This is a genomic window from Mycolicibacterium iranicum (assembly GCF_014190915.1).
Lineage (GTDB): Bacteria > Actinomycetota > Actinomycetes > Mycobacteriales > Mycobacteriaceae > Mycobacterium > Mycobacterium iranicum_B.
On the sequence record NZ_JACHVU010000020.1, the window covers coordinates 1 to 55,844 of the forward strand.

General features: G+C 68.6%; 57 protein-coding genes and 1 tRNA gene (1 of these 58 running past the window's edge). 30 read left to right on the plus strand and 28 right to left on the minus strand.

Annotation, left to right across the window (positions count from 1 at the left end; translation table 11 throughout):
• Nucleotides 1-120: 120 nt before the first annotated feature.
• From FHR72_RS25240 to FHR72_RS25255, 4 genes are read right to left on the minus strand one after another with little or no spacing between them, the layout of a single operon-like run.
• Nucleotides 121-870: a thioesterase II family protein gene (locus FHR72_RS25240; RefSeq protein WP_183473969.1), complete on the minus strand. Its 750-nt coding sequence runs from the start codon at nucleotides 868-870 to the stop codon at nucleotides 121-123.
• The gene (locus tag FHR72_RS25245) at nucleotides 867-1,382 is read right to left on the minus strand and encodes a hypothetical protein (protein WP_183473971.1); all 516 of its coding nucleotides are present in this window, start codon (nucleotides 1,380-1,382) and stop codon (nucleotides 867-869) included. The genes FHR72_RS25240 and FHR72_RS25245 overlap by 4 nt, the downstream gene beginning before the upstream one ends.
• A 23-nt stretch (nucleotides 1,383-1,405) precedes the next feature.
• Nucleotides 1,406-2,455 carry a non-homologous end-joining DNA ligase gene (gene ligD / locus FHR72_RS25250; protein ID WP_183473973.1) on the minus strand — a complete coding sequence of 350 codons (1,050 nt, stop codon included), beginning with the start codon at nucleotides 2,453-2,455 and terminating at the stop codon, nucleotides 1,406-1,408.
• Between the two features lies 1 nt (nucleotide 2,456).
• A complete protein-coding gene (locus tag FHR72_RS25255; RefSeq protein ID WP_183473975.1) occupies nucleotides 2,457-3,551 on the minus strand; it encodes an ATP-dependent DNA ligase in 1,095 nt (364 codons plus the stop codon).
• A gap of 91 nt (nucleotides 3,552-3,642) precedes the next feature.
• On the opposite strand from FHR72_RS25255, the gene FHR72_RS25260 reads away from it, so the two are divergent.
• The 3 genes from FHR72_RS25260 (at nucleotide 3,643) to FHR72_RS25270 (ending at nucleotide 6,425) form a co-directional block, all read left to right on the plus strand.
• Nucleotides 3,643-4,713 carry an ATP-dependent DNA ligase gene (locus FHR72_RS25260; protein WP_183473978.1) on the plus strand — a complete coding sequence of 357 codons (1,071 nt, stop codon included), beginning with the start codon at nucleotides 3,643-3,645 and terminating at the stop codon, nucleotides 4,711-4,713.
• 61 nt (nucleotides 4,714-4,774) lie between these two features.
• Complete coding sequence (locus FHR72_RS25265) at nucleotides 4,775-5,647, plus strand: LLM class F420-dependent oxidoreductase (protein WP_183473981.1); 873 nt, start codon at nucleotides 4,775-4,777, stop codon at nucleotides 5,645-5,647.
• A 130-nt stretch (nucleotides 5,648-5,777) separates the two neighbouring features.
• Nucleotides 5,778-6,425 carry an MBL fold metallo-hydrolase gene (locus tag FHR72_RS25270; protein WP_183473983.1) on the plus strand — a complete coding sequence of 216 codons (648 nt, stop codon included), beginning with the start codon at nucleotides 5,778-5,780 and terminating at the stop codon, nucleotides 6,423-6,425.
• Here the strand turns inward: FHR72_RS25270 and FHR72_RS25275 are convergent.
• The 4 genes from FHR72_RS25275 to FHR72_RS25290 are packed head-to-tail and all read right to left on the minus strand — an operon-like array spanning nucleotide 6,406 to nucleotide 12,247.
• Nucleotides 6,406-8,103 carry a diol dehydratase reactivase ATPase-like domain-containing protein gene (locus FHR72_RS25275; RefSeq protein WP_183473986.1) on the minus strand — a complete coding sequence of 566 codons (1,698 nt, stop codon included), beginning with the start codon at nucleotides 8,101-8,103 and terminating at the stop codon, nucleotides 6,406-6,408. The two genes, FHR72_RS25270 and FHR72_RS25275, sit on opposite strands and share 20 nt — an antisense overlap.
• Entirely contained in the window at nucleotides 8,103-8,456 is a 354-nt protein-coding gene (locus tag FHR72_RS25280; RefSeq protein ID WP_396888521.1) for a diol dehydratase small subunit, read from the minus strand. The genes FHR72_RS25275 and FHR72_RS25280 overlap by 1 nt, the downstream gene beginning before the upstream one ends.
• A complete protein-coding gene (locus tag FHR72_RS25285) occupies nucleotides 8,453-10,705 on the minus strand; it encodes a propanediol/glycerol family dehydratase large subunit (RefSeq protein WP_183473990.1) in 2,253 nt (750 codons plus the stop codon). Before FHR72_RS25285 ends, FHR72_RS25280 begins: the two co-directional genes overlap by 4 nt.
• A 9-nt stretch (nucleotides 10,706-10,714) precedes the next feature.
• Nucleotides 10,715-12,247 (minus strand): APC family permease, encoded by a 1,533-nt coding sequence (locus FHR72_RS25290; RefSeq protein WP_183473993.1) that lies wholly within the window; start codon nucleotides 12,245-12,247, stop codon nucleotides 10,715-10,717.
• A 207-nt stretch (nucleotides 12,248-12,454) separates the two neighbouring features.
• On the opposite strand from FHR72_RS25290, the gene FHR72_RS25295 reads away from it, so the two are divergent.
• Genes FHR72_RS25295 through FHR72_RS25360 form a run of 14 tightly spaced genes read left to right on the plus strand, consistent with a single transcriptional unit; the run spans nucleotide 12,455 to nucleotide 24,858 of the window.
• Entirely contained in the window at nucleotides 12,455-13,735 is a 1,281-nt protein-coding gene (locus FHR72_RS25295; protein ID WP_183473996.1) for a class-III pyridoxal-phosphate-dependent aminotransferase, read from the plus strand.
• Nucleotides 13,732-15,285, plus strand: coding sequence for an aldehyde dehydrogenase family protein (locus FHR72_RS25300; protein WP_183473999.1), 1,554 nt, complete (start codon nucleotides 13,732-13,734; stop codon nucleotides 15,283-15,285). Before FHR72_RS25295 ends, FHR72_RS25300 begins: the two co-directional genes overlap by 4 nt.
• Nucleotides 15,286-15,288: 3 nt before the next feature.
• Nucleotides 15,289-15,894, plus strand: a complete 606-nt coding sequence (locus FHR72_RS25305; protein WP_183474002.1) for a BMC domain-containing protein — start codon at nucleotides 15,289-15,291, stop codon at nucleotides 15,892-15,894.
• Nucleotides 15,891-16,388 carry a hypothetical protein gene (locus tag FHR72_RS25310; protein WP_183474005.1) on the plus strand — a complete coding sequence of 166 codons (498 nt, stop codon included), beginning with the start codon at nucleotides 15,891-15,893 and terminating at the stop codon, nucleotides 16,386-16,388. The genes FHR72_RS25305 and FHR72_RS25310 overlap by 4 nt, the downstream gene beginning before the upstream one ends.
• Nucleotides 16,385-16,630, plus strand: coding sequence for a EutN/CcmL family microcompartment protein (locus FHR72_RS25315; RefSeq protein WP_183474008.1), 246 nt, complete (start codon nucleotides 16,385-16,387; stop codon nucleotides 16,628-16,630). Before FHR72_RS25310 ends, FHR72_RS25315 begins: the two co-directional genes overlap by 4 nt.
• A 59-nt stretch (nucleotides 16,631-16,689) precedes the next feature.
• On the plus strand, nucleotides 16,690-16,971 hold the full coding sequence (locus tag FHR72_RS25320) for a BMC domain-containing protein (RefSeq protein WP_043413363.1): 282 nt from the start codon (nucleotides 16,690-16,692) through the stop codon (nucleotides 16,969-16,971).
• A gap of 9 nt (nucleotides 16,972-16,980) precedes the next feature.
• On the plus strand, nucleotides 16,981-17,646 hold the full coding sequence (locus FHR72_RS25325; protein ID WP_183474011.1) for a microcompartment protein: 666 nt from the start codon (nucleotides 16,981-16,983) through the stop codon (nucleotides 17,644-17,646).
• On the plus strand, nucleotides 17,646-18,626 hold the full coding sequence (locus FHR72_RS25330; RefSeq protein ID WP_183474127.1) for a phosphotransferase enzyme family protein: 981 nt from the start codon (nucleotides 17,646-17,648) through the stop codon (nucleotides 18,624-18,626). The genes FHR72_RS25325 and FHR72_RS25330 overlap by 1 nt, the downstream gene beginning before the upstream one ends.
• A 33-nt stretch (nucleotides 18,627-18,659) precedes the next feature.
• Nucleotides 18,660-19,439 carry a 3-oxoacyl-ACP reductase FabG gene (gene fabG / locus FHR72_RS25335; RefSeq protein ID WP_183474015.1) on the plus strand — a complete coding sequence of 260 codons (780 nt, stop codon included), beginning with the start codon at nucleotides 18,660-18,662 and terminating at the stop codon, nucleotides 19,437-19,439.
• Between the two features lie 50 nt (nucleotides 19,440-19,489).
• Entirely contained in the window at nucleotides 19,490-20,254 is a 765-nt protein-coding gene (locus tag FHR72_RS25340; protein ID WP_183474018.1) for a GntR family transcriptional regulator, read from the plus strand.
• A 60-nt stretch (nucleotides 20,255-20,314) separates the two neighbouring features.
• The gene (gene gluQRS / locus FHR72_RS25345) at nucleotides 20,315-21,187 is read left to right on the plus strand and encodes a tRNA glutamyl-Q(34) synthetase GluQRS (protein ID WP_311736254.1); all 873 of its coding nucleotides are present in this window, start codon (nucleotides 20,315-20,317) and stop codon (nucleotides 21,185-21,187) included.
• Between the two features lie 44 nt (nucleotides 21,188-21,231).
• On the plus strand, nucleotides 21,232-22,701 hold the full coding sequence (locus tag FHR72_RS25350; protein WP_183474024.1) for an ABC transporter permease subunit: 1,470 nt from the start codon (nucleotides 21,232-21,234) through the stop codon (nucleotides 22,699-22,701).
• Nucleotides 22,698-23,462, plus strand: a complete 765-nt coding sequence (locus FHR72_RS25355) for an amino acid ABC transporter ATP-binding protein (RefSeq protein WP_183474026.1) — start codon at nucleotides 22,698-22,700, stop codon at nucleotides 23,460-23,462. Before FHR72_RS25350 ends, FHR72_RS25355 begins: the two co-directional genes overlap by 4 nt.
• Before the next feature lie 25 nt (nucleotides 23,463-23,487).
• A complete protein-coding gene (locus FHR72_RS25360) occupies nucleotides 23,488-24,858 on the plus strand; it encodes a flavin monoamine oxidase family protein (RefSeq protein ID WP_183474028.1) in 1,371 nt (456 codons plus the stop codon).
• 3 nt (nucleotides 24,859-24,861) lie between these two features.
• Here FHR72_RS25360 and FHR72_RS25365 read toward each other — a convergent pair whose 3' ends face one another.
• From FHR72_RS25365 to FHR72_RS25380, 4 genes are read right to left on the minus strand one after another with little or no spacing between them, the layout of a single operon-like run.
• A complete protein-coding gene (locus FHR72_RS25365) occupies nucleotides 24,862-25,842 on the minus strand; it encodes an NAD-dependent epimerase/dehydratase family protein (RefSeq protein WP_183474131.1) in 981 nt (326 codons plus the stop codon).
• 26 nt (nucleotides 25,843-25,868) lie between these two features.
• Nucleotides 25,869-26,813 (minus strand): SDR family NAD(P)-dependent oxidoreductase, encoded by a 945-nt coding sequence (locus FHR72_RS25370; RefSeq protein WP_183474030.1) that lies wholly within the window; start codon nucleotides 26,811-26,813, stop codon nucleotides 25,869-25,871.
• Nucleotides 26,810-29,020, minus strand: coding sequence for an MMPL family transporter (locus FHR72_RS25375; RefSeq protein WP_183474134.1), 2,211 nt, complete (start codon nucleotides 29,018-29,020; stop codon nucleotides 26,810-26,812). The genes FHR72_RS25370 and FHR72_RS25375 overlap by 4 nt, the downstream gene beginning before the upstream one ends.
• 11 nt (nucleotides 29,021-29,031) lie before the next feature.
• A complete protein-coding gene (locus FHR72_RS25380) occupies nucleotides 29,032-30,222 on the minus strand; it encodes a thiolase family protein (protein ID WP_183474032.1) in 1,191 nt (396 codons plus the stop codon).
• A 359-nt stretch (nucleotides 30,223-30,581) separates the two neighbouring features.
• Here FHR72_RS25380 and FHR72_RS25385 point away from each other — a divergent pair, with 359 nt between their 5' ends.
• The 3 genes from FHR72_RS25385 to FHR72_RS25395 are packed head-to-tail and all read left to right on the plus strand — an operon-like array spanning nucleotide 30,582 to nucleotide 33,872.
• Nucleotides 30,582-31,511 carry an SDR family NAD(P)-dependent oxidoreductase gene (locus tag FHR72_RS25385; protein WP_183474034.1) on the plus strand — a complete coding sequence of 310 codons (930 nt, stop codon included), beginning with the start codon at nucleotides 30,582-30,584 and terminating at the stop codon, nucleotides 31,509-31,511.
• Nucleotides 31,501-32,847, plus strand: coding sequence for a cytochrome P450 (locus FHR72_RS25390; protein ID WP_183474037.1), 1,347 nt, complete (start codon nucleotides 31,501-31,503; stop codon nucleotides 32,845-32,847). Before FHR72_RS25385 ends, FHR72_RS25390 begins: the two co-directional genes overlap by 11 nt.
• Before the next feature lie 23 nt (nucleotides 32,848-32,870).
• Nucleotides 32,871-33,872 carry an enoyl-CoA hydratase/isomerase family protein gene (locus tag FHR72_RS25395; protein WP_183474041.1) on the plus strand — a complete coding sequence of 334 codons (1,002 nt, stop codon included), beginning with the start codon at nucleotides 32,871-32,873 and terminating at the stop codon, nucleotides 33,870-33,872.
• Here the strand turns inward: FHR72_RS25395 and FHR72_RS25400 are convergent.
• Both FHR72_RS25400 and tgt read right to left on the minus strand, forming a co-directional pair.
• Nucleotides 33,862-35,103, minus strand: coding sequence for a cytochrome P450 (locus FHR72_RS25400; RefSeq protein ID WP_183474044.1), 1,242 nt, complete (start codon nucleotides 35,101-35,103; stop codon nucleotides 33,862-33,864). The two genes, FHR72_RS25395 and FHR72_RS25400, sit on opposite strands and share 11 nt — an antisense overlap.
• A gap of 65 nt (nucleotides 35,104-35,168) precedes the next feature.
• Nucleotides 35,169-36,392, minus strand: coding sequence for a tRNA guanosine(34) transglycosylase Tgt (gene tgt / locus FHR72_RS25405; RefSeq protein ID WP_396888523.1), 1,224 nt, complete (start codon nucleotides 36,390-36,392; stop codon nucleotides 35,169-35,171).
• Between the two features lie 237 nt (nucleotides 36,393-36,629).
• Here tgt and FHR72_RS25410 point away from each other — a divergent pair, with 237 nt between their 5' ends.
• Together FHR72_RS25410 and FHR72_RS25415 are read left to right on the plus strand one after the other, a co-directional pair.
• The gene (locus tag FHR72_RS25410) at nucleotides 36,630-37,088 is read left to right on the plus strand and encodes a lipoprotein LpqH (protein ID WP_183474050.1); all 459 of its coding nucleotides are present in this window, start codon (nucleotides 36,630-36,632) and stop codon (nucleotides 37,086-37,088) included.
• A 248-nt stretch (nucleotides 37,089-37,336) separates the two neighbouring features.
• Complete coding sequence (locus tag FHR72_RS25415) at nucleotides 37,337-37,714, plus strand: hypothetical protein (RefSeq protein WP_183474053.1); 378 nt, start codon at nucleotides 37,337-37,339, stop codon at nucleotides 37,712-37,714.
• On the opposite strand, the gene FHR72_RS25420 is transcribed toward FHR72_RS25415, so the two are convergent.
• The gene (locus FHR72_RS25420; RefSeq protein WP_221194426.1) at nucleotides 37,705-38,727 is read right to left on the minus strand and encodes an NAD(P)H-dependent amine dehydrogenase family protein; all 1,023 of its coding nucleotides are present in this window, start codon (nucleotides 38,725-38,727) and stop codon (nucleotides 37,705-37,707) included. The genes FHR72_RS25415 and FHR72_RS25420 overlap by 10 nt on opposite strands.
• Before the next feature lie 77 nt (nucleotides 38,728-38,804).
• Here FHR72_RS25420 and FHR72_RS25425 point away from each other — a divergent pair, with 77 nt between their 5' ends.
• From FHR72_RS25425 to FHR72_RS25435, 3 genes are read left to right on the plus strand one after another with little or no spacing between them, the layout of a single operon-like run.
• A complete protein-coding gene (locus FHR72_RS25425; RefSeq protein WP_183474059.1) occupies nucleotides 38,805-39,722 on the plus strand; it encodes an NAD(P)H-dependent flavin oxidoreductase in 918 nt (305 codons plus the stop codon).
• 30 nt (nucleotides 39,723-39,752) lie between these two features.
• On the plus strand, nucleotides 39,753-40,094 hold the full coding sequence (locus FHR72_RS25430) for a hypothetical protein (RefSeq protein ID WP_183474062.1): 342 nt from the start codon (nucleotides 39,753-39,755) through the stop codon (nucleotides 40,092-40,094).
• Between the two features lie 9 nt (nucleotides 40,095-40,103).
• Nucleotides 40,104-40,757 (plus strand): SGNH/GDSL hydrolase family protein, encoded by a 654-nt coding sequence (locus FHR72_RS25435; RefSeq protein WP_183474065.1) that lies wholly within the window; start codon nucleotides 40,104-40,106, stop codon nucleotides 40,755-40,757.
• On the opposite strand, the gene FHR72_RS25440 is transcribed toward FHR72_RS25435, so the two are convergent.
• Nucleotides 40,744-41,502: a DeoR/GlpR family DNA-binding transcription regulator gene (locus FHR72_RS25440; protein WP_183474068.1), complete on the minus strand. Its 759-nt coding sequence runs from the start codon at nucleotides 41,500-41,502 to the stop codon at nucleotides 40,744-40,746. The two genes, FHR72_RS25435 and FHR72_RS25440, sit on opposite strands and share 14 nt — an antisense overlap.
• Before the next feature lie 9 nt (nucleotides 41,503-41,511).
• Nucleotides 41,512-43,515 (minus strand): PTS mannitol transporter subunit IICBA, encoded by a 2,004-nt coding sequence (locus tag FHR72_RS25445; RefSeq protein WP_183474071.1) that lies wholly within the window; start codon nucleotides 43,513-43,515, stop codon nucleotides 41,512-41,514.
• 203 nt (nucleotides 43,516-43,718) lie between these two features.
• Here FHR72_RS25445 and FHR72_RS25450 point away from each other — a divergent pair, with 203 nt between their 5' ends.
• From FHR72_RS25450 to FHR72_RS25460, 3 genes are all read left to right on the plus strand, one after another.
• Nucleotides 43,719-44,804: a zinc-dependent dehydrogenase gene (locus FHR72_RS25450; RefSeq protein WP_183474074.1), complete on the plus strand. Its 1,086-nt coding sequence runs from the start codon at nucleotides 43,719-43,721 to the stop codon at nucleotides 44,802-44,804.
• A gap of 103 nt (nucleotides 44,805-44,907) precedes the next feature.
• Nucleotides 44,908-46,173 (plus strand): hypothetical protein, encoded by a 1,266-nt coding sequence (locus FHR72_RS25455; protein ID WP_183474077.1) that lies wholly within the window; start codon nucleotides 44,908-44,910, stop codon nucleotides 46,171-46,173.
• An 85-nt stretch (nucleotides 46,174-46,258) separates the two neighbouring features.
• Nucleotides 46,259-46,432 (plus strand): CsbD family protein, encoded by a 174-nt coding sequence (locus FHR72_RS25460; protein ID WP_183474082.1) that lies wholly within the window; start codon nucleotides 46,259-46,261, stop codon nucleotides 46,430-46,432.
• Between the two features lie 58 nt (nucleotides 46,433-46,490).
• Here the strand turns inward: FHR72_RS25460 and FHR72_RS25465 are convergent.
• From FHR72_RS25465 to FHR72_RS25475, 3 genes are all read right to left on the minus strand, one after another.
• Nucleotides 46,491-46,581: transfer RNA gene (locus FHR72_RS25465), tRNA-Ser, on the minus strand.
• Between the two features lie 152 nt (nucleotides 46,582-46,733).
• Nucleotides 46,734-47,183: a nucleoside deaminase gene (locus FHR72_RS25470; RefSeq protein WP_183474085.1), complete on the minus strand. Its 450-nt coding sequence runs from the start codon at nucleotides 47,181-47,183 to the stop codon at nucleotides 46,734-46,736.
• 98 nt (nucleotides 47,184-47,281) lie between these two features.
• The gene (locus tag FHR72_RS25475; protein WP_183474088.1) at nucleotides 47,282-47,806 is read right to left on the minus strand and encodes a tRNA adenosine deaminase-associated protein; all 525 of its coding nucleotides are present in this window, start codon (nucleotides 47,804-47,806) and stop codon (nucleotides 47,282-47,284) included.
• 120 nt (nucleotides 47,807-47,926) lie between these two features.
• Here FHR72_RS25475 and FHR72_RS25480 point away from each other — a divergent pair, with 120 nt between their 5' ends.
• Entirely contained in the window at nucleotides 47,927-48,868 is a 942-nt protein-coding gene (locus FHR72_RS25480; RefSeq protein WP_311736256.1) for a prephenate dehydrogenase, read from the plus strand.
• Here FHR72_RS25480 and FHR72_RS25485 read toward each other — a convergent pair.
• Genes FHR72_RS25485 through FHR72_RS25505 form a run of 5 tightly spaced genes read right to left on the minus strand, consistent with a single transcriptional unit; the run spans nucleotide 48,834 to nucleotide 52,944 of the window.
• On the minus strand, nucleotides 48,834-49,430 hold the full coding sequence (locus FHR72_RS25485) for a putative glycolipid-binding domain-containing protein (RefSeq protein WP_183474094.1): 597 nt from the start codon (nucleotides 49,428-49,430) through the stop codon (nucleotides 48,834-48,836). The genes FHR72_RS25480 and FHR72_RS25485 overlap by 35 nt on opposite strands.
• Entirely contained in the window at nucleotides 49,427-50,197 is a 771-nt protein-coding gene (locus tag FHR72_RS25490; RefSeq protein ID WP_183474137.1) for an ABC transporter permease, read from the minus strand. The genes FHR72_RS25485 and FHR72_RS25490 overlap by 4 nt, the downstream gene beginning before the upstream one ends.
• Entirely contained in the window at nucleotides 50,194-50,871 is a 678-nt protein-coding gene (locus FHR72_RS25495) for an ABC transporter permease (RefSeq protein WP_183474097.1), read from the minus strand. Before FHR72_RS25495 ends, FHR72_RS25490 begins: the two co-directional genes overlap by 4 nt.
• A 4-nt stretch (nucleotides 50,872-50,875) precedes the next feature.
• Nucleotides 50,876-51,985 (minus strand): ABC transporter ATP-binding protein, encoded by a 1,110-nt coding sequence (locus tag FHR72_RS25500; RefSeq protein WP_183474100.1) that lies wholly within the window; start codon nucleotides 51,983-51,985, stop codon nucleotides 50,876-50,878.
• A gap of 8 nt (nucleotides 51,986-51,993) precedes the next feature.
• Nucleotides 51,994-52,944, minus strand: a complete 951-nt coding sequence (locus FHR72_RS25505; RefSeq protein WP_183474103.1) for an ABC transporter substrate-binding protein — start codon at nucleotides 52,942-52,944, stop codon at nucleotides 51,994-51,996.
• A gap of 105 nt (nucleotides 52,945-53,049) precedes the next feature.
• Here FHR72_RS25505 and FHR72_RS25510 point away from each other — a divergent pair, with 105 nt between their 5' ends.
• Nucleotides 53,050-53,403, plus strand: a complete 354-nt coding sequence (locus FHR72_RS25510; RefSeq protein ID WP_183474106.1) for a LapA family protein — start codon at nucleotides 53,050-53,052, stop codon at nucleotides 53,401-53,403.
• A gap of 4 nt (nucleotides 53,404-53,407) precedes the next feature.
• Here the strand turns inward: FHR72_RS25510 and FHR72_RS25515 are convergent, their stop codons facing one another.
• From FHR72_RS25515 to FHR72_RS25525, 3 genes are all read right to left on the minus strand, one after another.
• Nucleotides 53,408-54,244: a transglutaminase-like domain-containing protein gene (locus FHR72_RS25515; RefSeq protein ID WP_183474109.1), complete on the minus strand. Its 837-nt coding sequence runs from the start codon at nucleotides 54,242-54,244 to the stop codon at nucleotides 53,408-53,410.
• A 108-nt stretch (nucleotides 54,245-54,352) separates the two neighbouring features.
• A complete protein-coding gene (locus FHR72_RS25520) occupies nucleotides 54,353-55,375 on the minus strand; it encodes a phosphotransferase family protein (protein WP_183474112.1) in 1,023 nt (340 codons plus the stop codon).
• Nucleotides 55,376-55,385: 10 nt separating this feature from the next.
• A protein-coding gene (locus FHR72_RS25525; RefSeq protein ID WP_183474115.1) for a histidine phosphatase family protein crosses the window boundary here: on the minus strand, nucleotides 55,386-55,844 show its 3' portion. The gene runs 150 nt beyond the window's last position; the window shows 459 of its 609 coding nt (coding positions 151-609); its start codon lies off the right edge, out of view — the gene reads right to left on this strand; its stop codon occupies nucleotides 55,386-55,388.

A 55,844-nucleotide genomic window follows, 5' to 3' on the forward strand; every position in this document is an offset into this window, starting at 1 on the left:
CAACTCGGCCAGTTCGCCGAACAACGCCTCCAACCGCTCACCCGGGTGAGCAGCCAAAGACGTTGCCGCCGAACACATGACCCCATCATGACAGCAGGGTCCGACAACAACGCGGGAGTGCTAGCCGACTGCCCGCAGTGTGGACGTCACGACCTCGATGACCTTCTGAGGTTGCTTCTCCAGGAAGAAATGGCCACCGGTGAACAGGTGGACCTCACCGCCTCCCGTGGTGTGCTCGTGCCATGCCCGCGCCGCGGGCTCGCTGGTCTTCGGGTCGTCGGTCGCGGTCATCACGACGATGGGTGCGCCGATTCCGATGTCGGTGTCGCGGTGGTAGGCCTGCAGCGCGGTGTAGTCGTTACGGAACGCGGGAAGGAACGTCGACAGCAGCTCGCGGTCGTTGAGCACCCGCGGGTCGGTGCCGCCGAGTTCACGCATCACGTCGACGAGCTGGGCGTCGTTCTTCCTGTCCGGCTCGTCGCCGTAGCGGCTCGGGGCGCGCGAACCGGAGGCGAACACCGTCACGGCCTGCCGCCCGCCGACGGTCTCGTAGCGCCGGGCGACCTCGAAGGCCAGGACCGCGCCCATGCTGTGCCCGAAGAACGCCGTCGGCGCGGGCGGCAGGGTGCCCAGCGCCGTGTACACCTGATCGGCCATCTCCTCGATGGAGTCGACGAACGGCTCGCTGTGCCGGTCCTGGCGGCCGGGGTACTGCACGCCGTAGACCTCGAACTCGGGTGCCAGAGCCACCGACATCGGGAAGTAGTAGCTGGCAGAGCCGCCTGCGTGTGGCAGGCAGACGAGCCGGATGCGGGCATCCGGTGCGGGGTGGAAGTTGCGCAACCAACGGCTGCGGGCGGGTTGGCTCACGGCGCGGGCGCCGGTTCGCCTGCGGGTCCGGGTCCCGGTGGTGGCGGCGCCGGGGGGCCGGGCGGCTGCTCGACGACCCGCAGCACGTTCGCCGACAGCTGCGCGCCGGGCGGACCCTCGACGATCACGTCCTTGAGGATCTGTGCCTGCTGACCGGTCACCGTGAACTGCCCGGGCTGCGGCGCATGCCCGCCCGTCACCTCGTACTCCACCGTGAACGGCGATTCCGGGAACGGATGCAGGCCAACATATTTCGGGTCGATGGTGTAGGTGTACACGCACGCCCCCGCCGGATCGCAGTTCTGTCCGCTGACGATCACGCTGATCATGAACTCCTTGGCGGTGGGCAGCGACGGCGGCGGCGGGGTCGGGGGTGTGTACCGCGGCGCCGACGCCTGTTGCTGCTGGTCACGGCTGCCGAAGATCATGAACGACGCGATGCCGATGCCGCTCGCGAGCATCCCGACGATCGCCAGGGCAGCAAGCAGCTTTCGGAGCGTCGCTTTCGCCATGCACAGCAGGGTAACCGGCCGGGTCAGTCCCCGACGCGATTGCCGTCCTCGTCCCAGTGCGCGGCGACCTTCTTGCTCGGCTGCACCCGCGGCGGCTCACCGGGCATCTTGGGGTAGCTCGGCGGGTACGGCAGATCGCCCTCGCCGCGCTGCTCGTCGGCCTCGACCATCTCCAGCAGCATGTCGATCGACTGGGCGTTCTCGTCGATGCCGGCCCACGGGTCGGGCCTGCCCGCGACGAAGTCGGGCACGGTCAGGATCGTGTAGTCGTCCGGTTCGGCGTCGCGCAGCTCGTCCCAGGTCAGCGGTGTCGACACCGTCGCGATGGGGGTCTTGCGCGGTGAGTATGCCGAGGCGAACGTGCGGTCGCGCGCATTCTGGTTGTAGTCGATGAACAGCCGCGTCCCGCGCTCCTCCTTCCACCACGAGGTCGTGACCGCGTCCGGTGCGCGCCGTTCGATCTCGCGGGCCAGTGCGATCCCTGCGCGCCGCACCTCGATGAAGTCCCAGTCGGTCCTGATGCGCAGGAACACGTGCACGCCGCGTCCACCCGACGTCTTCGGATAGCCGACCAGACCCAACTCGTCGAGCAGCGGCTTGAGGACGTCGACGGCCACGGTGCGGGCCTCCTTGAACCCGGTACCCGGCTGGGGATCGAGATCGATGCGCAGCTCGTCGGGGTGTTCGGTGTCCGGGCAGCGCACCTGCCACGGGTGCAGCGTGACGGTGCCCATCTGCGCCGCCCAGGCGATCGACGACGGATGGGTGATCCGCAGAGCGTCCGCCGTGCGACCGGAAGGGAAGGTGACAGTACAGGTTTCGAGATAGTCCGGGTGCTTCTGCGGCACGCGCTTCTGGTAGATCTCCTCACCCTCGATGCCGTCGGGGAAGCGCTGCAGGTGCACCGGCCGGTCGCGCAGGAGGGGCACCATGCGGTCGGCCACTGACAGGTAGTAGTCGACGAGCTTGCCCTTCGTGCCGTCCTTGCCGAGCTGCGGGAAGTACGGCTTGTCCGGGTTGGTCAAACGCACCTTGACACCGTCGACGTCGATTTCCGTTGCAGGGGTTGCCATGTCAGCTCCCGTTCCCCGCCACTTCGCTGGAGCTGCCCTCCAGGACGTCGTACAGGTCGTAGTTCAGCGGCGCGTCGAGCTGATCGAAGGTGCAACTCTGCGGATCCCGATCCGGGCGCCAGCGCAGGAATTTCACCGCGTGCCGGAAGCGGCGGCCGTTCTCGGTGTTGCCTTCCATCTGGTCGTAGGCGACCTCACAGACCCGTTCCGGACGCACCGGGATCCAGCGCTTGTCGGCGGCCGAGTTCCACCGGCTGGGCTCGCCGTCGCGCAGGTCGTCACCGATGCGCAGCGGCTCGAGATCGGCCAGCAATTTCAGGCGGGCCTTCGCGGTGAACGACGCTGCGCCGCCGACCATCTGGAGCTCGCCATCCTCGCGATGCAGCCCGAGCAGGATCGAGCCGATCCCCTCACCGCTCTTGTGGATGCGATAGCCGATGGCCACGCAGTCGGCGTCGCGGTGGTGCTTGACCTTGATCATCTCGCGCTTGCCCGGGAGGTACGGGCCGTCGAGACGCTTGGCGATCACCCCGTCGAGGCCGGCGCCCTCGAACTGCTCGAGCCACGTCGCCCCGAGCGCCGGGTCCTCGGTGGTCCTGGTGACGTGGCACCACTGCTTCTCGTGGACCGCTTCACTCAGCGCCTCCCGGCGCCGCCGGAACGGCTCCTTCATCAACGAGGTGTCCCCGAGGGCGAGTGCGTCGAATCCGATGAAATGCGCCGGCGTCTGCTCCGAGAGCATCCGTACGCGGGACTGGGCCGGGTGGATGCGCTGGCTCAGCGATTCCCAATCCAGGCGCGTGCGGCCCGCGATCTCCCGGGGGACGACGATCTCGCCGTCGAGTACGCAGCGGGGCGCGAGTTCGTCGCGGACGGAGTCGAGCACCTCCGGGAAGTACCTCGCGAGGTCCTTGCCGCTGCGGGACAGCAGCACCACGTCGTCGCCGGAGCGGAACACCAGGGCACGAAAACCGTCCCACTTGGGTTCATATGACCACACGCCGGCCTCGGCGGGCACCGTGGTCTGGGCTTTGGCCAGCATCGGCTCCAGCGGCGGTCTCACGGGTAGCTCTGCGACTGCGGGCACAGCATCCATACTCGCGTAGACCGATGTACCCCGACAATGTCATCGCCCTACGTGTGTCATCGCCTACGTGACTGTGAGCGGGCCGCGCGACAATGGTCGGGTGCAGTTGCCTGTGATGCCCCCGGTGTCGCCGATGCTGTCCAAGTCCGTCCCCGCCATCCCGCCCGGCGCGTCCTACGAACCCAAGTGGGACGGGTTCCGCTCGATCCTGTTCCGCGACGGCGACGAGGTCGAGCTCGGCAGCCGCAACGAGCGTCCGATGACCCGGTACTTCCCCGAGCTGGTCGAGGCGGCACGGAGCGAACTGCCCGACCGCTGTGTCATCGACGGTGAGATCGTCATCGCCACCGCCGGCGGTCTCGACTTCGAGGCGCTGCAGCTGCGGCTGCACCCCGCGGCGTCGCGGGTGCGCATGCTGGCGGGGCAGACGCCGGCGGCGTTCATCGCATTCGACCTGCTGGCCCTCGCAGACACCGACTACACGGCACGGCCGTTCGTCGACCGGCGCGCAGCACTCGACGACGCCCTGTCCGGCACGGGGCCGACGTTCCACGTCACGCCGGCCACCACCGACGTCGCCACCGCGGCTCGCTGGTTCGACGAGTTCGAAGGGGCCGGCCTGGACGGCATCATCGCCAAGCCGCTCGACGGGGTCTACCTGCCCGACAAGCGGGTGATGTTCAAGGTGAAGCACCAGCGCACCGCGGACTGCGTGGTCGCCGGATACCGGGTCCACAAGTCCGGCCCCGACGCCGTCGGCTCGTTGCTGCTGGGCCTCTACGACTCCGACGGTGCGTTGGCGTCGGTCGGGGTGATCGGCGCGTTCCCGATGGCCAGACGGCGCGAGCTGTTCACCGAGCTGCAGCCGCTGGTGACGACGTTCGACGACCATCCCTGGAACTGGGCCGCGCACGTCGACCCCGACGTGGTCCGGCGCTACGGAGGAGGGTCGCGGTGGAACGCCGGCAAGGACCTGTCGTTCGTCCCGCTGCGGCCCGAGCGGGTGGTCGAGGTGCGCTACGACCACATGGAGGGTCGACGATTCCGGCACACAGCGCAGTTCAACCGCTGGCGCCCCGATCGCGACCCCAGGTCGTGCACCTACGCGCAGCTCGACCAGCCGGTGACGTTCAGCCTCGCCGACATCGTGCCGGGGCTTGGCCGTCTCTGACCTTGCGCCTAAGTTGCTGCCAAACCGGAATGGTTCGACGGCCCCGGGGTTTGTAGCCGACATGGATCTCGGACTCAGCATCCCCATTCTCGACATCGACGGCGGCACGGCGGCCATCGGACCGGAGCTCGCCAGGGTCGGCGCGGCCGCCGAGGGCGCCGGGGCGACCTCGCTGTGGTTCATGGACCACTTCTTCCAGATCGAGCCGACGGGCCTGCCCGCCGAGGCCAACATGCTGGAGGGTTACACGCTGCTCGGGTACCTCGCCGGGCACACGTCGCAGATCAGCCTGGGCCTGCTGGTCACCGGGGTGACCTACCGGCATCCGGGACTGCTCGCCAAGACCGTGACGACCGTGGACGTGCTGTCCGGCGGCCGGGCAGTCCTCGGCATCGGCGCGGCGTGGTTCGAGCGCGAGCACCTCGGCCTGGGCGTGCCGTATCCGCCGCTGGCCGAGCGCTTCGAACGGCTCGAGGAGGCGCTGCAGATCTGCAACCAGATGTGGGACCCGGACAACAACGGCCCGTACGAGGGCACGCATTACCGGCTGCAGGAGACGCTGTGCAACCCGCAGCCGATCAACAAGCCCAAGGTGCTGATCGGCGGCAGTGGCGAGCGGAAGACGCTGCGCCTGGTGGCTCGGTATGGCGACGCCTGCAACCTGTTCGGCACCTCGCCCGACGAGGTCGCCCACAAGCTGCGGGTGCTCCGGGGCCATTGCGACGACGCCGCCCGCGACTACGACTCCATCCGCAAGACCATCATGGTCAACGACCTCAGCCCCGCACCCGACACCCGTGACGAATTCGTGCGCACCATGGCCGAATACGCAAAGCTCGGCGTCGACGAGGTGATCGTCTTTCCGCCCACCGGGTCCCCGGCCGCGTGGATCGACGGCATCGCGCCGACCGTGAAGCAGCTCGCCGAACTCTGACGGCCGCCTCCCCCGGGATGCGACCCGGCCCGGCACCGCGAGCAGACGCAGACTCGTGAGACACGTTCGAGTGTGTCTGCTCGCGGTGGGGTATTGACCTGAACAAATGTTGAGGTTGCACGCTCGGTGCATGAAACACGTCCTCCGCGATCTCTGGGAAACCCGCACCGACTCACCGTTTCCGGGCCTGACGACCCACGCCTACCTGTGGACGCCGGCCAACGTGCTGTTCTACTCCCCCGCCACCGACGCGCAGTTCGACGAACTCGCCGAACTCGGCGGGGTCCGCGACCAGTATCTGTCTCACCGCGACGAGGCGGGTCCGATGCTCACCCGCATCAAAGAGAGGTTCGGCTCCGCGCTGCACGCGCACGCCGGCGACATCCCACAGATCCACACCCACGCCAGTGTCGACGTGCCCCTGCACGCCAGGCATACCGACTACCACGGCATCGAGATCATCCCCACCCCAGGACATTCCCCCGGGAGCGTCTGCCACCTCGTCCAGGGCGACGAGGGCCGCTACCTGTTCACGGGCGACACGTTGTTCCGTGCCGCGGACGGCCGTTGGCTGGCCGGCTACATCCCGGGTTTCCACCGGCCCGAGGATGCCGAGACCCTCGCGGCGAGCCTACGGACACTCGCCGACCTCGCCCCGGACATCGTGATCTCCAGTGCGTTCCAGGGTGACTCGGCGGTGCACCGCATCGAACCCGGCCTGTGGCGCGGGCACATCGCGCACGCGATCGCCGGTCTGCCTACCGGTGCGCGTACATAGCGAGCAGGCCGCGTGCCACCGCGAACCGCGGCCCGTGCACACCGTCGATGTTGGCCCGTCCCACCACGATGGGCACACCGCGCAGCGCCTCACCGACCGTGCGCATCAGCTCGTCGTCGAGCGCTCCGCCCCCGGCGAGCACCAGCGCGGTCGGCGGCTCATCGAACGCGGCCAGGCAGCGGGCGATGTTCGCCGCGACCGTCTCCTGCTTGATCGCCAGCCGAAGGCTCCGCCATTCCTCGGCGGCCAACCGGTTCGAGAAGGGCACCAGCCCAGCGCTTCCCCGCGTGCACAGGCGTCCGATCGCATCCGAGGCGGCCGGGGCGTCGAGGAAGACCCGGCGTCCATCCTCCTCGTGCGCGACATGGGGGCCCTCGACACGCACCGCCGGCGTGCGCTTGACCGTCTCGGCCAGTGCGCGTGGGATGCCCAGCGCCTTCGACACGGCCACGGTGATCGATTCCCCGGCGCCAGCCGCCACCACCGTCCGGTCCGGGCCGATCAGATCGACCGTGCCACCGCCGATGTCGCACACCATGGACCCCGGCGGCATCCCCGGTGTGGTGCGAGCACCCCATGCCGCGGCCTCCGGTTCGGTGGCCAACGTGCGGGCAGGACGCCCGGTCAGCTCGGCGAGGACGGTCGCGGCGTCCTCGGCCTCCTCGGCGGCCAGCAGGGCGACGACCGTGCCTTGGGCGTCGGCGACGCCCCGCCGCAGCCAGGCGCCGTTGTCGATGGACGCCAGATCGGTGAAGAAGGCGTCGTGGACGGCCAATCCGTCCGTCGCGGTCGGCACCGCCGCCAATCTGATCCTGGTGACGCAGCCCGGCAGCGACCGGCGGAGCACCGCATGCGCCTGCGCGGGTGAATAGCGCACCACCGTGCCGTCGAGCCGGATGTCGACGTAGTCATCGTCGGCCGTTGGGGGAGGTGTCGGCCCCGTACGGGGCGTCACGGCGATGGCTGCGGAATCGGCAAGCTCCCTGCAGAGTTCGGCCGTCTCGACCAGCCGGTCCACGGGCAGCCGCAGCGCCGCCGTCAGCGCGATCGGGTCGGCCATCGCGCGATAGGCACGGCCCTCCTCGACGACCTCGACTGCGATCAAGGCCCCCGGCGCCACCTCGTCGACCTCAGCCTCGTCGACGACCGGGACGTCCACCGGGATCCGGTTACGGATCAGAACGGCATCGTCCTGTGCCGCAACGACTCCGACCACCTGCCAGCCCCGCGCCACGGCCAGGCCGATCTCCCGGGCCGCCACCTCGAAGTCGGTTCGATCGTCCACCGAGATCACCACGGGCCCGTCGACGGGCGCTGTATCGAGGTCGGCGAGCCGGACGTGGCGGCCCACCCCGTAACCCGCACCGGCCGGCGTACTGGCATCCGGGCGGCGGAGACTCTGCACCGGCGCCGACGGCGAATACGCCGGTGGGATAGGCGCCGTCGCGGTGTCGACCGGCCGGAGGGCCGACAGCACCAGTTCGTCGGCGTCGATGCCCGCGTCGACCTCGATGCGGTGCAGCAGCGCCGCGGCGCCCTGCACGGATTCGGCACTACCCTTGCGGCCTCGGGTCGGTGCCTGGCCGTGCGCGATGGTGACGACCTCGCCGGTGTCGATGCGGGCGAGGACGATCTCGGTGGTGTGGTTGCCGATGTCGATCCCGGCGACCGTGCGCATCAGCGCAACAAGCCGCGGCGGGCGTAGGCGTCGGCCGCCTGCTCGACCAGCGCCGCACACCGCGACGCCCCGTTGGCGACCAGCGACGTGCGCAGTTCCTCGAGCTCGGCCGCCGTCGAGCGGTGCGGCCGCAGCGCCTCGTACAGCGCCATCACCTGCTCGTCGTCGATGATCGCCAATTCCGCTGCGCGCAGGAAGTTCTCGGCCAGCTGCGGATTGCCGCCCTCTTCGGCGAGCACCGCCTGGTGCGCCAGCACCGCGGGATCCATCCGCAGGTCGCCGAGACCGAGCTTGCCGTCCACGGCATTGCCGACGGTAATGTCTGCGCGGCCCGCCGCGGGCATCTCGCTCATGGGTACTCCACCTTCACCGTGACGGGCGGCTGCCCCGGCTCGGACGCATCGCGTTCCAGTGCGACCAACGCGACCGCCCTGGCGTGGTAGCGCGCCGAGATCGACTCGTCGGTGCCGCCGGTGAAGATCGGCACCGGCGCCATGCCCTTGGCGTGGCGTGCGGCGTTCTTCCCCAGCTCGCGGTACATCTTCGCGGTCAGCAGCGGTGCGACGCTGAACAATTCGAGGTTGGCCAGCGGCGCCAGATCGCGCCGGTGGATCAGCGCGGTGCCCTTGCCCTGAAGACCGATGCCGATCCCCGAGCCCGACAGCCGCGCGGCCGTCAGCCCGATCATCCCGACGTCGATGGTCGAGCGCACGCGCACCGTGCGCGCGATGCACCCTTCCTCCTCCAGACCCGCCGAGATCTGACGGAGCACCTCGCCGATCGTCAGACCGCACAGGCTGAGCCACACGCTGCGGCCCCACGCCGGCGACAGCCCGATGCACACCTCCCGCGGGTCACTGCCCTGCCGTGCCGGTTCGACGTTGGTGACCACGACGTGGCCGTAATGCTCGGCCTGGTCTGCGGTCAGCTCGGCGCTGCTGCGCGCCTGCCTGATCGCGTCGATCTCGGCGCGCCGGTGATCGGTGAGCGTGTAACCCGTTGCCGGGCCGCTGTAGTCGTTCGGGTCGGTCAGCTTCGACAGCACCCGGAACTGCTCGTCGAAGATCGCCGAGGTCTGCAGCTGGTCGCCCCGCAGCCGCTCCCGGGTCAACGTCGTGATCGCCTCGGCCTCGTCGGTGTAGCCGGTGCGGTGCAGCGAGGCGATGACGTCGAACACCGTGAGCTGCCTGGCCTCGATGGAGGCGGCGGCTTCGGCGACCATCTTGGGATGTCCCGCCGGCAGGTCGCGGGAACCGTTGGCGGCCACCACCTGCTCGACTCGGGCGTCGTCGTAGTCGGCGAGCCCGAGGTCGCGGTACACGGCCTGCACCGCCTGGGCCGCACGCCGACGCACGGCCTCAAGGTGTTCGGGTGCCACTGTGCGCAGACCACCGTCGGCACCCCAGTCTCGCTGCAGGACTAGGAAGTCGTCCATGTCGTCGGAGTTGAAGTTCGACAGCGCGAACGCGTTGTCGTAGCGCGGGATGGACCCGAAGCCGGAGAAGATGAAGTCGGCACCCGCCAGCAGCACCGGCAGGGTGTGGGCGCTGCGACGGATGTCGGATTCGGAGATCAGGTTGTCGTTGCCCGCGCACGATTCCAGATCGCGCATCATCACCATCAGGTTCTCGGCGAGCAGTTCCTTCATGCCCTCCGGCACCGAGGCCACCACGCCCACGCCGTCGATGCCGCCGTTCTGCACACCCTGCGAGCCGAGCGCGCGAGCCAACGAGACACAGCGGGATTCGAGATACAGGATCGAGCACTGCTCGGCCGCACCCATCAGCACCTCGGCACCGCCGCCGCTGGTGACGCGCATCTTCAGGCCGCGCGACGCGTACGCCGAGGTCAGGATGGCCTTGCTGAACGGGGTGTCGTCGCCGTCGACGAACACCTGCTCGGTGCCGTAGATCGAGATGGTCTCCGCGTAGCTGGTGAGGCCGCGCAGACCGAGCCGCAGTTCGAGCGCCTCTTCGATCGAGCACTGCGCCAGCGCCCCGGGGGTGCCGACCTGGGAGCCGATCAGCAGCGCCACGGCGTTCGACGGTGCGTCGCCGAGCACCGGCACCGTCGTCTCGACCTCCCGGAACCCGTACGCCACCGCCGACGCCGCATCGGCGGCGATCAGCAGCGGGTCGTCGAGCTGGTTGGTGACATGGGCCTGGTTGCTCGGCGTGCGGCGGGCCCGCATCTTGGCCATCGCCATCTGCATCTCGACCGGCGACATCACCGCGATCACCCGGGCCAGCTTGGCCGGCGTGGTGCCGCCGATGAGCCGGACCACCTCGGCGCGAGACACATTGACGTCGACCGCCATCCGAGCCAGCGTCGCGTCGTCGAGTGCCATCGCCTCCTCGGCGACGGTGAGGTCGATGCCGTACCGCGCGATGAACTCGTCGATGACGTCGAACTCGCCGGCGCCCTTGCCGTCGAGTTCTGTCACACGCGGGCCGCCGGGCCCCCGCTCGATCACCAGTGACGGCGGCGGATCGTGTGGACTCCGCATCGCGACGAGACCGAGGGCGGCGTCCGGGACGCTGAACCCGTCGAGGTTGACCGGTTTCGAGTTCAGTACCCGAAACCGGCCCAACTCGTCTGCCACACGGCCTCCCTAGTCGCGAATCTCGCTGTCCTCGTAGACCACTCGGCCGATCAGCTCATAGCGCCGCTGATCCTTGAACTTGAAGTACAGCGCCATCGCCCCACCGAGGACGAACAGGCCGACGACGATCCACGGGGTCAGCTTGAAGAGCAACGTGCCCGATGCGGCGCCGGCCGCGGCGTCCTTGTGCTCCCACAGCAGGTACACCACGTAGAGCATTCCGATGCCGCCGAGCAACGGCGCCAGGAACGTCTTGAACCAGTGCGCGCTCGACGGGTGGTTCTTGTGGAAGTGGAAGTACGCGACGACGGAGAACGCGCACAGCGACTGCACGATCAGGATCGCCATGGTGCCCAGGATGGCCAGCAGTGTGTACATGTGGATGTAGGGATCCATACCCGCAAAGAAGAACGCCAGGATCAGCACCAGCGTGATGCCGGTCTGGACGAACGACGCGATGTAGGGCGAGCCGTGCTTGACGTGCGTGGCGCCCAGCGTCTTCTGCAGGCCGCTGGAGAGGCCCTCGCGGCCCAGGGCGTAGAGGTAGCGCGACGCGCAGTTGTGGAACGCCATGCCGCAGGCGAAGGAACCCGTCACGAGCAGGACGTTGAACAGCGTGATCGCCCACTCGCCGTAGGTGTCGCGCACCGGGGCGAAGAAGATCTCCGAGGAGGTGTCGGCGCTCTGCGCGAGCTCGATGGCCTGCGAGGGGCCCGTGCCCGCAACCGCCATCCAGGAGACGAAGACGTAGAAGAGGCCCACGCCGAGGACTGCGATCATGGTGGCGCGGGGGATGATCCGCTTCGGGTCCTTGGACTCCTCGCCGTACATCGCCGTCGATTCGAAGCCGACCCAGGACCAGAACGCGAAGAACAGACCGAGCCCTGCGCTGGCGCCGGCGATGGCGGCCGGCTGGAACGCGCCGATCGGGTTCAGGATCTCGCCCACCGCGAAGCCGTCGGGGCCCCCGCCCTTGACGGCCACCGCGATGGCGCCCAGCGACAGCATGACGATCTCGGTGATCAGGAAGACGCCGAGCACCTTCGCGGTCAGGTTCACGTCGAAGTAGGTCAGCACGCAGTTGAGCACCAGCATCAGCAGCGCCGGCAGCAGCCAGTGCACGGTGATGCCGAACTGCGACGCGCACAGGTTCTGGAAGAAGAACGCGAAGATGCCGATCAGCGAGCCTTCGAACACGACGTAGGCCATCGTGATGATCAGCCCGCTGGCCATGCCGACGACGCGGCCCAGCCCGTGCGAGATGTAGCCGTAGAAGGCGCCGGTGGAGGTGATGTGCTTGGCCATGGTGGCGTAGCCGATGGCGAACAGGCCCAGCACGATGGTCGCGACCAGGTAGCCGGCCGGCGCGTGTGAACCATTTCCGAAGCCGACGGCGATCGGCACGTTGCCGACCATTGCGGTGATCGGGGCGGCGGTGGCGACCGCCATGAAGATGACGCCGAAGGTGCCGACGGCATTTCTCTTCAGGCGTTGGACGGAGTCTGGCGGGGTGGTTGCGCGGGGCACGACGTCTTCGGTCATCGAAACGGGCACCTTCCAGGGGCGAAGGGTAGTTGATGGCTCAGCTCACGGCCGGAGGCCACTGTGGTATAGACCACAGTGCTGAAACCTAAGACATATTGGCACTACCAATAGGACTACGCAACCGTAAGTTTCCGCTGTTGACAGAAATGGTCCTACCCTTTAGCTTTTGGTCACACCCCGCCGAACCTCACGACAGGGAGTCCCGTGTACGACTACGGCACGTTCTCGTTCGATTCCAAGGCACAGGTGCTGGAACGGGCCAAGGAGTACTGGAACCCGGACAAGACCCAGTTCTGGACCGACACCGGCGTCGATCTGGTCATCGACCGCCGCCAGGACTACTTCCTGTGGGACATGAGCGGCCGCCGCCTCATCGACATGCACCTCAACGGTGGCACCTACAACCTCGGCCACCGCAACCCCGAGGTGATGCAGGCCATCACCGAAGGCATGGAGCACTTCGACGTCGGCAACCATCACTTTCCCTCCGTGGCACGAACGGCGTTGGCGCAGAAGCTGATCGAATCCGCCCCCGACTCGCTGTCGAAGGTCGCCTTCGGTTCGGGCGGCGGCGAAGCGATCGACATCGCCCTTAAGAGCGCGCGGCACGCCACCCAGCGCCGCAAGATCGTGTCGATCGTGAAGGCCTACCACGGGCACACGGGGCTGGCCGTGGCCACCGGTGACGACCGCTTCGCCAAGCTGTTCCTCGCCGACCGGCCCGACGAGTTCGTCCAGGTGCCGTTCGGGGACACCGAGGCGATGGAGCAGGCGCTGCGGGGCCGCGACGTCGCCGCCGTCATCATGGAGACCATTCCCGCCACCTACGGATTCCCGTTGCCGCCCATCGGCTATCTGGAGGCGGTCAAGGATCTGTGCGTGCGCTACGACGCCCTCTACATCGCCGACGAGGTCCAGACCGGGCTGATGCGCACCGGCGAGATGTGGGGCATCACCAAGCACGGCATCGACCCCGACATCATGGTGACCGGGAAGGGCCTGTCCGGCGGGATGTACCCGATCACCGCCGCGCTGCTCAGCGACCGGGCCGCGCAGTGGCTCGAGCAGGACGGCTTCGGCCACATCTCCACCTTCGGCGGCGCCGAACTCGGGTGCGTGGCCGCGCTGAAGACCCTGGAGATCACCAGCAGGCCCGAGGTCCGCTCCTCCGTGCACTACATCGCCGACATCTTCTCCGAAGGCTTGCGGCGCATCCAGGCCGACTACCCCGGGTGGTTCGTCGGCATCCGGCAGAACGGCGTGGTGATCGGCCTGGAGTTCGACCACCCCGAGGGTGCCAAGTTCGTGATGCGCGAGCTGTACCAGAGCGGTGTGTGGGCGATCTTCTCGACGCTGGATCCCCGTGTGCTGCAATTCAAACCGGGCCTGCTGCTCAACCGTGACCTCTGCGAGGACGTGCTCGACCGCGTCGAGGTGGCGGTCGGACGGGCGCAGCAGGCCGCGACCGGACGGAGGAAGCCGTGAACGCGGTACCCCACGCAGGTCAGCTGCTCGAGCGAGCCCGATTCGCCGCGGCCGCCTACGCCGAGTACGACCACGACACCGTGGCCAGGATCGTCGACGCGGTCGCCGAGGCCGGCCACCGCAATGCCGACCGGTTCGCCGCCGCGGCGGTCGCCGAGACCCAGATGGGGGTCGTCGCGGACAAAGCCACCAAGAACCGGGCCTGCTCCCGCGGCATCGTCGACTTCTACCGCGGTCAGGACTACGTCTCACCGCGCATCGACACCGCGCGCAAGATCGTCGAGATCCCCAGGCCCGCAGGCGTCGTCCTCGCGCTGTGCCCCACCACGAACCCCGTCTCCACCGTGTACTTCAAGGTGATCCTGGCCCTGATGACCCGCAACGCGGTCGTCGTGGCCCCGCACCCGCGGGCCCGCCGGTGCTCGGCCGAGGCCGCGCAGGTGCTCGCCGAGGCAGCCGTTGCGGCCGGCGCTCCGGACGGGATCGTCCAGGTGCTCACGGAGCCGTCGCTGCCGCTGGTCGAGGCGTTGATGTCCGACGAGCGGACCGACGTCATCGTCGCCACTGGTGGCACCGGGGTCGTGCGGGCCGCGTACTCCTCCGGCAACCCGGCGCTGGGCGTCGGTCCCGGCAACGTCCCCGTCCTGGTCGACGCGTCCGCCGACATCGACGCCGCGGCACGGCGCATCGTCGACAGCAAGGCATTCGACAACTCGGTGCTGTGCACCAACGAATCGGTGCTGATCGCCGAGGAGTCCATCGCCGGCAAGCTCTCCGCGGCGCTCACCCGGCACGGCGCCCACATCCTCGACGCCGACGCGGCGGTTCGGCTGCGGGAGTTCATGTTTCCCGGTGGATCGCTCAACACCGATGTCGTCGGACGCGACGCGGCGTGGATCGCCGACCGGATCGGGCTGCGCGTCACCCCCAAGACCCGGCTGCTCGTCGCACCGTTCACCGACGTCATCGGTGAGGAGGTGCTCACCCACGAGAAGCTCTGCCCGGTACTCGGGATGACGACCGTCGCGGACGCAGCGCGCGGAATTCGCGCCGCCCGCGCGGTGGTGCGCATCGCCGGCGCCGGACATTCGGCGGCCATCCACAGCGAGGACGCCCGGGTGATCACCGATTTCGCCGCGCAGGTGCCCGTGCTGCGGGTGTCGGTGAACGTCGGGAACAGCACGGGCAGCTCGGGACTGGATACCAACCTGGCCCCGTCGATGACGATCGGCACCGGCTTCGTCGGTCGCAGCTCGATCGGCGAGAACCTGCAGCCCGAGAACCTGATGAACTGGACGCGGATCGCCTACAACGCCGACTCCGCGGTCACCATGCCGAACTTCGCCGGGCTGTCACCGTGGCGGACGCCGTCCGGTGAGGTGCCCGCATACCCGCGGGCCTCGAACGAGGACGCCGCACCCGCGCCGATGGCCAGCAGGCACCAAAGCAAGCCGGCCACGAGCCGCGGCGCCGACCCCGGCATCGAAGCGCTGCGGGCCGAACTGCGCGCGCTGGTGGCCGAAGAACTCGCCCAACTGATCAAGAGGTGACCCGTGGCTGAACTGCGTTCGTTCATCTTCATCGATCGGCTTCAGCCGCAGACGATGTCGTATCTGGGCACCTGGATCAAGGGCGCCCTGCCCCGCGCCGGCGTCGCCGCGCAGATCATCGAGGTGGCACCCGGTCTCGATATCGAGGGGGTCACCGACGTCGCCCTCAAACACGCCGACGTCCAAGCCGGTGTGCTCGTCGTCGAGCGCCAGTTCGGCTACCTGGAATTCCACGGCGAGACCTCGGCGGTCGAGGCGGCCGCCGGGGCAGCGCTCGACGAGTTGGCCAGCGCGCCGGAATCGGCGACACCGCCGAAGATCCTGGCCTCCCGGATCATCTCCAGCATCGACCGCCAGCACGCATTCCTGATCAACCGCAACAAGATCGGGTCGATGGTGCTGGCCGGCGAGACCCTCTACGTGCTCGAGGTGTCCCCCGCGTCCTACGCGATCCTGGCCACCAACGAGGCCGAGAAGGCCGCCGACGTCAAGGTCGTCGACTTCCGGATGATCGGTGCGACGGGCCGGGTGTACCTGTCCGGCTCGGAGTCCGACGTCCGTCAGGCCGCCGCAGCGGCCGAAGAGGCGCTGGCCCGGAGCGTGCCGTGAGCATCGACCGGGATCAGCTGCGACAGCTGGTGCGCGAGGTGGTCCGCGAGGCCGTCGGCGACCTCACCAGGTCGACCACCCCACCGCCGGCGGCTCGGCCCGCGCCGGCACCCGCCGCGCCGGCGCCCGTGCCGGACGGACCGGTCCCCACCGGTCCGCTGGCCGCCGAGGAGAAGACCCGCACCGACACCGTGCGGATCACCACCGATCGGGAGCTCGACGTCTTCGTACGGAACCTGTTGCGGCTCTTCGAGAACCCGAAGACCCGCGCCGATCTGCGCACGGGCCGCCTGTCGTTCCGGCTGGCCGGCACCGGACGCAGCGGGCCGGGCGCTGCCCGCCGCGTCGAGCGTGGCGCGGTGACAGAACGGCAGATCGCCGACATCGCGGCGGCCGGCGCTTCGCTGATCCTCGGCCCCCGTGCAGTCCTCACCCCGCTGGCCCGCGAGCGCGCACGAGCGCTGGGCGTGACGATCCAGAAGGAGCGAACATGATCCGCGGCACCGTCATCGGTCAGGTGTGGTCGTCCCGGCGCATCGACGGCATCCCCGCCGGGGCCTTCCTCGAAGTGGAGGTCGACGGTTCGGGAAGCCGCCTGGTGGCCTTCGACGTCCTGGGCAGCGGCGTGGGCGAATCCGTGCTCATCACCCAGGGCTCGGTGGCGGCGAGCTGGTTCACCGGCACCCCGCCACCGGTCGACGCATTGATCATCGGCTCCGTCGACCCGGCCGGATAGCCGCCCCGGCGGTCACGACCTCAGACATCCACAGATAACCGACACGAAGGAGAAACATCATGGCCAGCAACGCGATCGGAATGATCGAGACCAAGGGGTACGTCGCAGCACTCGCTGCCGCCGACGCCATGGTCAAGGCCGCCAACGTCACCATCACCGACCGCCAGCAGGTCGGCGACGGCCTGGTGGCCGTCATCGTGACCGGCGAGGTCGGCGCGGTCAAGGCCGCCACCGAGGCCGGCGCCGAATCCGCTTCGCAGGTAGGCGAACTCATCAGTGTGCACGTCATCCCCCGGCCGCACAGCGAGCTCGGCGCACACTTTTCCGTCTCCGCCCAGTAGTCTCCGACAGTGGCATCGCCCAAGCCCGTCACCGACGCACCGACGCGGACCGACATCAGGGTCTACCTGCTCGTCGAGGACCTGCAGCAGCAGTTCGCGGCCTACCTCGGCACCCCGACGCGGGCGCGTGGATACCCGCCCTACACGGGTGAGCACGCGCTCATCGTCGAGGTGTCGCCGGCACTCGCCATTGAACGTGTCATCGACCTCGCGCTGCGGGAGGTTCCCGGCATCCAGCCCGGAATCCTTTACGTGGAACGCCAGTTCGGCGTGCTGGAGATTCATTCGGGCAACCTCGCCGACGTGCGGCGGGCCGGCGAGGCCATCCTGTCGGGCACCCAGAGCTCGGCGTCCGATCAGCTGCGTCCGCGGGTGCTCTACCACGACGTCATCGAGGACATCACCGACCAGCACGCGGTGATCCTGAACCGCAACCGGCAGGCGTCGATGGTGCTGCCCGGACAGTCACTGCTCGTCTACGAGATGACGCCCGCGTTGTTCGCCGCGGTCGCGGCCAACGAGGCCGAGCGCGCCGCACCCGGGCTCACCCTGGTCGACGTGCAGATGATCGGCGCCGCGGGGCGGCTCTACATCAGCGGCAGCACCGACGACGTGGTCACCGCGCGTGACCGCATCACCACGGTGCTCGCCGGCATCGAGGGGAGGGACCATTGATCGCTGACGACGCGGCGGTCGCCGAACGCGCACTGGAAGCCTTCGACCTTCCCCAAGGGTCCACGCTGCGCCTGCTCAACCTGTCCGAGAACGCCACCTACGCCGTCGAGGAACCCGGCACCGGACATCGCTCGATCCTTCGGGTGCATCGCAAGGACTACCACCGCGCCGACCAGATCGAGTCCGAACTGATGTGGCTCGACGCGCTGCACCGCGACAGCGACATCACCGTGCCGGTCGTGCTGCCCGCCAGGGACGGCCGCCGTGTGGTCACCGTCGACGACGAAGGCAGCGAACGCTATGTCGTGCACTTCGAGATGGTGCCCGGCGCCGAGCCCGACGAAGAGACCCTGACTTCCACGGACTTCCACACCCTGGGGTGCATCACCGCCGCGCTGCACGACCACGCGCGCAGCTGGACGCGGCCCGCCGGGTTCAGCCGCTTCGCCTGGGATTGGGAGCACAGTCTGGGCGACGCACCGCGCTGGGGCCGATGGCGCGACGCGGTCGGGGTGGGGACCGCCGAGGCCGACGTGCTCGACCGGGCGCAAACGATGCTGCAGCGCCGCCTCGCCGACTACGGCACCGGGCCCGACACGTTCGGGCTGGTGCATGCCGACCTGCGGTTGGCCAACCTGCTGGTCGACGGTGACACCATCACGGTCATCGATTTCGACGACTGCGGGTTCGGCTGGTACTTCTACGATTTCGGCACCGCGGTCTCGTTCTTCGAAGACCATCCGTCCGTGCCGGAATGGCAGGACGCCTGGGTCACCGGCTACCGCACCCGGCGCCCGTTCACCTCGGCCGACGAGGACATGCTGGCGTCGTTCGTGCTGCTGCGACGGCTCCTCCTGCTGGCCTGGATGGGCACCCACAGCCACTCCAAGGAATCCCAGGCCATCTCCGTCACCTACGCCGCGGGCAGCTGTGCGCTCGCCGAACGCTACCTGTCCTCCGAAGGCCGTCGTCTGACCTGAGTCCCGCCCCAGCCAATCCGAAAGGCATCACCCATGTTCAATTCGTTGCAGGGCCGCTCGGCCGTCGTCACCGGCGGAAGCAAGGGCATCGGCCGCGGCATCGCCGAGACGTTCGCCAAGGCCGGTGTCAACGTCGTGATCACCGGACGCAACCAGGCCGACATCGACGCCACCGTCGCTGACCTCGGCGGCCTCCCGGGCACGGTCACCGGCGTCGCTGCCGACGTCACGAGCCCCGAGGACTGCCGCCGGGTCGTACAGACCGCGGTCGAGCGCAACGGCGGCCTCGACATCGTCTGCCCGAACGCCGGGATCTTCCCGTCCGGACGGCTGCAGGAGCTCACGCCCGAAGACATCGACCAGGTCATCGGCGTGAACTTCAAGGGCACCGTGTACATCGTGCAGGCCGCGCTCGACCCGCTGACCGCCAGCGGACACGGACGCGTGATCATCACCTCGTCGATCACCGGACCGGTCACCGGATTCCCCGGCTGGTCGCACTACGGCGCCAGCAAGGCCGCGCAGCTCGGCTTCCTGCGCACCGCCGCCATCGAATTGGCGCCGAAGAAGATCACGGTGAACGCGGTGCTGCCCGGCAACATCATCACCGAGGGGCTCGTCGAGATGGGCCAGACCTACATGGACCAGATGGCCGCGGCGGTTCCCCAGGGTCGGCTCGGTGGTGTCGCCGACATCGGCAACGCCGCGCTGTTCTTCGCCACCGACGAGGCCGCCTACATCACCGGTCAGTCGCTCATCGTCGACGGCGGACAGATTCTTCCCGAATCGCCCGAGGCCCTCGCCGATCTGTGAGGCACGTACCCTAAATTTGGTAGTACCAATTCGGTAGGTCAGGAGGTCCGGTGCCGACGCAAACAGAAGAGCTGCGCCGCCGGATCGTCGCCGACATCAACGCGGGGGTCCCGGGCACGAAGCTGGGCAGCGAGCGCGAGCTCGCCGAGCACTACCGGACCAGCCGGTCGAGCCTACGGCAGGTGCTTGCCGCGCTGGAGGAGGCCGGGCTGATCGACCGGGTCATCGGCCGGGCGGGCGGCATCTTCATCAGCCACGGTCAGGTGCAGCGCAGCCTCGCCGACGTGGTCGGGGTGCCGGCCTTCCTGGCCAGCCAGGGTTACGTCGCCGGAACGAGGGTGCTGTCGACCAAGATCGGCGCGCCCGACGCGACGACGCAGCAGGCGCTCGGTATCTCCGCCGACGATTTCGTCATCGAGATCCAGCGGGTGCGGCTCGCCGACGGATCGCCGATCTCTTTGGAGCTCGCGCAGTTCCCCGCCGACGCATTTCCCGGCCTGCTCGAAGAGCAGCTCGGTGGGTCTCTGTACGAGATCCTGGAGAAGCGCTACGGGCTGGTCACCGCACGCGCCGACGAGCACATCGAAGCGGTGAATGCGACGCCCGAGGAAGCGCACCTGCTGGGTATCAAGCCGAAGTCCGCCCTGCTGCTGATCACGCGCGTCACCTACGACCAGACCGACACCGCGTGCGAGTTCTCCCGCGACCTGTTCCGCGGTGACCGCACGCGGCTGGCCGTGACGGCGCAGGGCCGTGGCGTCGGTGTGCAGCCCTCGGTGACGGCGGCGTCGGTGGTGCTGCAGAGTCAACCGTGATGAGCGCTTGCGCGAAGAACCGAAGATGCTGATGAGCGCTTGCGCGAAGAACAGACGGCCGTGAGCGCAGGCCGGTTCGCGCCGAGCCCGTCGGCGGACCTGCACATCGGCAATCTGCGCACCGCGCTGTTGGCCTGGCTGTTCGCGCGCTCCACGGGCAGGCGGTTCCTCATGCGCGTCGAGGATCTCGACGACCGCGCCCACGCGGACATCGCCGACCGCCAGCTCGCCGACCTCGCCGCCCTGGGCATCGACTGGGACGGGCCCGCCACCCGGCAGACGTCGCACCCGCAGCGCTACGACGCCGTCGTACGGACTCTCGACGAGCGCGGCCTGCTGTTCGAATGCTTCTGCACGAGAAGAGATATCGCGCAGGCGCCGCGGGCGCCGCACGCCCCCGAGGGCGCCTACCCCGGTACCTGCCGCGACCTCACCGCGGCCGAGCGCGCCGCCCGGCGTGCGGAGACCGGCCGTCCGCCTGCGCTGAGGTTGCGCACCGACACCGTCGAGTTCACCGTTCACGACGTCCTGCACGGCGACTACACCGGGCTGGTCGACGACTTCGTGGTGCGCCGCGGCGACGGGGTGCCGGCCTACAACCTCGCCGTCGTCGTCGACGATGCGGCCGCGGGAGTGGACCAGGTGGTGCGCGGCGACGATCTGCTGTCGTCCTCGCCGCGGCAGGGCTATCTCGCCGAGTTGCTCGGCCACCCCCTTCCCTCGTATGCCCACGTGCCGCTGGTCCTCAACGACGCCGGGGTGCGGTTGGCCAAGCGCGACGGCGCCGTCACGCTCGCCGAGATCGGCGTCGACGAAGCCCTGGCGCAGATCGCTGATTCCCTGGGCTATCGGGCCCGGTCACCGGTGGGGATGCTGGAGGAATTCGACCCGGTGCGGTTACCTCGCGCACCCTGGGTATACCGGCCCGGGTGAGCAGAACCCTTGGGCGGAGCCGCCCCGGTTGCTACCGTCCGGCGATGCGCTACCCACGAACAGTCCTGCTGGCGGTGCTCGCAGCGCTGGCGGTCCTGCTGACGTCGTGCGGGTCCGGGCAGAGCGGGGGTGAGAATCCCGTCGAGTCGAGCGGTGTCCTGCGCGTCGGCACCGAGGGTGTGTACGCCCCGTTCAGCTACCACGACCCGGCGACCGGTCAGCTCACCGGCTACGACGTGGACGTCGCACGTGCGGTCGGCGAAAAGCTGGGTGCGAACGTCGAATTCGTCGAGACACCGTGGGACTCGATGTTCGCCGCGCTGGAGGCCAACCGATTCGACGTGGTGGCCAACCAGGTGACCATCACCCCCGAACGGCAGGAGAAGTACGACCTCTCGGAGCCCTACTCGATCGGTGAGGGCGTCGTCGTCACCCGCGCGGGCGACAACTCGATCACCTCGCTGGCCGACATCAGGGGCAAGCGCGCGGCCCAGAACACCACGAGCAACTGGGCGCAGGTCGCCCGGGACAACGGCGCGCAGATCGAATCCGTCGAGGGCCTCACCCAGGCGATGGCTCTGCTGAGCCAGGGGCGGGTCGACGTCGTGGTCAACGACAGCCTCTCGATCTACGCCTACCTCGCCGAGACCAACGACACCGCGGTGAAGATCGCCGCGACGACCGGGGAGAAGAGCGAGCAGGGTTTCGCCGCCCGCAAGAACAGCGGGCTACTCGAAGATCTCGACGCGGCGATCGAGGAGCTCAGGGCCGACGGGACGCTGGCCGAGATCTCGCAGAAGTACCTGAAGGCCAACGCCTCCGGCGGTGCGGACGCCCCCGCGGCGCAGCCCCGCTCGGCGTGGCAGCTCGTCCTCGACAACCTGTGGCCGCTGGCGAAAGCGGCGCTGACAGCCACCATTCCGCTGACGATCATCAGCTTCGTCATCGGCCTGGTGATCGCGCTCGGTGTCGCGTTGGCGCGGCTGTCGTCGAACCTGGTGCTGTCGAACGTCGCCCGCTTCTACATCTCCGTCATCCGCGGGACGCCGCTGCTGGTGCAGCTGTTCATCGTGTTCTTCGCGCTGCCCGAGTTCGGCGTCAGGATCGACCCGTTCCCGGCGGCGGTGATCGCGTTCTCGCTCAACGTCGGCGGGTACGCCGCCGAGATCATTCGCTCGGCGATCCAGAGCATCCCGAAGGGGCAGTGGGAGGCCGCCGAGACGATCGGGCTGAACTACGCCGGGACGTTGCGGCGCATCATCCTGCCCCAGGCCACGCGGGTTGCGGTGCCGCCGCTGTCGAACACGTTGATCTCCCTGGTCAAGGACACCTCGCTGGCATCGACGATCCTGGTGACCGAACTGTTGCGGCAGGCCCAGATCATCGCCGCGCCGACGTTCGAGTTCTTCGCGCTCTACGGCACCGCCGCCGTCTACTACTGGGTGATCTGCCTGGTGCTGTCGTTCGGGCAGGCCCGCTTCGAACACCGACTCGAGAGGTACGTGGCCCGATGACGACGAGCGTGGAGAACAGGATCGTCGCCAGCGACGTCCGCAAGTCCTTCGGTGAGCTGCAGGTCCTCAAGGGTGTCTCGTTCAGCGTGCCCCGTGGGACGGCCACGGCGGTGATCGGGCCCTCTGGTTCCGGCAAGACGACCCTGCTGCGCGCCCTGAACGCGCTCGACGTGCCGGATGCGGGCGTGATCCAGGTCGGCGACGTCGAGATCGACTTCGCCTCGCCGGTGCCGAAGGATCAGCTGCGCCGCTACCGCGCCCAGAGCGGCTTCGTGTTCCAGTCACACAACCTGTTCCCGCACAAGACCGTTCTGCAGAACGTGACCGAGGGACCGCTGGTGGCGCAGAAGCGGCCGCGCGACGAGGTCGAGGCCGAGGCGGCCGAGCTGCTCGACCAGGTCGGGCTGCGCGACAAGCGCGACCGCTACCCGTTCCAGCTCTCGGGTGGCCAGCAGCAACGCGTCGGCATCGCCCGCGCGCTGGCGCTGCGCCCGAAAGTGGTGCTGTTCGACGAGCCCACCTCGGCCCTGGACCCTGAGCTCGTCGGCGAGGTACTCGGGGTCATCAAGGATCTCGCCGTGCAGGGCTGGACCCTGATGGTGGTCACCCATGAGATCCAGTTCGCCCGGCAGGTTTCCGATCAGGTGCTGTTCACCGATCAGGGCGTGATCCTCGAGCAGGGGCCGCCGGCCGCGGTGATCGGGGAGCCGAAAGAGGAGCGGACGCGCCAGTTCTTGCAGCGAATCCTCAACCCGCTGTAGGGGCGGCCGTGAGAAGGTGTCGATCATGGCAACCCCATCAGCCGGGACGGCGGACGTCCTCATCGTCGGAGCGGGACTGTCGGGGCTGATCGCCGCGCGCACCGTCCTACAGGCCGGCCTGACGCCGCTGATCCTCGAGGCCGACACCCGTGTCGGCGGCCGGATCCTCACCGAGGAGCTGGGCGGGCTGCCGATGGAACTCGGCGCGCAGTGGATCGGCGACACCCATCATCGGATGTTCGCGCTGGCCGCCGAACTCGGCGTGCAGACCTACGCGCAGTACGACGACGGCGAGACGTCCTACGAGATCGCCGACACCGGTGTGTTGCGGGGCAACGACTTTCACGACCGGTTCGGAGACGAACTCGCCGAACTGGAGAAGGTGCTGCGCCGCCTCGACGAGCTCGCCGCCGAGGTGTCCCCCGCGACGCCGTGGACGGCGCCGCACGCCGTCGAATGGGATTCGATCACCGCCGGCGCGTGGTACGACGCACAGGGCCTGTCCCCGGTGGCCCGCACCCTGCTGGAGATCTGCACCGTCGGCATCTTGGCCGTGCCGACCGTCGAGGTGTCGTTCCTGCATCTGCTGTTCACGATCCAGACGTGCGGTGTCACCGCCGAACTCTTCGCCGAGTCCGAAGGCGGGGCGCAGACCACCCGCTTCGTCGGCGGGACCGCCGAGATCCCGAACAGGCTGGCCGCGATGCTCTCCGAACATCTCGTGATGGAGGCGCCGGTGCAGCTCATCGAGCACAGCCCCGACCGGGTCACGGCACACTGCCGCGGCGGACGGACCGCCGAGGGGCGCCGCGTCATCGTCGCGATCTCCCCGACACTGGCGGGCCGCATCATGTACGACCCGCCGCTGTCGGGGTACCGCGACCAGCTGACGCAGCGCATGCCGAATTCGGCGGCGATGAAGGCGTTCTTCGTCTACGACGAACCTTTCTGGCGGGCCGACGGCCTCAACGGACAGCTGATCTCCGACGTCGGTCCGGCCCGGATGTCGAACGACACCTGCGTTCTCGACGACGACCACGGGGTGATCCTGTTGTTCCTCGAAGGCGAGCAGGCCCGCACCCACGGCCGCTGGTCCGAGGACGATCGCCGCGGCGCGCTCACGGCAGAACTGGTGCGCCACTTCGGTGATCGGGCCGCCCAGCCGCTGCACTACATCGACGGGGAATGGGGCAACCGCCAGTGGACCCGCGGGTGCTACAACGCGAACTGCGGGCCGCTGGTGTGGACGACCTACGGTGCCGCGCTGGCCGAGCCCATCGGTTCGATCCACTGGGCCTCCACCGACACCGCCACCGAATGGAGCGCCTACATGGAGGGCGCCGTCGAAGCCGGCGAACGCGCCGCCCGTGAGGTCATCGCCGAACTCACGGGTTAGCGCTCAGCGGCAGTGCGGCCGGTGTTTGACGTAGAACCGCGCCGCCCGCCGGATCGCGTCTGCGGTGGGCGCCGGACTCCATCCGAGTTCCCGCTCGGCCTTGCCGTGGTCGGCGGGTGAGGTCACATCCAGCAGCCGCACGACGTCGAGAAACGGGGTGATCCTGCGGGGCAGCAGTGCCCGCAGCGGCCGGCTCGCAGAGGCGCCGGCATAGAGCATCGCCATGGGCACCGCGATCCGCGGGCGACGAACGCCTGTTTCGTCCGCCGCGATCGACAGGATGTCCTTGAGGGACATGTAGCTCTCCGAGATGATGTACCGCTCGCCGGGCCGACCGCGTTCGGCGGCCAGCAGCATGGCACGGGCAGCGTCCTCGACACCCACCACTTCGGCGGCCGCCCCTCGGGCATAGGCGCGCATGGTTCCCGACGCGGCCCGGGCCACCACAGATCCGTGCGGTGTCGGCTGCCAGTCGCGGGGCCCGTAGGTGTTGGAGACGCACATCAACACGGCGGGAAGGTCCCGGGAGCGGACAGCGTCGAGGACGAGTTCTTCGGCCCGTAAGCGGGTGCGGACGTAATCGCCGCACTTCTCGGACCAGTTGAACGGCATGTCCTCGGTGACCGGCCTGCCGTCCTCGCTCACCGCGATCGTGCAGATGGTGCTGAGGAAGACGAACTTCTCCAGATTCGCATCGATCGCCAGCTCCAGGACATGTTGCAGGCCCACGACATTGGTGGCCGTCAGCGGCGCGGGGTCGGCCAGGGTCGCCCGCGCGTCGACGACGCAGTAGAAGACGACTTCGCGATCGGCCATCGCGTCCCGCACGGCCTCACGATCGCCGATGTCCCCGTAGCGCCGCTCGACGCGCAGATCGTCGATACCGCGGGTGGAGCTGCTGTGCCGCAGCATGACCCGGACATCGTCACCGCGTTCGACGAGCTGGCGGGTGACATGCGAACCGAGAAATCCACTCGCACCCATCACCAGTGATCTGCGCGCGGCCACCGCTACCCCGGCAGGCGATCGCGTCGGTGCCACCACGGCGCGGTATCGCCGGGCCCGACATCACAGATCTCGTTGGCGTCGTCGAAGTACTCGCGGACCCTGGCGACGTCGACCGTCGGTGGCCTCTTCCGCCGTTTCACCGCCAGGAACCCGCGCTCGCCCAGGGATTTGGTGTGCACCACGTACGGCTCCATCACGCGTGAGCCCCGTCCGACGGTGACTCCCCCGAATGTCCAGGCGATGTACGGCAGCACTTTGAGCCAGTAGATCTGGCTGGCCCGGTGCCGTTCTCGAAGGATGTTGGTGCCGGGCATGACGCCGGGGTCGAAGTAGGCGGCGGCCATACCGGCCGGAACGAGTCGCGAGACCGCACAGGCGAGGTAGAACAGTCCGAGTTTGGTCCGTGCGTAGGCACCCACGCCGTCCTCGCTGGGGAGACACTGCTCCGACAACGGCTTCCAGGACGCCGGTTTCACCCCTGCAGCGCGCTGGAACCATGTCTGCTGGATCGTGGGGGACCCCACGATGAGGACCCGCGCGTCGGATGCCAGATGCGGGCTCAGATGCGCCAGCAATGTGTGCGGCCCGAAGAGGTTGGTGGCCACGGTCAGCTCGACGCCGTCGGCGTTGAGCTCGGTGGCGTCGTTGCGCAGGATGGCGGCGTTGAGCACGACGGTGCTCAGCGGCGCCACCAGCCCCGTCTCGATGAGCCGGCCCATGTCGCGCGCCGCGGCACGCACACTGTCGAGGCTGGACTGCTCGCAGATGACGATCTGGTCGCGATCTTCGTCGAAACGGTCGCCGAGCAGGTCGCGAAGAACCCGGCCTCGCTCGTGATTGCGCACCAGGAGCACGGACTGCCATCCGGGGCGCCCGACGACACGGCGCGCGAGACCCAGGCCCAATCCTGATGTGGCGCCCGTCAACAGGAGACTGCGGGCGGTCATGACGGTGTCCCGACAGCCGCAGTGGCAGGGTGCGACTCACGCGCACTGAAGGTTGCGTGGAGACGTGCCAGCGGCTTCGGTGCCCACCAGTTCCACCGGCCGAGTAACACCATGACTGCGGGCAGCAGCACCGAACGGATGAGGACGGCGTCCACCAGAATCGCGACCGCGAGTCCGAAGCCGAAGATCCGCAGCATCGACACCTGCGATGCGGTGAGACCGGCGAAGGTGATCGCCATGACCAACGCCGCGGCGGTGACGATCCGCCCTGTGCCGGCCAGACTCAGGGCGACCGCCTTGCGGCTGGCGTCGTCCGATCCGTCGGAGGCCAGCCAGAACTCCCGGGTCCGGGCGATGATGAAAACCTCGTAGTCCATCGACAATCCGAAGGCGACGCAGAACATCAGGACAGGGATGGTGGACACCAGGGTGCCCACCACGGTGGTCCCCAGGCCACCCAGGTGCCCCTCCTGGAAGATCCACACCAGCGCCCCGAACGTCGCCGTCAACGACAGAGCGTTGAGGATCAGCGCCTTGAGCGGGACGATCACGCTACCGGTCAACATGAACAGCAGCATGTACATGACGACGGCGATCAATCCGAGCAGAAGCGGAAGGCGTGAGGAGATCGATTCCACGCCATCGCGATTCGACTGTGCGGCGCCGGTGAACAGGGGCGTGGTCCCGGCCGGCGGCGGGACGGCGTGCAGGCGGTCCAACAACTCGTCGGACTCGGGGCTGAACGGTTCGGTGGTACTCGTGACCGTCAGGAAGCTGTTCTGGTCGCCGACGGCCGATTCGCCGCCGCTCGGACCCACAGCGCGGCCCTGCGCATAGGTGGCGTCCGGCCCGACCGCGGCCACGACGGACGGCACCTGCGACAGCCGTGCCGCGTAGGCGTCGACGTCGCCGGCACCGCCGAAACCGTCACCGTGGCGCAGCACGATGTGCACCGGGAGGCCCGCATCCTGCGTGAAGTCCTGCCGGATCTGGTCGCCGACCTGCCGCGCCGGCGATGAGGTCGGCAGGATCCGATCGTCGGGAAAGCCGAACTTGACGTCCAGGAAGGGTAATCCGACGACGATGAGGGGGACCACGGTGACCACCACGGCCAGCCACGGCCGCCGCATCACCGACAACGCCCAGGTGTACCACCGGGATTCGGTCAGTACCTTCTGCTTCCCCGGTCTGCCGATCCGGTGACCGGCCACCGAGATCGCTGCCGGGGTGATGACAAGCGCAGCGACCGCGGCGAGGGCCACCACAGACACCGCGGCATAGGCGAACGACCTCAGGAAGTACATCGGGAACACGACCATGGTGGCCAGACACAGCGCGACGGTGGCCGCAGAGAAGACGACGGTGCGTCCCGCCGAGCGCATGGTCCGTCTCAACGCGTCGCGGGGGTCCGAACCCTCTGCTGCCTCCTCCCGGTACCGGCTCACCAGCAGCAGCGAATAGTCCACGGCCAGCGCCAATCCCATGGCCACTGCCAGATTCAGGGCGAAGACCGACACCTCGGCGAATTCTGCGATGAGTCGCAGGATGGCGACCGACCCGGAGATCGCGAACGCGCCGACAGCCAACGGCACCATCGCCGCGAACACTCCGCCGAAGACCCAGATCAGCACCAGGAAGGTCAGCGGCAGCACGATCGCCTCACTCCAGGTGAGGTCTTTGCGCGCCTGTTCGTTGACCTGGCCGTAGACGGCGCCGGGTCCGCCGGCCGCGATCGTGACGCCGGGTGGACGTTCTCCGACGAACCGCTCGACGAGTTCGCCCGAGTTCGCGATCCCGGTGCTCTCGTCACCGTCGAGATACGCGATCACCAGTGCCGAATCGTGGTTTCGGCTCACCAGACCCGCGGCCACCGGATCCGCGGTCTCGGTCGGCGACAGCACCCGCGCGACGTGCTCGCTGGACCGCAGTTCGGCGACCACCTGGTCGATAGTTCCGCGGACCGCAGGTGACGTCACCGGCTGCTCCGCGGTGACCAACAGGTTCAAATTCACAAAGCCCCGGCCGAACTCCTCGGTCAGGACACGGTTGGCCTGATTCGACTGCGCATCGGGGTCGGTGAAGCCGCCCGCCGAGAGCATCGATCCCACAGGCGCCGACAGCACCCCTGCCACAGCCATCAGTACGACCGCTGCTGCGAGGACCCGTCGGGGTGCGGCGATGGCGAGTCGTGCCAGCGTGTCGAGCACCGCAGGACCCCTCACGCCGTCGGCGGCAGCACGTTGAGGATCACCGCGGCGCCCAGTCCGCCGGCACTGACGATGGCCCCCGCGCCCACGCCACCGCCTCGTCGTTGCAACTCGTTGATCAGGGTGCTCGCCACGCGAGTTCCCGAGGCCCCGTACGGGTGTCCGAGCGCCAGGCCTCCGCCGTGGACGTTGAGCCGCGTGCGGTCGATGTCCAGTGAGCGTTCGTAGGCCACGCCGATCGACGCGTACGAATCGTGGACGTCGAACAGGTCCACCTCGTCGAGACCCACCCCGGCGACGTCCAGTGCCCGCCGCGTTGCGGTCACCGTCGCCTCGGTGGCCGCCTCGGGCGCCGACCCCACCACGGACCATCCGGTGATCTCCGCCAGCGGTTGCATCCCGTGGGCGAGGGCGAACTCCCGTTCGCAGATCAGTACCGCCGCAGCGCCGTCGGTGAGGCCGGTCTGATTCCCGGGCGTGACCGTGCACTCCTGTCCCAGGAACGAGTCCATCGCGGCCAGGGTCTCCTGGGTGAGATCCCGCGAGGGCAGTTCGTCGGTGAAGACCTGCCGGCCGGCGACGTCGACCGCGATCTTCTCGGCATCCAGCACCCCGCCCTCGCTCGCGACACAGGCCAGCTCATGGGCGCGGGCCGCCCAGTCGTCGACCTCGGCGCGGCTCAATCCGAACTGCCTCGCGGTTCCCTCCCCCAGCATCAACGCCAGGTCGAGCGCCGGCATCTCCCCGATACCCGGGTGCATCGGCGCTATGGGCGTGTCGGTGATGCCGGTGCTAGCGAAATGCGGCCCTGCGAGCGGAGATTGGGACGGAGTGTTGAGGCCCCCCGCGATCACACACCGCGCCATGCCGGCCCGGATGCTCGCGACGGCCTGGTGCATCGCCACCATCCCGGACGTGCACCACCCGCCCACGTCGTAGGCCGGGATGTCGACGGGCAATCCGAGATCGAGGGCGCAGTACCGCGAGATGCATCCGCCGCCCTGCAGCACCTCACCCATCACGATGGTGTCGATGACGGCGGGGTCGACCCCGCTGCGGTCGATGACGCCGCGGATCACGGCGCTGGCGAGTTCGAACTCCGTGGCCTTCGCCAGGCCACCGACGAGCGAACGCGTGAACGGCGTCCTCGCGTACGCGACGATCACCGCATCAGGCATCGAATGGGGTCGTGACTCCGGCATCGCTGTTCCCTACCCTTCACCATGTGCACCCCGGCGGCGGGCCCGGTCGCCCTCCCGGCAAGCGCCCTGACGCCCCCGGACACAGTGGCCCCGGCCTGCCCGTTATTGCCGCGCCCGTCATATCGATGACCGTCGCAGACGCATCGAGTTGTAACACGTTCTAGCGGCACCCGTCTAGTTAGCTGGGCTCGAAATTGAGCTGCGCGTGGACTTTCCGCCGAGAGGTAGACGTGTCAACTAGAACCTGTTATAAAACGATGCTGGCGGGGATCAGAACAGCCTGTGTCCGGTGCCTATTCACCGACTATGCAACCTAGGGCCCCGTTCCTGTCCGACAGCTGCAGCGGAAGGGGCCACCCGTGCCACCGAGTTCGCCGGATCCGTCACGGTGGGCGCAGCACTGGTTCGACAGGAACGTCGGCGACCAGACCGGGCGCACCTTCCTGATCACCGGGGCAAACGGTGGCCTCGGTGCTGCCACGGCAGCCCATCTCGCCCACGCGGGTGCGCGGGTGATCCTGGCCTGCCGGCGGCCCGACCGCGGCGACGAGGTCGCCCGCACGATCGGAGCGGGGGCCGAGGTCCTCCCCCTGGACCTCGCCGACCTCGACGCGACCGCGGCGGCGGCGCAGGCGTCCGGACCCGTCGATGCGGTCATCGCTGTGGCCGGCGTCTGCCACGCCCCGTGGGGACTCACCGCGGACGGCTTCGAACAACACATCGGCGTCAATCATCTCGGCCACTTCGCCTTCATCGGGCAGCTTCTCGACCGAGTCCAGCGCCGCGTCGTGGTGATCACCAGCCGCGCCCACGAATTCTGTGGCCGGCCCGGTTTCGGGGACTTCGTTCCCGAGGATCCGACGTGGAAATCGCGCAGGTACTCCTCGTTCGACGCCTACTGCCAGTCCAAGCTCGCCAATCTGTTGTACGCCAACGAACTACAGCGCCGTTTCGACTCAACAGGGAGTTCGAAGATCGCCGTTGCCGCGCAACCGGGTTGGGCGGACACCGATGCCGGGATGCACTCGGGCAGGTGGTGGGGGGACGTCTTCTGGAGGGCGTCGTGCGCACTGTTCCGTCAGCCCCCTGAGGTCGGCGCGCTCTCGATCGCCTATGCCGCGGCCGCCGAGGGCGTGACACCGGCCGGGTACTACGGCCCTGACCGGCTCTTCGGGATGCGCGGGCTGCCCACCGCCGTCAAAGCTGCTGCGCGCGCCTCTGATTCGGATCTCATGGAACGCACGTGGTCCGCAGCGCAGCGGTATACCGGAGTCTCGCATGACGTCTGACCTGCGGCCACTGCCGAAGTCCCCGCTGAGTTACCGCAAGCGCATCGCGGCTCTCCAGGACATCCACACCGGCTGCGAGATCTTCCGCGACGCGGGGGGCCCGGTGACCGAGGTGGAGATCGCGCCCCGCTGGATGCTGCCGCCGTTCGTGGTGGTGACATCACCGCAGGGGGCGCGTGACGTGCTGACGGCGACCTTCCCCACCGTCGACCGCAACTTCCCGTTCATGACCGAACAGCAGCAGCTGAACGGCGGCTCGCTGCTGAACTTCGCACACAGGGATTGGGTGGGCAGGCGACGGATGCTGCAGCCGGTGTTCACGCGCCAGCAGATCTCGCGGCTCTCCGAGACCATGTTCCGGATCGCCCTCGACTGCGTCTCCGGCTGGGGCGAGAACGGAACGGTCGATCTCGACCGGGACAGTCGGCGCATCACCATGCGGGTCCTGGGCCGGTCCATCATGGCCTTCGAACCCGACCGGGACACCGACGAACTCGTGGAACCGATGCGCAGGATCAGCGCCTACATCGCCGCCCGCGGACGCGCGCCGGTGAAGCTCCCCCGGTGGGTGCCGACGCCGGCACGACGGCACGCCGTCGCGTTCAACCGGTTGGCCCACGACCTTGCCGCCGAGATCCTGCTCGCGTGCCGGCAGGACCCCGACCGCGACGCCCCACTGGTCCGGGCCATGCTCGACACGACCGACCCCGAGACCGGCGAACCGCTCAGCGACGAAGACATCTGCCACGAGTTGGTCATCTTCCTCGCCTCAGGACTCGAGACGACCGCCACGACGTTGGCCTATGCGTTGTGGGCGCTGGGACGTCACCCGGAGATCCAGGAACGGGTTGCCGCCGAGGTCCGTGACCTCGACGACGCGTCGCTGACGTCGGATCCGAGGGCGTGCCTGCCGTACACGATGTGCGTGCTGCAGGAGGCCCTGCGACTGGGCGGTCCGACGCCGGCCATCATGCGCGTCGCGCGCACCGACATGGAGGTCGACGGCCACCGCATCCCCTCCGGTAGCCAGCTGGTGGTGGGAGTCTATGCCCTGCATCGTGATCCGCAGCTGTGGGCGGATCCGCTGACGTTCGACCCCGAACGCTTCACCGCGCAGAACAGTAGGGGCCACGACCGCTGGCAATTCCTGCCGTTCGGCGGCGGCCCACGCTCGTGTATCGGCGAGCATTTCGCACTCACCGCGGCCGCGCTTGAGCTCGCGGCGGTGATGCGCACTATCGAGATCGGTTCCACCACCGAGACGTTCCCGATCAGTGCGCCGCTGACGATCGTGCCGGACGGTCCCATTCCCGCGAAGGTTTCGCACCGCGCCTGAGGGCCCCGACGGAGGAGATCCGCATGCAGTCCGCAGCCGGCCTCGCGCTGGAGACGTTGACGCTGACCCAGCACGGACGGGTGCTCACCGCGGTGTTCTCCGACCCACCCAATCACTTCCTCTCGCTGCGGCTCGTCAAGGACATGGACCGACTCAGTGCTGCAGTCGACCGCGATCCCACCGTGGGCGCGGTGATACTCACCGGCACAGGAGACAAGTTCATCTCGCACAGCGAACCCGAACAGGTCCGGCTGTTCTTCGAGATGACGGCCCCTCCGCTGCCGCAGCGCGTGCTGCGGTGGTCGATCCGCGCGAACAATCTGGCATTGAGCATCCCGGCAGTGCGGACGATGACCGAAAAGCGGGGCGGAGAGTGGGGTTCGGGCATCGTCTACAGCACGCTGCTCAAGCGGACGAATCTCCGGATGAACCGCTCGGGCGTGGTCTACATCGCGGCCATCAACGGTGTGGCGCTCGGCGGCGGGTTCGAGATGGCCCTCGCGTGCGACCTGCGACTGGCCTCGGACGCCGACCACGTCCGCATCGGCCTGATCGAGATCCTTGCCGGCCTCATCCCTGGCGGCGGCGGAACGCAGCGGCTCGCCCGGATGATCGGTCAGGCCAGGGCGCTGGAGCACATGGTGGAGGGACGTCCGCTGACCGCGCAGGAGGCACTGGAACTGGGCATCGTCACTCGGATCAGCGCCGCCGACGATCTCCTCACCGAGGCACGCCAGCTGGCCGGGCGGCTCTCCCGCCGCTCACCTCACGCGGTGTCGGCCCTCAAGCGCGCCGTGTATCTCACCAACGCCCGCACACTGTCAGCCGCACTCGACGTCGAACTGGCGGCGTTCATCTCCACCGGGGCGAATCCCGAGAAGGCCACCGTCGCAGCTGGTTTCGAAGCCGACGTGAACCGCCTCGGCGACAGCCCGTTCGTCACCGAGATCGAACCGTGGCTCGACGGCGTCGGTCACCGCGGACCTGCCGGCGGTGACAACGCGGACGAACCGGTCACCCGGTAGAGATCGACAGTCCATCCATTCCGCGCAGCGTTACGTTCGGCTTGTACGTCGGCTCAGAGGCGAGCGACGCGTTCGGGAACCGGGACGTCAGCGCCGTCAGCGCGACGGTGGCCTCCAGCCGCGCCAGCGGGGCGCCCAGACAGAAGTGCGGCCCCTTGCCGAAGCCGAGGTGACGGATGGTCGCGCGGTCCGGGTCGAAGTCGTCGGGCCGTTCGGCTGCGTTCGCGTCGCGACCGGCGGCTGCGGTCAGCAGCAGCATGTTGTCGCCCTTCGGCACCGTGACCGCCCGTCCGCTGCCCGCACCTGCCCCGATGGTCATGTCCTGCGCGGCGATCCGGCCCACCAGCTGCACCGGCGGGTCGTAGCGCAGCGTCTCCTCGATCACCGCGCCGGCACGGCCGGGATCGGCCGCCAGCGCCGACCACTGGCCGTCGGTGCGCAGCAGCGCGAGGATCGCGTTCGCAATCAGATTCACCGTCGTCTCGTGTCCGGCGACCAGCAGCAGGTTGCACGTGGAGACGATCTCGTCCTCGGACAGTTGGTCGCCGGACTCCTCGACGTGGATCAACGCCGACATCAGGTCGTCGCCGGGATCGGTGCGACGGCGAGCGATCAACGCACGCAGGTAGTCCCGCAGCCAATAGCCGGCCTGCATCCGTTCCTCGAACCCGTTACCGGCCTCCCCCGTCACCGTCAGGAACGGATCCAGCGACTGCGCGAGCAGTGCTGAGGCGGCACTGAATTGGGGCTCGTCCTCCAGTGGTACGCCGAGCAACCGGCAGATCACCGCGACCGGAAGCGGGTAGGCCAGCCGGCCGATCGCGTCGAACGTGCCGCCCGCATCGGCGAGCAGCCCGTCCACGAGCGAGACGATCTCCGGTTCCAGCGCTTTGACGACCTTCGGCACGAACGCCTTGCTCACCAGGCGGCGCAGCCGGGTGTGGTCGGGTGGGTCGAGGAACAGGAAGCCCGGCGGACCGAACGGCCTGGCCTCCTCCCCCTGCGCGATGGCCCGCTGCGCGATCGCCGATTTCAGCCGGTCGCTGGCCGCGTCGGGGTGACGCAGCACCTCATCGCAGTCGGCGAACGTCGAGAAGACAGTCAGGTTGTTGGCCGGCAGCTGCATGGGACCGTGGGCCCGGATCTGCGCGAACACCGGGTAGGGGTCGGCCCGCTGGGCCGGATCCAGCATCTGGAGGAGCAGCGGCTGCGGATCCGCGGCGGTCGTCATGCTCCTTATTGTGCACGCGTTGAAGAACTGCCCAGGTCAGCCGACGGTCTTCGCTGCACCGGTCCTCACGCGGGCTTCGCCGCGTAATACCGGCCCAGGACGTGCTCCCGCAGCTCGACGAAGCGCCCCGCCGGGATGGAGGCCCGGATGTCGTCGAGAAGCCGAACGATGAACCGCTCGTTGTGGATCGTGCACAGCGTCGCGGCGAGCAGCTCCTTGGCCTTGAACAGGTGGTGCAGGTAGGCGCGGGTGTAGTGCGCGCAGGTGTAGCAGTCACACTCGGCGTCGATCGGGGTGAAGTCGCGGCGGTAGCGCGCGCCGGTGATGTTGTAGCGCCCGTCGGCCGAGTAGACCGCGGCGTTGCGCGCCACCCGCGACGGTGACACGCAGTCGAACGTGTCGGCCCCCGCTTCGACCGCGGCGAACAGATCATCGGGCTCGCTGATGCCGAGCAGGTGACGCGGCTTGTCCTCGGGCAGTTCGGAACTCACCCAGCCGACGATCGTCGCGAGGTTCTGCTTCTCCAGCGCTCCCCCGATGCCGTAACCGTCGAAGCTCAGCCCTTCGGCCGGCCCCCCATGGCGTCCGATCTCGGTCAGACCGCGGGCCGCCTGCCTGCGCAGGTCCTCGTACTGGGCCCCCTGAACCACACCGAACAGTGCCTGGGGCGGCTTGTGCGCGCGGATCTCCGACAGCCTCCGGTGTTCGACCAGGCAGCGCACCGCCCACTCGTGGGTGCGTCGCACCGAGCTCTCCTGGTAGGCCCGCGTGTTCACCAGCGTGGTCAGTTCGTCGAAAGCGAAGATGATGTCGGCGCCGAGCTGGTGCTGGATGCCGATCGACACCTCCGGGGTGAACCGGTGTGTCGAACCGTCCAGATGGGACCGGAACGTGACCCCGTCGTCGTCGACATGGGCCAGCCGCTCCTTGCCCTCGGCGATCACGTCGTCGGCCTGCACCCGCTCGGTGTCCATCGCGAGGACCTTCTTGAACCCGACGCCCAGCGACATCACCTGGAACCCGCCACTGTCGGTGAACGTCGGCCCCGGCCAGTTCATGAACGCGCCCAGGCCGCCGGCCTCGTCGACGATGTCGGGGCCCGGCTGCAGGTAGAGGTGGTACGCGTTGGCCAGAACGGCCTGCGCCCCAAGCTCTTTCATCGTCTCGGGCAGGACGGCCTTGACGGTGGCCTGGGTGCCGACCGCGATGAAGGCCGGGGTGTGGATGTCACCGTGGGGCGTACGGATGGTTCCCGTGCGACCGAGCCCTCCCGGCAGTCGGGTTTCCACGCTGAAAAACGGCTCGCTCACGCCGTCGATTCTGCACTGTGTTCTCTCGACGGCTCCCGGCCGCCGAGGCCGCGGACGGGTTCGGCACCGCCGCTCCGAGTTTCGTACATCGGGCAACTTTCAGATCAAGATCGCGTGCTGACGCCCATTTGGCCTTGAAATCTCGGTCGGTATGGCCATACTGCACGAGATGATTCGTCGGTCGGGGCGAATCGCACGACACAAAGGAGAACCCTGATGAACCGCAACATCCTCGTCGCTGTGGGTGGCGCAGCGATGCTCATCGCCGGCCTGTCGGGCTGTGGATCGGACAAGTCGGAGACATCAGGAGAGACCTCGCAGGCCGCAGCCGCCGAGGGCAAGAGCACCGTGACGATCGACGGCACCGACCAGGAAGTGCAGGGCACCGTCGTGTGCTCCGACATGGGCGGCAACACCAACATCGCGATCGGCGACGCCACCACGGGCATCGGTGCGGTGGTCAGCACCGGCGACGACCCGAGCGTGGTCTCGGTCGGCCTGGGCAACGTCAACGGCGTGACCCTGGGCTACCAGAGCGGCGTGGGCCAGGGCGACGCCAAGGTCGAGAAGGACGACAAGACCTACAAGATCTCGGGCACGGCGACCGGCGTCGACATGGCCAATCCCATGCAGCCGGTCAACAAGCCGTTCGAGATCGAGGTGACCTGCCCCTAGGCAGGTCCGACGGTTCGACGAGAAGGGGTGTCGCCGACTGCCGCAGCGCCGGATCCGGCCGGGGCCACGCTCGCCGACGGCCGGACCGATCAGGCCTCCCGCCTGGTCGTGGCCGGCGGTGCGGGAGTCGGCGTTCACCTCGCCGACCAGCAATTTCACGGTCCGGGCCGCGCGCCGCGCGCGATGCCGGGGTGGCAATGCGGGCAAGCGTGCCCGCGAGGGCCGGTCCAGGTCTTAGGGTGTACGCCATGAAGCTGATGGCTGCGGCGGCGATCGCCGGTGGATTCCTGGCCGCACCGCTGTTCGGGTTCGGTGCCGGTGTGTCCTCAGCGTCGCCGAGTACGTGCGACGGCGCCGACTGCGTGCCGTACGTCAACACCGAGGCGCAGCTGGGTGAGCACTGCAACCAGAACACTCACTACAACTTCGGCTTCGACGGGTCGGGGAACACGTTGGCGTGCAACTCCCGCAGCACGTGGGTGTCCTCGCCGCCGCTCGTCGGGGTCCGCACCCTGCGCTCGCCGTGCGCCGACGCCACGGGTGTCGCCCAGAGCCCGGACGGGATTCCGCTCAAATGCGACGGCGGGGCCTGGAGCGCGGACTTCTACGTGATGTTCTACGGCTGACGCCGCATGGCCGCCGGGTGGTAGATCAGCGGCAGCATCGCTGACGTCACGAACCCCGGGGGCGCTGCGCAGAGCGCGGGCACCGCATGGAGCACCTGCATCGCGGTCGCCACGTTGGCCGACCTGACGTGTTCCTCCATGCTGGCGGGCCGGGTGAAGCTGGCCAGTGAGACGAAGTGGGCCTGCATCGACGGGTCGCCCTCGATCGTCAGCGTCCAGCCGTGCCGAGGGGTGGGCCAGTGCGCGGGGTACTCGTTGCCGACGGTCCACAGCGTCTCGATCTCGACCAGCGTGCGCCCGTCGCGCCGGCCCGACCACTTCCAGCGCTGCCCGGCGGTGGTCCCCGCCCGCAGCACATGGTCGAAGATCTGGTGATCGCGTTGTGCCGCAACCGCTTCCACGGATGCTGTCACCTCGTCGAGGTCCGCGCCCAGCGTGTCGGCGACCAGCCAGACCTGTTCGGTGAAGATCGAGCTGTTGAACGCCAGGAAGTCGGTGGCGGTCGGGCTGATGCTGTCCACCGGTTCACCGAAAGCCATGTTGTCGAACGTGATCCCGGTGCTCTCGTACACCGACCAGTCGGCACGCTCCTGCAGTGTGACCGTCTCGATCGTGCGGCTCATGCCCGAGAGCGCCAGCGGCAGCACACCGGACAGGTTGCCCGGATTGAGGCCGCTTCCGTGCACCGAGGTTCCGCCCTTCTCGCAGGCTGCCGACACCCTGTCGCGGTCCGTCGCGGCCATCCTGCGGGGATGGAACAGGAACGCCGTCGTCGCGACGTTCTTCCCCGCGGCCAGGATCGCGCACACGTCGTCGACCCGCGCGGTGCGCGGGGTGTAGAGCACGCAGTCGGCGTCCAGCGCGAGGATCTCCTCGACGTCGATCGTGGCCTTCACCCCCACGGGGGAGCGGCCGAGCAGTTCACCCACGTCGACGCCGTTCTTGTCCTCGGTGTAGACCTTCGCGCCGACGAGTTCGAGGTCGACGCGACGATCCAGGACTGCGGTCATCATCTCGGAGCCGACAGCGCCTGTGCCCCACTGAATCACCCGATACACAGGGCGACGGTAGCAGTATTATGGTTACGCCCGTGACCAATCGTGTACAGGATCTGCTCGGCGTCGAGTACCCGGTCGTCCAGGCTCCGATGACCTACATCGCGCGTGCGGAACTCGCGGCCGCGGTGTCCGAGGGCGGCGGGCTCGGCATGATCGAGACGCTGACCGACGAGGGCCGCGCCGACCTGCTGCGGGTGCGCGAACTGACCGACCGGCCCGTCGCGGCGAACCTGATGATTCAGGGGTGGAAGCGCGACCCGTCGATCGTCGATGTCCTCGCTTCGGCCGGGGTGCGCCATGTCTTCACCTCGGCGGGTGACCCGGCGCTGTTCACCCGGCGATTGCACGACGCCGGCATGACGGTGGTGCACGTGATCGGCTCGCTGAAGGGCGCGCTGAAGGCCGCCGACGCCGGTGTGGACGCACTGGTCGTCGAAGGTGTCGAAGGCGGCGGGTTCAAGTCCTCGCTGGGCGCCTCGACGATGGTGCTGCTACCTCTGGTCGCCGAACGTGTCGACCTGCCCCTGATCTGCGCCGGCGGCATCTGCGATGCGCGGTCGGCGGCGGCCGCGGTCGTCCTCGGCGCGGAGGGGCTGCAGATGGGCACGCGCATGCTCGCCAGCGTCGAGGCGCTGGTGCACGCGAACTTCAAGGACGCGATCGTGGCGGCCGACGATGCGGGCACGGTCCTTCTCGACGTCCCGGGCAACCCGACGATGCGTGTGCTGCGCACCGGGTTGGCCGCCCGCATCGGCGACCATGACCCGACGGCGCAGCTGCTGGGCCGCATCACCGACCTGTACTTCGGCGGGGACCTCGACGCCAGCGTCGCCAACACCGGGCAGGTGTCCTCGCGCATCACCGACCTGCAACCGGCGGCCGAGATCGTCCGCCGGACGTGGGGCGAGATCCAGGCCGTCCTCGACGAGACGAGGACTCGGCTCGGTTGAGCACACCGGCGATGGGGCACACTCGTAGCCATGGACGGTGACTACGACGAGGGCGGCCCCGACGACACGCTGAGCCCCAGTGAATCGTTGGACTCCGACGAGGTCCGCAACGACGACGGAGACATTGTCGTCGACCCGCCCGATCGGTGGATCGAAGCCGAGGAACACCAGACGCTCGACGAACAGCTCGCGGCCGAAGTGCCCGATGTGATGCCGGACGAGGATCCGCAGGACGACAGGCCCACGCGGCGCACCTACGGGCAGATCGACGGGACGCCCGAGGACGGCGACTCGTTCTTCACCGTCGTCGACGACGACGAGAAGCAGCGCGTTCCCGGCGATGACGAAGCGGACTCGATCATCGAGGACTAGCGTGATGCCATGACCGCGAAACGGATTCTGTGCTTTGGTGATTCGCTGACCTGGGGCTGGATTCCGGTCGCCGACGGCATGCCCACCGAACGCTTTCCCGCCGACACGCGGTGGACCGGCGTACTGGCCGCGGAACTCGGCCCGGACTACGTCGTCATCGAGGAGGGCCTCTCGGCGCGCACGACCAACGCCGACGACCCCACCGACCCGCGGCTGAACGGGTCGGCGTACCTGCCGTCGTGTCTGGCCGGCCATCTGCCGCTGGACCTGGTGATCCTGATGCTGGGCACCAACGACACCAAGGCCTACTTCCGCCGCACCCCACTGGACATCGCGCTGGGCATGTCGCTGTTGGTGACCCAGGTGCTGACCAGTGGCGGCGGGGTCGGCACCACGTATCCGGCACCGCAGGTCCTGGTGGTGTCCCCGCCACCGCTGCCTCCGATGCCGCACCCGTGGTTCCAGCTGATCTTCGAGGGCAGCCAGGAGAAGTCGGCACGGCTGGCCGAGGTCTACGAAGCGTTGGCGTCGTTCGCCAAGGTGCCGTTCTTCGACGCGGGCTCGGTGATCTCGACCGACGGCGTCGACGGCCTGCACTTCACCGAACAGAACAACCTCGACCTCGGCCGCGCGCTGGCCGAGAAGGTCCTCACGCTCGTATGACCACCGGGCCGAGCGCCTCGTAGCGCCGCGCCTCGCCCGGCCCGAGTTCTGCACCGGTGACGATGGATTCGAACTCGGACACCTTGGCGAAGCGGCAGAAACTACTCTCCCCGAACTTGGAGTGCGCCGCGACCAGGATCGGCCTGCGCGCGACCGCCACAGCCGTGCTCTTGACCGCGGCCACCGCAGGATCCGGCGTCGTCAACCCGTGCTCGAGCGAGATCCCGTTGGTGCCAAGGTAAGCCACGTCGATGACGAGGCCGGAGAGCATGTCGACCGCCCAGTGGTCGACGGTCGCGAGCGTTCTCCCCCGCATCCGTCCGCCGAGCAGCAGCACCGTCACCGTCCGACTGTGGGCCAGCGCCTCGGCGGCCAGCAGCGACGACGTCACCACCGTCAGGTCTTCCTCGGCGAGACGCTCGGCGATCAGCCGGGGGGTGAACCCCTCGTCCAGGTAGACGGTCTCGGCGCCGTGCAGCAGTCCTGCGGCGGCCCCGGCGATCCGGTGCTTCTGCGCGAGGTCGACCTGACTGCGGTACTCGACACCCGACTCGAAGGCCGCCGTTTCCATCGGCACCGCGCCGCCGTGCACGCGCTTGAGCAGTCGCCGGCCCGCGAGCACCTTGAGATCACGCCGGATCGTCTCGCTCGCCACGTCCAGCTCGGAGGCGAGCGAGGCCACGTCGACCCGCCCGCGGGTACGGGCGAACTCGACGATCCGGCTCTGGCGGGTATCGGAATCCACCAACGCAGACTACTTTTGAGCGCCCATCAAGATCGACCTGATCTCCTCGGCGGACTGCGCCTCGCGCAACCGGGCCACATCGTCGGCCTTGAGGAACACCTGGGCGATCTTGGTCAGCAGGGCCATGTGGTCCTTACCGGCCCCGGCGATGCCGACGACGAACTCCGCGGGCTTGCCGTTCCAGTCGACGGGCTCGGGGTAGCGCACGAACGACAGGCCCGTCCGTCGGATCGCGCCCTTGGCCTCGTTGGTGCCGTGCGGGATCGCCAGACCGTTGCCCATGTAGGTGGAGATCGAACTCTCCCGCTCGTGCATCGCGTCGACGTACGCCGGCTCGACCGCACCTGCGGCCACGAGGAGCTGACCCGCCTCGGTGATCGCGTCGGCCGCCGACGAGGCGGTGCCGCTCAGGACGATCGACGACACGGGCAGCACATCGGCGTCGCTGGCGTCACCGGCGTCGCTGTCGGCCTGCACCGGCTCGTCGTCGACCGCCACCGGGGTGGCGCTCCCGCCACCGTTGGTCTGCTGGAGCTGCTCGACGATCTCGTCGTAGCGGGGGCTGCTCATGAAGTCGTCCACCGAGACGTGGATCGCCGAGCCGGTCCGCTGGGACGCCCTGGCCGTCAGATCCCGGTGCGAGACCACGAGGTCGTAGGTGTCCGTCAGGTTGGAGATCGCGGAGTTCGTGACCTTGACGTCGCCGAAGCCCGCCTGCTGAATCTTTCTGCGCAACACCGACGCTCCCATCGCCGAGGAGCCCATGCCCGCGTCGCAGGCGAACACGATGTTCCTGATCGGTCCCGAGGTGGCGCCGGCGCCGACGAGTTGCGAGGCGACGCTGGACTTCTTGCCCTTCATCGATTCCATCGAGGCCGTCGCGGCCGCGAGATCCGGCTCGTCGGTGGCCTTGTCGGTCTTGAGCAGGAACGCGGCCACGGCGAACGACACCGCGGTGGCGCCGAGCACTGACAGCGTCACGCCCAGAAAGCTGCCGCTGGCGGTCTGGGCGTAGATCGCGATGATCGAGCCGGGCGCGGCCGGGGCGCGCAGTCCGGAGCCGAACAGCACGTTGATGAAGACGCCGGTCATTCCGCCGAGGATGGTGGCGATGATCAGCTTCGGCTTCATCAGCACATACGGGAAGTAGATCTCGTGGATGCCGCCGAAGAACTGGATGATCGCCGCGCCGGGGGCTGACGCCCGCGCGACACCCTTGCCGAAGAACATGAATGCCAACAGGATTCCCAGACCGGGGCCGGGGTTGGTCTCCAGCAGGAACAGGATCGACTTGCCGGTCTCGAGTGCCTGCGTGGTGCCCAGCGGGGTCAGCACGCCGTGGTTGATGGCGTTGTTGAGAAACAGGACCTTGGCGGGCTCGATCAGGATGGACGTCAGCGGCAGCAGGTCGTTGTCGACGAGGAAGTCGACGGCGTTGCCGGCGCCGCGGGTGAACGCCGACACGATGGGCCCGATGGCGAAGAAGCCGAAGATCGCCAGGATCATGCCCAGGATGCCGGCGGAGAAGTTGTCGACCAGCATCTCGAAGCCCGGCCGGATCTTGCCCTCCCAGAGCGCGTCCAGCTTCTTCATGCACCAGCCGCCGAGCGGACCCATGATCATGGCGCCCATGAACATCGGCACGTCGGCGCCGGTGACGACGCCGATGGTGGCGATCGCACCGACCACCGCACCGCGGTTGCCGTGCACCATCCGGCCACCGGTGTAGCCGATCAGGATGGGCAGCAGGTAGGTGATCATCGGGCCGACGATCCCGGCGCCGTCGTAGGAGCCCCAGCCGCCGATCTGGGCGACCCAGCCGTCGGGGTTCTTCAGGCTCGCGAAGATGCCCTGGAGCCAGCCCTGCTCGATGAACAGGGCGGTGATCAGACCCCAGGCGATGAACGCGCCGATGTTGGGCATGACCATGTTCGACAGCGCGGTGCCGAACTTCTGCACCCGCACCCGCATCCCGGTCCGCGGTGGCGCGTCCTCGATAGCTGCCTGCGACATACGTCCTCCGATGCTCGTTCCGCAGTGGTGACACCGGTCACACCCCACTGTGTAGCCCAGTACACCGCATAAACGGGCATCGATGCAAGCATTCGGTCAAAATCGGTCAACAGAAGTGGTGGTTTTGTGCCCGAATGGCCGATAGAGTGCTGAAGAGCACATCACGGAGCCGGGCGCAGCCCGCCCTGTCGAGAGGACTACCCATGAAGGCCCTGCGCTTCTACGCCCCCGAAGACGTCCGTCTCGAAGACGTGGCCGAGCCGGACTGCGCGCCCGACGAGGTGAAGCTGCGCGTCCGCAACTGCTCGACCTGCGGCACCGACGTCAAGATCTTCTACAACGGGCACCAGAACCTGACCCCACCGCGGACCATCGGCCACGAGATCGCCGGCGAGATCGTCGAGGTCGGTGGCGACGTCAACGCCACCTACGGCAGCAACTGGCAGGTCGGCGACCGCGTGCAGGTGATCGCCGCGGTGCCGTGCGGCGAATGCCACGAGTGCCGCAAGGGCTGGATGGCGGTGTGCCAGAACCAGACGTCGATGGGCTATCAGTACGACGGCGGCTTCGCCGAGTACATGATCGTGCCCAGGCAGGTGCTCAAAGTCGATGGCCTGAACCGGATTCCGGACAACGTGGGGTTCGACGAGGCGTCGGCCGCCGAGCCGTTCGCGTGTGCGATCAACGCTCAGGAGCTGCTGGGCATCGAAGAGGGCGACACGGTGGTGGTCTTCGGCGCGGGCCCCATCGGCTGCATGCACATCCGCATCGCACGCGGCGTGCACAAGTGCGGGCCGATCTACCTGGTGGACGTCAACGACGCCCGGCTGAAGATGTCGGCCGACGCCGTGCACCCCGACGGCGTGATCAACGCCGCCGAAGTCGACGTGGTCGAGAAGGTCATGGAGCTGACCGGCGGTCGTGGAGCCGACATCGTGATCACCGCGACGGCCGCGAACATCGCTCAGGAACAGGCCATCTCGATGGCGGCGCGCAACGGGCGCATCTCGTTCTTCGGCGGTCTCCCCAAAACCGACCCGACGATCACCTGCGACTCGAACCTCGTGCACTACCGGCAGTTGCACATCCACGGTGCCAATGGCTCCGCCCCCGAACACAACAAGCGGGCACTTGAGTACATCTCGACCGGGCAGGTGCCGGTCAAGGACCTCATCACCCGCCACATCCCGCTCGACGACGTGCTCGACGCGTTCCAGATCGTCAAGAAGGGCGAGGCGATCAAGGTGACGGTGGAGCCCACTCCCGCCGACGTGCCCGCGGGCGTCTAGCAACCCGCCGACACTTCGCCGGAACCGCCCCGCGGTATACACTTCGACCGCCGGGGCGGCCACCACGCGCCTTCATTGCCTCGGGGGGATGAAGGGGCATGCCATGGGTCGGCACAGTCTGTCGTATATCGCGGCGCAGCAGGAGCTTTCGCAGGGGACCGCACCGTCGCGGCACGCCTCGGCCTATGTGGGCCGGGTCGGTCTGCTCGCGGTGGCGCTGGGCATCGGCGCCGCCGTCGCGGGCGGCACCGCGGTCGCGGGCGCTGACACCGAATCCAGCAACGCCGCCGACGGTGCCACCTCGCAGACGTCGACGGGGCCGGCCACCTCGGAGGAGAAGGCATCCTCGGACGAGGCGACGCCCTCGACTGAGTCCGTTGACGCAGAGGTCGACGAGACCGACGTCGACGATGCCGAGGTCGAAGAGGCCGGAATCGACGATGCCGAGGCCGTTGATGATCCTGCCTCGCCACCGGCCTCGTCCCTGGCGGGCGTCCGGCGCACGTCCGCCGTCAAGGACCGCGATGCGGCAGAGGTCGTCGACGTGTCCGTTCGGGCGACGACTGCTGCGGACGTCGAGGCCAACGGGGGCGGCGACGAGGTCCTCGCTGCCGCTGCGGACGTCCCCGCGGTCCCGTCACCCACCGACCAGGCGCCCACCCAGTACGGCGACATCGGCAAGTGGATGCTGCAGCCCAACGGCGAGATCGCCGACTACGGCGAGCTGCCCTACGAGGGCAGGATTGTGCTGGAGCCGGTGAACGTGATCATCGTCGACCCGACGTCGCGGTCGTCGCTGGAAGCTACATGGCGCCTCAATGCCGCGATGCGTCGCGCCGGCTTTCCCCCACGTCTGGGGCACACCACCGGTTTCCGCGGGCTCATCGACGACCAGCGCTACCGGCAGCAGCCGCGGGGCCTGCTGGTGGGGTACGCCGACGACTCCTTCCTGGTGACGAACAACCACGGGCGGATCTTCGGCCCCGATCCCGTGGAAACCGCGACGGGCTACGTGTGGAGCGGTGCGTTCAGCACCGAGGAGTTCGTGTTCTACAACGGGCTGCCGCGGCACGGCTACGTGTCGGCCAATCAGGCCAGGGACGAGCTTGCCGCGCAGTTGGTCGCCAGCGGCCGGGCCACGCTCGGGGGCACGGTCCTGCTGTCCAACGCCTACAACACCGACACCACCACGACCGGCGACCACGACGGCTACGCGGTGGTGGTCGTCCTGAACGGGCGCACCGCCGTCCTCCGGCAGACCTCGGACGCCCGTGCCTGCGTGAGCCCGGCCTCGGCACCCGCGACGCCGTCCCTCGCGCTGTGCGGTGCGATCGGTGGAACACCTGTGGGAAGCCTGTCCAGAAGCTGACGTCGTGTTTCAGTTGCGCGGCGCGAAGGTACCCCTCCTGCATGGCTCGACATGAGCCAGAGCGGACCAACGCGAAAGGACGCACATGAGCGCCGAAGACAAGGCAAGCAACAAGGTCGACGACCTCGGGGGCAAGGCCAAAGAGGGCCTGGGCAAGCTGACGGGCGACAAGGACACCGAGAACGAGGGCAAGTTCGACCAGGCCAAGTCCAGCATCAAGGACGCCGGCGAGAAGATCAAAGACGCGTTCAAGAACTAGACGCTTGAAAACGCAGCCAGCCTGTCATCCGAACCGGATGACAGGCTGCTGTGCGTTCTGGCGGTGGCGGAGGGATTTGAACCCTCGGACGGGGGTTACCCGTCACACGCTTTCGAGGCGTGCTCCTTAGGCCGCTCGGACACGCCACCGTGTGGCAGCTTACCGACGGACACCCCGCGAACCAAAACCGCGCTCGCGCCCGCCGAGCGCGCGTGAAAAGCCAGCAGCAGCGGCGCGTCCCCGGGCAGACACGCGCGCTCGCGGTGCAAGCCGGCCGCTCACCCGCGGGCAGGCCGGCCGCTCAGCGCTGGCGAGCGAAGAACTCCTCCAGCGGGGCCGCGCACTCGGCCTCCAGCACTCCCCCGCGCACCTGCGGCCGATGCGTCAGCCGCCGATCGCGCACCACGTCCCACAGCGAGCCGACGGCACCCGTCTTCGGCTCCCACGCCCCGAACACCACGCGCGCCACCCGCGCCATCACCAGCGCGCCGGCGCACATCGTGCACGGCTCCACGGTCACCGCCAGCGTCGCGCCCTCCAACCGCCAGCCGTCGCCGTGCGCCGACGCCGCCGCGCGCAGAGCCAGGATTTCCGCATGCGCGGTCGGATCGCCGAGTTCCTCACGGGCATTCGCCGCCCGGGCCAGCTCGGTGCCGTCGGCCGCGACGACCACAGCACCGATCGGTACGTCCCGCGGACCGGCCTGTTGCGCGGCAGACAGGGCCGCGCGGATCAGGTCCTCGTCCGTCACCGACTCCAGCCCAACCGTCGGTTCACCGACCCCAGCCCGATCGTCGGTTCACCGACCCAGCCCGATCGTCGGTTCACCGACCCAGCCCGATCGTCGGTTCACCGACCCAGACGCTCCAGGACCGCCGCCAGCTCGTCCGCGAACCCCATCTCGCGCGCGATCCGGCCGACCTGTTCGTCGGCGTAGAGGTCGTCGCTCTCGTCGAGGATCACCCCGAGCACCGCCTCGGGCAGGCCGATGTCGGACAGCACGGCGAGGTCGCCTTCTTCGAACGGGTCGCAGCGCTCCAATTCCTCGTCGTCGATATCGGCGTCGAGCTTCTCCAGCACCTCGGCGGCGATGTCGTAGTCGAGCGCGGCCGTGGCGTCCGACAGCAGCAGACGGGTGCCCGCCGGGCCGGGCCGCACGATGACGAAGAACTCGTCGTCGATATCGAGGATCCCGAACACTGCTCCGGCACTGCGTAATTCGCGCAACTCGGTCTCGGCCGTCGACAGGCTGGTCAGCGTTTCAGGCCGCATCGCGGTGCATCGCCACTTGCCGTCCTCCCGGACGACGGCGACGCCGAAGCCGTCCGGAACGTCGGTCGCCCGCTCCTGCTTCTGTGCACTCTGCGCTCCCATGAGAGCTAACCGTAGTCCCCTCCCAAGGCCTTGACCAGCGACTCCGCGCCCACCCCGGGCCTCCGCCGAAACCCGGCCGTCGGGCCGATGTGCCAACCTAGGCACGTGACGAAGACACCCGTGTGCGTGGTCGGCCTCGGCCTGATCGGCGGATCGCTGATGCGGGCGGCGAAGGCGGCCGGACGCGAGGTGTTCGGCTACAACCGGTCGGTCGACGGCGTGGAGGCCGCGCGGTTCGATGGCTTCGACGCCTCCGCCAACCTGGACGAGACGCTCTCGCGGGCGGCCGAGTCCGGCGCCCTGATCGTGTTGGCCGTTCCGGTTCCCGCGCTGGGCCAGATGCTGCGGCACGTCCGCGACATCGCCCCACACTGTCCGCTCACCGACGTGACGAGCGTCAAAGGCGCGGTCGCGGCCGAAGTCGAGCGAGCCGGCCTGCTCGACCGGTTCGTCGGCGGACATCCGATGACGGGCACCGCGCACTCGGGGTGGGCCGCCGGGAACGCCGACCTGTTCGACAACACCCCGTGGGTGGTCAGCGTGGACGATCACGTCGACCCCGAGGTCTGGGCCGAGGTGATGGCCCTGGCGCTGGACTGCCGGGCATTCGTGGTGCCCGCGCGCTCCGAGGAGCACGACGCCGCCGCGGCGACCATCTCGCACCTGCCGCACCTGCTGGCCGAAGCGCTGGCCGCGACCGCCGGCGAGGTCCCGCTGGCCTTCGCGCTGGCCGCCGGGTCGTTCCGCGACGGAACCCGGGTCGCGGGCACCGCTCCGGACCTGGTGCGGGCGATGTGCGAGGCCAATGCCACCCAGCTGCTTCCGGTTCTCGACCAGGCACTGCATCGGCTCATCGACGCCCGCAACCAATTGGCCCAGCACCAGCCCGTGGCCGAACTGGTGGAGGCAGGGCACGCCGCGAGAATCCGTTACGACAGCTTCAGTCGCCCGCAGATCGTTGCGACGGTGATCGGTGCCGAGGGCTGGCGCGACGAACTCGCCGCGGCGGGGCGGGCGGGCGGCGTGATCAGATCCGCGCTGCCAACCCGGGGTAGTCGATGATGAACCCGTCGCCGTCGACCGAGATGGTCGTGTCGGCCACCGGGGACGACAGGGTGATGCCGTCGTCGGTCGCCGTGTAGCTGATCGTCTCGACGGTGACGGACAGGTCGGGCACCCGCACGTAGACGACGGGAACGGTCAGCGACTCGCCGGTGCCCGGGAAGATCTTGGCGCGGCGAATCGGCAGTGCGTTGAAGAACGGGCTGAACACCACGTCCACGTCGAGTGCGCCCTCGAACGTGGACCGGCTCGTCTGCCCCGAGTGGTCCTGGACCAGCCACATGTTCTCTTCGTCCCGCGCGATCGAGAGCTGACGCTCCCGCTCGGCCAGTGTGACCGTCAGCGACAGCCGTTTGGTCGCGCCGACCTCGTCGGTGATCAGGTCGTAGGACGCGCTGAACGCCGGATGCGCCGACGTCGCGGCGGCCACCACCCGCCCGTAGGCCTTGATGCGGTGACCGGAGAGCTGCACGCGCACCGACTCCATGCGCGGTTGGTCGTGCGCCCGCCACGTCAGCACAGCGGGCCAGTTACTCGCATCCGAGCGATCGGCTTCACTCATGCCTCTACCGTAGGCGACGGGTCCCCACGTTCGTGGCGGGACCGACCACCCGCCTCCAGAGCGACCTCGTCGCCCAGGAAAGGCTGCGGCATCGCACCCGATCTGCGCAGCCTGCCGCTGCCGGGCACCGACGCCCAGACCGCGAACGCGAGTGCCGCGTCGAGGATCAGAGCCAGCGCGGTCACCATGAGCGCGCCGACGAGCGCGAGGTAGAACTCGCGCACCTTGATGCCGTCGATCAGGTAGCGGCCCAGCCCGCCGAGGCTCGCATAGGCCGCGACGGTCGCGGTCGCGACGATCTGCAGCGTCGCGGTGCGCAGCCCGCCGAGGATCAGCGGCATCGCGTTGGGTGTCTCCACCCGCAGCAGGATCCGCGTCTCGGTCATCCCCATCGAGCGCGCGGCGTCGACCACCGCCCGGTCCACGTTCGCGATGCCCGAGTAGGTGCCGGCCAGCAGCGGCGGGATGCCGAGGAGCATCAGCGCCACGGTGGGTGGGATCAGCCCCAGGCCCCACAGCAGCACGCCGAGCAGCAGCACGCCGAGCGTCGGGAGGGCACGCAATGCGTTGACCCCGGTCACCACGAGGAAGGTGCCGCGCCCGGTGTGCCCGATCAGCATGCCGAGGGGGACTGCGATCAGTGCCGAGAAGACCACGGCGATGGCGGTGTACTGCAGGTGCTCGAGGATGCGGGCGGTCAGCCCGGCCGGGCCGCCCCAGTTCGCGGCCGTGAAGATGAAGGACAGCGCCTCCTGCAGGAAGTTCATGCCGCCGCCCCGGTCTTCGCGCCGGCGTTCCTGGACCCACCCGACGCCCGGGTCCACGGCGTCAGGGCCCGTCCGACCAGCATGATCAGGGTGTCGATGACGATCGCCAGCACGAAGATCGCGACGATCCCGGCGATGATCTGGTCGCTCTTGTTGGCCTGATAGCCCTCGGTAAACCAGGTGCCCAGGCCGCCGATCCCGATGACCGAGCCGACGGCGACCATCGAGATGTTGGTGACCGCGACGACGCGCAGACTGGCGATGAGCACCGGAAGTGCCAGCGGCAGCTCGATTTTCAGCATCCGGGTCAGCGGTTTGTAGCCGACGGCGGTCGCGGCGTCGAGGACGGCGGGCGACACCGCGTCCAGCGCCTCGGGGACCGCGCGCACCAGCAGCGCGACCGTGTACAGGGTGAGGGCGACGATGACGTTGGCTTCGTCGAGGATGCGCGTCGGGATGATCAGCGGCAGCACGACGAACAACGCCAGCGACGGGATCGTGAAGATGATGCTGGCGGTGACGGTGGTCAGCCGCCGCAGAACCGTCGTGCGTTGCACCAGGGCGCCGAGCGGGACCGCGATCAGCAGACCCAGCACGATCGGCACCAGGGAGAGCCGCAGGTGGATGATCGTCAGCGCCCAGAGATCGTCGAGGTGGGTGAACAGGTAGCGCATCGGTCTACGCCTCGCGCCTCGCGGTGCGCTGCTTGTCCAGCGCGGCGAGCACGTCGTCGGCCCGGACGCCACCGATCACCTGGCCGGCGTCGTCGACCGCCACACCCAGCCCCGCCGGCGACGACAGGGCTGCGTCGAGTGCCAGCCGCAGTGTGCCGTCGGGCCGGAACAGCGACCCTCCGGCGATCGTGCTGTCGTAGAGCGAGTTGCCCTTGCGGTGCAGCTCGACACCGTCGGCGTCGATCCAGGCGTACGGGGTGCCGTCGGGCCGGGTGACCAGCACCCAGTCGCCGGACGTCAGTGTGAGAGAGTCGATTTCGGCCTCGGGCACATGGCGGATGTCGTGCAGCGGAAGGCCGGTCGCATGGAAGAACTGCAGGCCGCGGTACCCGCGGTCGGCGCCGACGAACCCTGCCACGTCGTCGTTGGCCGGGTTGGACAGCAGCCGCGCCGGCGCATCGTACTGCTGCAGCACCCCGCCGCGGCCGAAGACGGCCACCTTGTCACCGAGCTTGACCGCCTCGTCGATGTCGTGGGTGACGAACACGATCGTCTTACGCAGTTCGCTTTGCAGACGCAGGATCTCGGCCTGAAGGTCGTCGCGGACCACCGGATCCACGGCGCTGAAGGGTTCGTCCATCAGCAGGATGGGCGGATCGGCGGCCAGCGCCCGGGCCACCCCGACACGCTGCTGCTGCCCGCCGGAGAGCTGGGCCGGGTAGCGGTCGGCGAGCCGCGGATCCAGGCCCACACGCTCCAGCACCCCGATCGCGGATTTGCGTGCGCTGCGGCGGGATTCGCCGCGCAGCACCGGAACCGTGGCGACGTTGTCGACGACGCGCAGATGCGGCATGAGCCCTGCGCTCTGGATCACGTAGCCGATGCCGAGCCGCAGCTTGACGGCGTCGACCTTGGTGACGTCCTTGCCGTCGACGGTCAAGGTCCCCGACGTCGGCTCGATCATCCGGTTGATCATCCGCATCGAGGTGGTCTTGCCGCAGCCCGACGGGCCCACGAACACCGTCAGCGTGCCCTCGGGCACCTCAAGGGTCAGATCGTCGACCGCGACGGTGCCGTCGGGGTACTTCTTGGTGACGTTCTCGAACGTGATCAAGTCATCCCCTACTTCTGGACCGGCTGGTCGAATCCGTTGTCGGCGACCCACTTCTGTGCCGCCTCGTCCGGGTCGACACCCTGATTGCCCTCCACCGACGTGTTCAGTTCGATGAGGGCTTCGGTGGTGAGTTCGGCGCTGACGGCATCCAGCACCGTCTTGAGTTCGGCGGACATCTTCTGCGAGGCGACCAGCGGGACCACGTTCGCGGCCAAGAAGACGTTCTCTGGGTCCTCCAGCACCACCAGCTTGCTCTGTTCGATCGCCGGCGAGGTGCTGAAGATGTTGGCGGCGGTCACGGTGCCGCTCTTGAGCGCCTGCACGGTCGCGGGCCCGCCGCCGTCGCTGATCGCTACGAAGTTGGCCGGGGCGATGTCGAGACCGTACTTCTGCTTGAGCCCCACCAGACCGGTCTGCCGGGTCTGAAACTCCGACGGGCCACCGACTTTCACCTCCGGGGAGCGTGCGGCGAGATCGGCGATGGACTTCAGATTCCACCGCTGCGCCGTCTCCTCGGTCACCGCGAGCGTGTCCTTGTCCTCCGCCGGTGACGGGTACAGGATCGACAGGTCGCCGGGGAGGGCCTTGAACAGGGCCAGCAGCACCGTATCCGGCGTCGTGGCAGGACTTTCGGCGTCGAAGTACTGCAGCAGGTTGCCGGTGTACTCGGGGATCAGGTCGATCGAGTGGTCCTGCACGGCCGGGATGTAGGTCTCGCGGCTGCCGATCCCGAACTGGCGGCTGATCGAGAAACCGTTGGCTTCCAGCGCCTGAGCGTAGATCTCGGCGATGATCTTCGACTCGGTGAAGTCGGCCGAACCGACCTTGATCGTCTTCAGGTCCCCCGAGATCTCGCCGCCGCCGAGGGGATTCGAACTTCCGCAGGCCGCCAGCAGCGAGGCGATCAGCGCGAGGGCGACCGCTGCGGCGGCGCGCCTGGTTCGTCGGGTGCGGTTCATCCGAACGTCCTTTCGTTCTCGCGGGCCGTGCGAGAAGGGCTGGGCAGACCATACGTCACCGGTGAAGTGGTTTCATTCGAAGACCGAAAGGGCAAAGATGGATCCATGACCAGCGATCCGTTCGCGTCACCCGACCAGCCGGCATTCGACGCGCCCGGCACACCGGTGGCGGGAAATCCGCCGCCACCTCCGAAGTCGGCGGTGCACCGCACCAGGGCCGCGGCACTCTGGGCCTCGCTGACCATGGGGTTCCTGATCCTTATCGTCCTGCTGATCTTCATCGCGCAGAACACCGAATCCGCCGAACTCGCCTTCCTGGGCTGGCGCTGGAGTCTGCCTCTGGGCGTTTCGATCCTCTTCGCGGCGGTGGCCGGGGGTCTGCTGACGGTCGCGGTCGGCGCGGTGCGCATCTTCCAGCTGCGCCGGGCCGCGAAGAAGAACCTCAAGGCCGGCCTATAACGGCTCACCGAAGCGAGACGAGCTCGTCGATCGAGTCGCGGGGGAGGTCGCCGTCCACAGTCGCCGTGACCACCATGTTGTTCACGGTGATCTGACCTTTGTGGTTGTCCAGCCAGGCCGTGTCGGCGGCGTCGCGTCCGGTCGCGATCCGGACCAGCGACTGCCGGGGAGCGAGCAGGGTGGCGTCCACGACCCGCCACTGCCCGTCCACGTAGGCCTCGGCCACGGCGTGGAAGTCCATCGGCTGGCACCCGGGCGCATACACCGAGACCAGCCGCGCCGGAACGTTCACCGCCCGCAGCAGCGCGATGACCAGGTGGGCGTAATCGCGGCACACCCCGCTGCCGGCGAGCAGCGTGTCGGCGGCACCGTCGATGGGGTCGCTGGAGCCCGGCACATAGTTCAGCCGGGCACCCACCCAGGACGAGATCTTCTCCAGGATCGACGCCGATTCGGCGTCCGCGCCGAATTCAGTGCCCGCGAACCCGAAGAACTTGTCGGCCTCGGCGTAGCGGCTGGGCCGCAGGTAGGTCGACAGGTCCAGATCGCGGACCGGCGCCGGGTCGGCGTGCCCGGTCACGGTCGCCGAGTAGCTGACCTTCAGGTTGCCGACCGGTGCCTCGAACTTGTGGATCCGGTTGCCGTGGTCGCCGCTGATCTCCTGAATCTCGCTGAGCGGAATCTCCACGCCGTTCAGGACGAACGACAGTTTTTCGGTGACCTCGGCGCCGGGTTGCGGGGCGACGGCGATCTGGAATTCCAGCGTCGTCGGATCGGTGATCTCGACGTCGAGCTCCGCGCCGACATCACGCTTGAGGACCTCACCCGTAGGACTGTTCACGGCAGACCGCTTTCCGATCGGGAGAGCAACGTGGTGGGACGCATGGAGGAGACGCACGAGGGCACGCGTCCCAATACCCACCGATGACCTGCGGTGAAACCTACAACGTCAGGACAGAGCGTGCAGTCCGGCGGCGACGAAGGGCTGCACCGCCTTGTCGACCTCGTCGGTGCCTTCGGCGACGCCGCCGCCGACACGGGCGCGGTAGGCGATGCCGGCCGCGATGATGGCGACCTTGAAGTAGCCGAGCGCCATGTAGAAGTCCCAGTGATCGAGCGGCTTGCCGCTGGCCAGGGCGTAGCGCTGCGCGAGGTCGTCGGTCGGCGGCATCAGGTCGCAGGCCCACGCCGCGTCGTCGTGCACGACGTTGAAGGTCGGGAGCCGGTAGACGCACATCAGCGCGGCGTCGCTGAGCGGATCGCCGAGCGTGGACATCTCCCAGTCGAGCACCGCGGCGACCTTCGTCGGGTCCTGGTCGTCGAGGATGGTGTTGTCGATCCGGTAGTCGCCGTGGACGATCGAGCTGCGCGTCTGCTCGGGGACGGACTCCGCGAGCCGCTGGTGCAACTTCTTCACGTCGCCGTCGGACGGATCGTCGTCCCGCTTGACCAGATCCCACTGGGAGCCCCAGCGCCGCACCTGGCGTTCCAGATACCCGGTGGGCTTGCCGAAGTCTCCGAGCCCGACGGATTCGGGGTCCACCTCGTGCAGATCGGCGAGCACCTGGATCAGCGAGTCGACGACGGCGCCGATGGTGCTCTCGCCGCCGAGCGCGGCCAGTTGCGGGGTGTGGCGGACGACCCGTCCCGCGACCCGCTCCACCATCTGGAACGGCGCGCCCAGCACCGCGTCGTCGTTGCTCATCGTCACCGCGCGGGCGACGGGCACCTTGGTGTCGGCCAGGGCGGCGACCACCTTGTATTCGCGCGCCATGTCGTGGGCCGACGGCGTCAGGCCGTGCAGCGGCGGGCGACGCAGCACCCATTCTGAGGCGTCGTCGCCCACCAGGAACGTCAGGTTGGAGCGGCCGCCGGCGATGAGCTCGGCGCGCAGATCGCCGCTGCGCGGCACCCCGACGTCGTGCAGGTGTCGGTCCAGGGCGGCAAGGTCGAGGCCTTCGAGCTCAGTCACGGCGTTCTGTCTACCACTTGTGATTCCGCGGCAGCAGATCCCAGACATGTTCGGTGCCGTTCACGCCGGCGACGGCCAGCCGACCCGTCCGCGAGGACAGCAGTCGCGTCACCGACGCATAGTCGACGTGGAACGACAGCAGCCGCTCGGTGCCGAGGATCTTGTGCAGCAGCACGTTGATGACGCCGCCGTGGCTGAACACGGCCACGGTGTCGTCGTGCCCGGCGGCCTCGACGAGGTCGTCGATGCCCGCGGAGATCCGCGCCAGGAACGCCTTCTCGTCGACACTGCTGGGCAGCTGCCCGCTGATCAGCCGCTGAAGTTCCTCGGGATTCTCTTTGGCGATCTGCTCGACGGGGATGTAGTGCGGCAGGTCGCGGTCGTATTCGGCGAGACGCTCGTCGACCTCGATCGGCAGACCCAGCTTGTCGGCGACGGGTTGGCCGGTCTCGATCGCGCGCACCTGCGG

Excerpts from the sequence above, each read along its gene's own strand:
- FHR72_RS25245 (WP_183473971.1), bottom strand. The coding sequence starts at position 1,382 with ATGGCGAAAGCGACGCTCCGAAAGCTGCTTGCTGCCCTGGCGATCGTC.
- ligD (WP_183473973.1), bottom strand. The coding sequence starts at position 2,455 with ATGGCAACCCCTGCAACGGAAATCGACGTCGACGGTGTCAAGGTGCGT.
- FHR72_RS25255 (WP_183473975.1), bottom strand. The coding sequence starts at position 3,551 with ATGGATGCTGTGCCCGCAGTCGCAGAGCTACCCGTGAGACCGCCGCTG.
- FHR72_RS25265 (WP_183473981.1), top strand. The coding sequence starts at position 4,775 with ATGGATCTCGGACTCAGCATCCCCATTCTCGACATCGACGGCGGCACG.
- FHR72_RS25270 (WP_183473983.1), top strand. The coding sequence starts at position 5,778 with ATGAAACACGTCCTCCGCGATCTCTGGGAAACCCGCACCGACTCACCG.
- FHR72_RS25275 (WP_183473986.1), bottom strand. The coding sequence starts at position 8,103 with ATGCGCACGGTCGCCGGGATCGACATCGGCAACCACACCACCGAGATC.
- FHR72_RS25280 (WP_396888521.1), bottom strand. The coding sequence starts at position 8,456 with ATGAGCGAGATGCCCGCGGCGGGCCGCGCAGACATTACCGTCGGCAAT.
- FHR72_RS25290 (WP_183473993.1), bottom strand. The coding sequence starts at position 12,247 with ATGACCGAAGACGTCGTGCCCCGCGCAACCACCCCGCCAGACTCCGTC.
- FHR72_RS25315 (WP_183474008.1), top strand. The coding sequence starts at position 16,385 with ATGATCCGCGGCACCGTCATCGGTCAGGTGTGGTCGTCCCGGCGCATC.
- FHR72_RS25320 (WP_043413363.1), top strand. The coding sequence starts at position 16,690 with ATGGCCAGCAACGCGATCGGAATGATCGAGACCAAGGGGTACGTCGCA.
- fabG (WP_183474015.1), top strand. The coding sequence starts at position 18,660 with ATGTTCAATTCGTTGCAGGGCCGCTCGGCCGTCGTCACCGGCGGAAGC.
- FHR72_RS25350 (WP_183474024.1), top strand. The coding sequence starts at position 21,232 with ATGCGCTACCCACGAACAGTCCTGCTGGCGGTGCTCGCAGCGCTGGCG.
- FHR72_RS25355 (WP_183474026.1), top strand. The coding sequence starts at position 22,698 with ATGACGACGAGCGTGGAGAACAGGATCGTCGCCAGCGACGTCCGCAAG.
- FHR72_RS25360 (WP_183474028.1), top strand. The coding sequence starts at position 23,488 with ATGGCAACCCCATCAGCCGGGACGGCGGACGTCCTCATCGTCGGAGCG.
- FHR72_RS25365 (WP_183474131.1), bottom strand. The coding sequence starts at position 25,842 with ATGGGTGCGAGTGGATTTCTCGGTTCGCATGTCACCCGCCAGCTCGTC.
- FHR72_RS25370 (WP_183474030.1), bottom strand. The coding sequence starts at position 26,813 with ATGACCGCCCGCAGTCTCCTGTTGACGGGCGCCACATCAGGATTGGGC.
- FHR72_RS25380 (WP_183474032.1), bottom strand. The coding sequence starts at position 30,222 with ATGCCGGAGTCACGACCCCATTCGATGCCTGATGCGGTGATCGTCGCG.
- FHR72_RS25390 (WP_183474037.1), top strand. The coding sequence starts at position 31,501 with ATGACGTCTGACCTGCGGCCACTGCCGAAGTCCCCGCTGAGTTACCGC.
- FHR72_RS25395 (WP_183474041.1), top strand. The coding sequence starts at position 32,871 with ATGCAGTCCGCAGCCGGCCTCGCGCTGGAGACGTTGACGCTGACCCAG.
- FHR72_RS25400 (WP_183474044.1), bottom strand. The coding sequence starts at position 35,103 with ATGACGACCGCCGCGGATCCGCAGCCGCTGCTCCTCCAGATGCTGGAT.
- FHR72_RS25410 (WP_183474050.1), top strand. The coding sequence starts at position 36,630 with ATGAACCGCAACATCCTCGTCGCTGTGGGTGGCGCAGCGATGCTCATC.
- FHR72_RS25415 (WP_183474053.1), top strand. The coding sequence starts at position 37,337 with ATGAAGCTGATGGCTGCGGCGGCGATCGCCGGTGGATTCCTGGCCGCA.
- FHR72_RS25420 (WP_221194426.1), bottom strand. The coding sequence starts at position 38,727 with ATGATGACCGCAGTCCTGGATCGTCGCGTCGACCTCGAACTCGTCGGC.
- FHR72_RS25430 (WP_183474062.1), top strand. The coding sequence starts at position 39,753 with ATGGACGGTGACTACGACGAGGGCGGCCCCGACGACACGCTGAGCCCC.
- FHR72_RS25435 (WP_183474065.1), top strand. The coding sequence starts at position 40,104 with ATGACCGCGAAACGGATTCTGTGCTTTGGTGATTCGCTGACCTGGGGC.
- FHR72_RS25445 (WP_183474071.1), bottom strand. The coding sequence starts at position 43,515 with ATGTCGCAGGCAGCTATCGAGGACGCGCCACCGCGGACCGGGATGCGG.
- FHR72_RS25450 (WP_183474074.1), top strand. The coding sequence starts at position 43,719 with ATGAAGGCCCTGCGCTTCTACGCCCCCGAAGACGTCCGTCTCGAAGAC.
- FHR72_RS25455 (WP_183474077.1), top strand. The coding sequence starts at position 44,908 with ATGGGTCGGCACAGTCTGTCGTATATCGCGGCGCAGCAGGAGCTTTCG.
- FHR72_RS25460 (WP_183474082.1), top strand. The coding sequence starts at position 46,259 with ATGAGCGCCGAAGACAAGGCAAGCAACAAGGTCGACGACCTCGGGGGC.
- FHR72_RS25475 (WP_183474088.1), bottom strand. The coding sequence starts at position 47,806 with ATGGGAGCGCAGAGTGCACAGAAGCAGGAGCGGGCGACCGACGTTCCG.
- FHR72_RS25485 (WP_183474094.1), bottom strand. The coding sequence starts at position 49,430 with ATGAGTGAAGCCGATCGCTCGGATGCGAGTAACTGGCCCGCTGTGCTG.
- FHR72_RS25490 (WP_183474137.1), bottom strand. The coding sequence starts at position 50,197 with ATGAACTTCCTGCAGGAGGCGCTGTCCTTCATCTTCACGGCCGCGAAC.
- FHR72_RS25495 (WP_183474097.1), bottom strand. The coding sequence starts at position 50,871 with ATGCGCTACCTGTTCACCCACCTCGACGATCTCTGGGCGCTGACGATC.
- FHR72_RS25505 (WP_183474103.1), bottom strand. The coding sequence starts at position 52,944 with ATGAACCGCACCCGACGAACCAGGCGCGCCGCCGCAGCGGTCGCCCTC.
- FHR72_RS25510 (WP_183474106.1), top strand. The coding sequence starts at position 53,050 with ATGACCAGCGATCCGTTCGCGTCACCCGACCAGCCGGCATTCGACGCG.